Raw genomic sequence first — 57,671 nt, forward strand, 5'->3', positions numbered from 1 at the left:
ACATTAATCCAGAAACTGGGCAATGCCCTTCCTGTTTCCAATCCTTCCTCAAACGGATCATATACAATTACATCAAACCCATTAGATGCGGTTTGCCATGATATTTGTGAGCCCATAACGCCGGCTCCAGCAACGGTTATTGTTTTAATTTTCATGATGATTAGTTTTTAATAAAATAATTAAATACTAATTTACAAAATAATTAATTATCTGCTTTTCAATATATTCTTACCTTGAAATATAGTGTATCTACTTTTAATATTGAAAAATTATAATTAGACAATGTTTAAGTACTGTGTTATAGAATTGGAAGTTAGAGAGCCTCTTTTTATACTTTTAAATTGTACTGTTTTGGACGAGCCTACCTACAAAACGCTTTTGGAGTTAAAGGACTTGTTTAATTAAATTGCCAGTAAAATAATTAATATTCGTGTGTTAGTGACTCTCTATTTTGGTTCTTAAAGCATTGAACATTTTTTGTAAATTTACAACCAACAAATCCATCTTGAAAACTCAAACGGAACGTTAACCGTCGGCCAGAAAATATGATAGACACTCTAAAAAGTAATATATCGAAACATATCGAACTTTCTGAAACAGAATTGACGGAATTTTGTAGTTTATTTCAAAGTAAATCAATCAAAAAGAAGCAGTTTCTGTTGCAAGAAGGGGAAGTCTGTAAGTTTGAAGGCTTTGTTACAAAGGGGATGTTTAGAGTGTATCATATCGACACCAATGGCTTTGAACAAATTCTCTATTTCGCCATCGAAAATTGGTGGATTACCGACATTGATAGTTTTACCAACGAACAGCCGTCTCAACTTTTTATTGAAGCATTAGAGGATAGCGAAGTGCTGATGATTTCAAAAAAGGATAAAGAATTTGCATACGCCAATCTGCCAAAAATTGAAAAACTATTTCGTGTAATGACACAAAAAACACATGTTGCATTACAACGCCGAATGATTGACAATTTAAGCAAAACTGCCGACCAACGCTATATCGATTTTATTGAAAAATACCCACAATTATTTCAGCGATTGACCAATATTCAAATCGCCGCTTACCTTGGCATTAGTCACGAATTTTTGAGTAAAATAAGAAAGAAGATTACGAATAAAAAATAAGTCAAATTTCATTTATTGAACTTGTTCAATGTTTTTGTGCCTTGCATGATCGCATCTTTGCATCATCAAATTAAAACAACAAAAAATGAAATCACTTTTTTCAACAGTAGTAATAACAATCTTAATTTTATTTAAAATGAACGCACAGGCACAAAGTTTCAAAACAATAGAAACCAATAACTTCAATTTGAAAGTTTACAACGCATCCGAAAATAGTTTTGGAGTAGCATCGGTAATCGTTTCAGGCAAAACAGATGCTGTATTAATTGATGGTCAATTCACATTGGCAGATGCCGAAAAAGTTGCTCAAGAAATCAAATCAAGCGGTAAAAAACTAACCACTATTTATGTTTCGCACGGAGACCCAGATTTTTATTTTGGTTTAGAAGTATTTAAAAAATATTTCCCAGAAGTTACCGTATATGCAACACCAGCAACGGTTGAACATATCAAAGTATCTGCCCAAAAGAAATTGGAAGTTTGGGGAGAAAGATTAGGTAATAACATCACATCAAATGTGGTTTTACCACAAGTATTGAAAGGAAATACTATTGAGTTAGAAGGAGAAAAATTAGAAATAATTGGCTTAGAAGATTTCCCTAATAAAACTTTTGTTTGGATACCAAGTATCAAGGCAGTTGTAGGTGGAATCAATGTTTTTGGAACAAGTTTTCATTTGTGGATGGCAGATGCACAAAGCGAAGAAGCCCGCCAACAATGGATTTCGGTTTTAGATAAAATAGAAACTTTAAACCCGGCAATTGTAATTCCAGCACACGCTAAATCAGAAACCGCTTTTGATATTTCGGCAGTAAAACATACCAAAAACTATATTCAATTCTACGAAGAAGCTTTGAAAACGAATAAAACTTCCGAATCCTTGATTACAGCAATGAAAGCAAAATGTCCAAGCTTAACTTTTGACATCGGTTTGCAAATTGGCGCAAAAGTGAATACTGGAGAAATGCCTTGGTAAAACAATTTGGTTGCAACTTGAGATTGCGTTGGTCTTGTCAAGTTGTGCTCTTAAAAATCAACAAATGACAAATCTTGAAATCATAAAAAGTACTTACGAGGGAAAAACTTCTCAAGAAAACGGAAGAAATTTGGCAAAATATGTAGCTGAAAATATCTCTTGGACTGAAGCTCAAGGTTTTCCATATGCAGGAACATATATTGGCTTGGAAGATGTTATCAAAAATGTTTTTTCTCGATTGGGAAATGAATGGATTGATTACAAATTCACACCAGAAGATTATGTAGCTATCAATGATAAAGTGGTGGCATTTGGTACTTATTCAGGAACATATAAAATAACGAACAAATCTTTTACTGCAAGAGTGGCTCATATTTGGAACCTTAGAGAAGGGAAAATAGTAAAATTTGAGCAGATTGTAGACAGTCAACCAGTAATCAACTCAATGGTCTAAATTTAAAAAAATGAAAAAAATAGCAATAGCATTAATAGCATCAGTCATTCTTTGGTCTTGTAATGAAAGTAAAAAACAAGAAAATACGGAAGCTCAGGCTAACCAAACCAATTTAGAAATAATTGGTAGAAAAGCAACCATTCAGTTTCCAGAAATAAAGGCGGAGGTAAGTTATCCTAATGACTCAACCTTACATTGGAAAACAACCGACAAAAATGGGACAGTTGCAGAAGGCGACGAAAAAATGGATTATAAAAAACTAACAGAAAATCTACATTTTTTAAATTGGATTGAAAAAGATGGATGGACAGTAAGCCAAATAATTGACACCAAAAACGGAACGGTAAAAGCATTTTGGAGTTTTCATGATGAAACGAGTACAAGAGGCAAAAGAAAATCTTTGTTTGTAGATGGTAAATTTGAATTTGTTAAGTAGAAATTATTTTTTTTCCACGTTACCATTTTTAAGGAATCTTTTCGAAATAGGATTTAGGAATAGAGACCAATAAACTTCAATTTCAGCATTCGTAAATTATAATTAGCTTTATTTCAGAATGTTATTTTAGGATTATCCATTTAATTATTGTATATTTGAGAAAATACGGACTCCACTTTGTAGCGATGAGTGAACATCCACTTATTAATACAAAATATAATTAAATGAAAAATGCATTTTCAATGCTTGAGTCCGACATTCATCCGAATGACGCCACACTTACAAGCCCGATTAAAGTCGCCTACTTCATCTTGGTGCACCGATTACCCAATCAGTTTAAAAGACTATTCAAAGCTATTTATGCTCCTGAAAACGCATATCTTATCCACATCGATAAGAAAGCTTCGAATGATTTAAAAAATGAAATTAAAGTATTCTTAAAAGCCTATCCCAATGCTTATTTGATGGAAAGCGAGAAAGTAATTTGGGGCGGTTATAGTATGGTTCAAGCCGAATTGGATGGGATGAATTATCTTTTGGAGATGAATGCCGATTGGGATTATTTCATCAATCTGAGTGGACAGGATTATCCGTTGAAATCTCAAAAAATTATTAGTCAGTTTCTTTCGGAAAATAATGGAAAAAGTTATCTAAAGATTGCCAACCAAAAATTATCTCGCCCCGAAACTATGAATCGAATTGAAAATTATTTCGAAGAATTGGAAGACTGCGTTTCTGAAATTACGCACACAAGGGCATTTATGAAAGATGTGGTTCCATATATTGGTGGACAATGGATGATGCTAACAAGGGCTTGTTGTGAGTTTCTATGCCATAATAAAGAAGTGGCACGATTCGAAAAATATTATGCAAATACCTTAATAGCCGATGAATCCTTTTTTCAAACGGTTTTAATGAATACTTCCTTTGATGGCGTTCTGATTGATGATGACAAAAGAGCGATTATTTGGATTCCGGATGGTGATATCAAACTGCGTCCAAAAACATTTACCAAAGAAGATTTCAACTTTTTGCATATGGGAGGACATCTCTTTGCAAGAAAATTTGATGATAATGTGGATGATAAAATAATTGATAATATGAGGACTCATTTTCACAAGGCATTAAGCCGAAAAAACAGAAAAGTAAGCCTACTTCCCATATAGATTTCAACGAAAATCAAGTTCTAAAATCCTGCCTAATGGGGTAGGATTTATTGATTTTAAAATTAAGCTCAATGTTTTAAAATAGTTATATTGAAATTTTGTAAATTTGCAACAATAAAAATAGATAAAAATGGAAACTGTAAAAGCCAATATTCCCTCAAAAAGAATGTTTTATGTGAATGAAAATGGACAGATTTTTAACTATTTAAACAAACCTTTGAAAGGAAAGCCGAATCCAAAATCCCCAAGTCTTAAAACACTTGATTTTATGAATTTGGAAGGGAAACGTCAGGGAATTTCTTTTCAAAGAATCGTTTGGGACACCTTCAAGCCGGATGATAAGGTGCAAAAAAATGAAATCATTAAATTGAAAGACTCTAATGCGGAATATCCTCTTGCGCTTTCAAACCTTATTAAAATTTCTCGGACAGAAAACGTTAAATTGATTAACGAAATTAGGCTTAGCAAAGCGAAAAATAGGAAGAGTAAATAAAATTCAAAAATAGAGAGATTTTTCAACTCAATATTTAGTTTTAGAGTTTAATGTGCATCATTCAAAACACGACGACTGAAGATTTAGAATTTGTTTATTATTTATTTGATGAAGCAATACTTTATCAAAAAAGAAAAGGGTTTCCAGTTTGGAAAGGCTACGATAAAGAAGTTCTAAAATCTGATGTCGCCAATCAACTTCAATACAAAATCGTTCATGGAGTCGATATTTTATGTGTCTTTAGCATTTTTTTTCAGACTCCGTTATTTGGAGAGAACGTGAGCAAGGCGATGCCATTTATTTGCACAGAATTGTCGTGAATCCAAATTTTAAAGGGCAAAAACAATTCGAGAGAATTTTCGAATGGGCTAAAGAATACGCCAAAACTAACCATTTAAATTATGTAAGAATGGATACTTGGGGTGATAATCAAAATATAATTGACTACTACACCAGTTTTGGTTTTAGCTTTATTATTTAACTCCCGATACTGAGAAACTCGCTTCTCAACATAGAAACTTGTATTTGGCTATGCTTGAGTATAAAGTTTGATATTTAGAAAAGTTACACCAACCACACCTCAAAAACACTTCCATTTTTATCGCCGTTTCTGTGCGTAAGATATCCATTGTGGGCTTCCATAATACTTTTGGCGAGCGTTAAACCAATACCAGAACCATGAGGTCTTGTGGTGAAAAAGGGCATGAAAATTTTATCTTGAATGGTAGAATCTACACCTTCTCCCGAGTCTTCAACTTTGATGACGTGACGATTATTTTTCGTGAAATTTTCGATTGAAATTTCTTTGTTTTCGGAATCTTCAAGGGCGTGAATTGAATTGGTAATTAAATTAACCAAAACACGTTCAATCATTTTTTCATCTGCTGTAATATGGGTGTTTTGAAGTTTTGATTTGAGGGTTATTTTCTTGATTTCAAATTCGGTTTCGAAAATTTTTAAGACATTTTCGATGGTTTGTTTTAAATCAAACTGTTCTTTTCGTGGCTTTGGTAATTCGGCAACTTGTCTGTAACTATCAATGAAATGAAGTAATTGCTGAGATTTTGAATTCACAATTTTCAAACTGTCTTTCATTTCTTGCTGGTCATCACGGCTCATTTTTTCCTGTTCTGTAAGGTATTCCATATTGTGAATCAGTGAATTAACAGGCGTTAAAGTATTCAATAATTCATGCGAAATCACTTTCATCAAATTATTCCAAGCGAGTTTTTCTTTTCGTTCAATGATTTTTTGGACAGATTCTAAAGAAATAACACAAAAAATATGGTCAGGCGATGCAATTCTGGAGGTTCTGATGGAATATGATTCCTTGGAACCCTCTTTCAATGCGATATCAATAAAATCCTGATAATCATAATATTGGGTTTCTTCGATGAGTCGAAAAAAGTTTGGAGTTTTGGTTCTGTAAAATTCCCAATCGTTGTATTTAGGAACTTCTAAAATCTCTAAAAAAGCTTTATTACTGTAAAAAACAGACCAGTTTTCGGATTCAGAATTTTGCTGTAGAATGAGAAAGCCAATTTCCAATTTTCCTAAAATATCTTCATAAAGCTGTTTGTAGGAAGTTAAATTGAGGTTTTCCGATTTCCTTTGATAGTAGAGTTTTACAGCTTCGGATTTCAAAGGATTGGTTTTATCTTCTTTTGGGAAAAGGGTAAAATCTTTTTTAGAAATCGCAGTGATTATTTTTTCGGTTTCCGTAATTCGGTTATTGGTGACAAACCAAGCGATAATAATAAATGAAATCCCTAAAAGTGAAAACAGCACCGCCGAAACCAATTTCCCCGAAAGGTAAAAGTCATATCCCACAATAAACGAAGTGACGCTTAGTGTAATTAAAATCAACCATTGAAAAAGGATAGAAATTTTCATTTTTCAAATTTAAGGGTTACAATCCATATTTTTCCATTCTTCTGTAGAGCGAAGCCCGGGTCAATCCTAAGGCTTCCGACGCCAATGAAATATTCCCTTTGAATTTTTCCAAAGCGTCCTTTATTAGTTTTTCTTCCATTTCTTCTAAATTTAAGGAAGTAAATTTCTCTTTTGGAAGCGTCTCACTGAGTTGTAAGTGAAGCGTTTCATCTTCTGCTAAAATCACAGCACGTTCAATACAATGTTCGAGTTCACGGATGTTTCCAGGGAATTTGTATTGGGTAACTTCTTCAAAATTTTCAATCTTTAAATGTTCTTTTCCATATTTTTTACGGTATTTTTCAACAAAGAAATCGCAAAGGTTTTGTAAATCTTCTCGTCGTTCTCGCAAGGCTGGAATTTTAATTTCTACCGTATTAATTCTATAATACAAATCCTCTCGGAATCGACCCTCGGAAACCAGTTTCTTCAAATGAGCATTGGTCGCAAAAATGAATCGAATGTCCAAATGCCTTTCCTTGTTTTCGCCAATCCTTGTCAGTTTTTTGGTCTGAATCAATGTCAACAATTTCTGTTGAAGACTCGTTGAAAGATTTCCTATTTCGTCTAAAAAAACCGTTCCACCATTCGCACTTTCAATTTTACCAGGTTTATCGGTTTTAGCATCTGTAAAAGCACCTTTTGCATATCCAAATAATTCCGCTTCGAAGAGATTTTCAGAGAGAGAACCCAAATCTATATGAACAAACGGTTCATTTTTTCGGTTAGAATTTTTGTGAATGTATTCCGCTAAAACAAATTTTCCTGTTCCATTTTCACCTAAAAGCAGGAGATTGGCATCGGTAGGAGCAACTTTTTTTAGGGTTTTCATAATGGCTTGCATTTCGGAAGATTGCGTTTCCAAAAGGTAATCCGTCATTTGGTTCTGAAGATTTTCCCACTGCGATAACTTTTTATTTTTTCTGGAAATATCAACCGCAAGATTCACAGAAGCATACAATTTTTCATTATTCCAAGGTTTCAAAATAAAATCGGTCGCACCGCTTTTTAGTGCTTTTACCGCCAATTCTACTTCGCCATAAGCAGTCATCAAAATCACGGGAATATCAGGATTAACTTCCTTAATTTCATTCAGCCAGTACATACCTTCTTTTCCCTCTTCAAAGCCTCTTCGGAAATTCATATCCAAAAGAATGACGTCTATATTTTGGTCATTCATGTTCTGAATAATTTTGTTGGGAGTGCTTTCGGTAGTGACTTCCGTGAAGAATTTTTTGAGCCAGACCCTTGCCGAAAACAGAATATCTTCGTCGTCATCTACTATTAAAATGTGTGCATCTTTCTTTCTCATTGATTTTATTTAAATTCTAAAAATAGCGCGTTGTCATTGCGAATTTAGCGAAGCGAAATGAAGCAATCTCAAGAGATTCCTCCTTCGTCGGAATGACAAAGCGCAAATTTTATGTCATTTTTCATAATAATTGTTCAGTATTTTATTTGTTCTTTGTTCATTTCTGAACAATAAGTGTTCGTTTTCGGACATTTTTTAAGTGAATTAAATTTTTTATTTGCTAATTTTCAATGACTTATCGCATCATTAATTTCATGGCATATTTATCGTGTAATTAATTGTAAATCAGCAATCTGTAATGGATACGAAAATAGAAAAAAAACATTCAAAATTAAAATTTATTATCTGGGGCGTTTTGGTCTTAGTTTTTATAAGTGCCTCTTTAATGTATTTTTTGAAACAGAAAAAGACGTATAACATAAAAGCCGATGATGTCCAAATTACAGAAGTCAGCCATGGAAAATTTGAAGATATGTTGATGATTACCGCTCAAAACCAGTCACTTAATTCATCTTTGGTGCATGTTTTGGAGGGTGGTGCTGTCAAGGAAATTTATGGTGAAGATGGACAAATGGTGAGCAAAGGTCAGCCTTTGGCAAGGGTTTATAATCCGAACACTGAGTTTAATTATCTGAATCAGGAGACTGGAATTATGCAACAGATTTCGCAGATGAGAAATTCACTTTTGGAGCTGAAAAATCAAGAATTTTCACAAAATAAAGAGTTGTTGCAGGCACAAAATGATTATAACACCGCACTTCAAAATTTTAATATTCAGAAACGATTATTTGATGCTGAAATTGGTAAGAAAACGGATTATGACATGGCTTTGCAGAATTTGAACTATCAAAAACAAAGAAAATCTTTGACAGAGCAAGGCGTCAACATTGAAAATAAATCTCGAAATCAGCAAATTTCAGCTATTAATCAGTCTATCAATCAAATGCAAAAAGCCTTAGAAGTTTTGAAAAGCAATAAAAATAATTTTCTGATTTTAGCACCTGCTTCAGGGCGATTGTCGTCTTTTAATTTGTCTTTGGGACAGAATTTGGCAGGAGGCGAAAGCATCGGAAAAGTGGATTTGATGGACGGTTACAAATTGGTCGCAAAAGTAGATGAATACTACATCAACAAGCTTCAAATCGGGATAAATGGAAGTTTGGAGAATAACAATAAAAGCTTTGAGGTGATTATCACTAAAATTCTACCCGAAGTTAAAGACGGACAGTTTTCTGTAGAGCTCAATTTTGCAAGCGATAGTAAACCTGAAAATTTAAAAATCGGAATGACATTTGGTATCAAGTTGAAACTATCTCAAGACACACAAAGTCTGATGATTTCTAAGGGAAATTTTTACAAAGACACCTCTGGAAAATGGATATTTGTAGTCAACGGAAATAAGGCGGTTAAAAGAACCATTGAAATCGGTCGAGAAAATCCGATGTATTATGAGGTGACTTCAGGACTCAAAAAAGGCGAAAAAGTGATCACTTCCGACTACAGTGATTTCAAAAACTATGAAAATTTAAATTTAAAATAATAATGAAATCAAAATTGTGAATATAAGTTTAGAATCGAATATCTCACATCTCACATCTCACATCTCACATCTCATGTCTAAACATCTATTATCTGAAATTTAACATCTAACATCTCAAATCAAATGATAACAACAGAAAATCTTTCAAAAATCTATAGAACCGAAGAAGTAGAAACCACTGCTCTAAACAAAGTTTCCGTTAAAATTAATGATGGCGAATTTGTAGCAATTATGGGACCTTCAGGTTGTGGAAAATCAACTTTACTCAATATTTTAGGAATGCTCGACCAATCTTCGGGAGGTTCTTACAAGTTCCTGAATCAAGAAATTGTGGGGACTAACGAAAGAACCAAATCGAATCTGCGGAAAAAGAATATTGGCTTTATTTTTCAGAATTTCAATCTGATAGATGAACTTTCAGTTTACGAAAACATCGAACTTCCTTTGCTTTACAATGGTGTTCCATCTTCTGAAAGAAAACAGCGCGTAAATGAAATTATGGCCAAAATAAAAATTGACCACCGTGCGAAACATTATCCACAACAACTTTCTGGTGGTCAGCAACAACGTGTTGCCGTTGCAAGAGCTTTGGTTAACAAACCAAAATTAATATTAGCCGATGAACCTACAGGAAATCTCGATAGTAACAATGGAAACGAAGTCATGAATCTTTTGGCAGAACTTCACAGAGAAGGTTCAACCATTGTGATGGTGACGCACTCGGCTTATGATGCAGGTTTTGCGTCCCGAATTATCAATATGAAAGATGGCGAAGTCTTCAGCGAACAAATTGCAGACAAATCCAAAGACGTTTTTGAGAAAGCAAGTTCAGATACGAGAGCCGAGATTTGAGAGCCGAGATTTGAGAGCCGAGACACGAGACACGAGACGAATAAAGGAGTAAAGAACTAATCCCTATTACCTAAAACCTATGCTAAACAACTGGCTAAAAATTGCATTCATTAATTATAAGAACAATTGGCTTTCGACCCTTATTAATATTGTGGGTTTAAGTGTTGGACTTTGTATTTTTCTTTTGGTTTTCCTGAACTGGAATGACGAAAAATCCTACGAAAAATGGAATCCTAATCGAGACGATATTTACTTAATAGAGTATAAGAATTCCTCATTTGGTTATATGACGAGTTCCAGTTATCCGATGTTGTATGTTTCTAAAGAAAAATTCAAAGAAATAGAAGATTATGCAATTGGTGATATTTGGTATGGTCATAAACAGAAATTGAATGCCGGAAGTACATCTTGTTTCGTAGAGGCAGGAATGGGGACCAGTTCTTTTTTTGATTTTTTTCCACTTGAAAAAGTAGCAGGAAACTACAAAAATGCTTTGGATAGTGATAATCAGATTGCACTTTCTGAGGAAACTGCAAAAACTTTATTTGGCAAAAACTACAAAAATTGTATCGGTAAAACGGTGGTTCAAGATAATAACGATAAGTCTTATGTCGTTACCGCTATTTATAAATTTCCCGAGGGCAACTCGGTTTTTAAATCAGGATTTATTACAAAACCTGAAACGTTAGAACAAAATAAAGAGCAATGGACAAATTTTAGTTATGTAAGTTTTTTTAAAGTAAAGTCAGGCACTGATATGGGTGCTTTAGAAGCTAAATTGGGTAAATTACTACAAACGAATGAGAAAATTGCCGCTGAGAAATGGGGTGTTCCTTATAATGAAAAAGATAAATCTGAGGTTTTTTTGACTCCTGTCAGTCAAATGAAGTTAAATGCGAAGGGTTTTGGAATTGACAAGGGAGATAAGAAAACCCTGTTGATTTTATTGAGTTTATCTGGATTGATTTTGTTGCTTTCTGCTATTAATTTAATTAACCTAAAAACAGCCCAGTCTTCTCAAAGAGCCAAAGAAGTCGGTGTCAGAAAGGCTATTGGAAGTTCTAAAGGTCAATTGGTTTTCCAATTTTTAATGGAGACTTTAGTCATCTGCTTATTTTCATACTTTCTCGCCATGATGATGGTGGAAGTCTTATTACCTTCCTATAATAAATTTATAGGAAAAGAATTAACACTTAATCACTCAGAAATTTATGCTTATTCTGCTATCTTAATTACAGTATTGGCTTTGGTTTCAGGCATTATTCCTGCAATTTATCTTTCTAACTTTAAACCAATTAATACTTTGAAAGGTAATTTCTCTCGAAGCAATCATGGGACATGGCTGAGAAATACCATTCTGACTTTACAACTTATTATTTCATCGTTTTTCATTATCTCTTCATTAATCATTCATCAACAGGTTAATTACATGTTGGATAAAGATTTGGGATTTAATGGAGAACAAGCGATTCAAGTTAATATGAAAAAATTAGACTGGAAGCAGAATGATTATAATAGTAAAAAGTATCAACGATTAAAAAATGAGGTGAGAAATATAAGAGGAGTAACGGATATAACAGGCTCTGTACTTTCATTTGGGAACGGCTATACCAATATGTCATCTGTACAAAATGCTATCGATACCACCAAAACCATTCCCAGTGTTGGTTTAGGAGCTATAGAACCTAATTATTTTGATTTTTATAAAATTAAGTTTGTTTCTGGTCGTAATTTGAATCCTAAGTTGGCTTCAGATACTGCCTATGCATCTGTTGTTAATGAGACTTTCGCCAGAGATTTAGGTTACAATAATGAAACCATTTTAGGAAAGGAGTTCATTCCGGGCTGGGAAGAAAATAAGAAATATAAGGTGGTTGGAGTTGTAAAGGACTTTTATTATCAAGGCGTTAATGCGCCAATTTCACCCGTTGCCTTTTTTAACTACGATAGAAATTGGGCTAAGAATAACATGCATAATCTTCAAATAAAAATATCGAAAGATGATATTCCTGGAACGATCGAAAGAATTGAAAAATTCTGGAAAGAAAAAGCTGAACCTGGTTACCCTTTTGATTATCAGTTTGTCGATAAACAATTCGCTAAGACTTTTGAAAAATTTCAAAAACAAAAAACATTGTTTACCATTCTAAATGCCGTAGTCTTAATTGTTGCCTTGCTTGGTTTGTTTGCTTTATCGTCTTTATTAATTGAACAAAAGCTAAAAGACGTTGCCATCAAAAAAACATTGGGTGCTTCGGAGAAATTGATTGTATTTGATTTGACCAAACGATTTTTAATCATTGCTTCAATTGCAGTACTCATAAGTATTCCGATAAGTTATTATTTTATGAGTGAATGGCTAAAAGATTTCGCTTACCGAATCGAAATGCCTTGGTTACCTTATGTTTTAAGCTTTGTAATTCTTTTGATTTTGACTTTTGCAGTCGTTAGCATTAAGGCATACAGAGCGACCCAAGTGAACCTTGTTAAATATTTGAAATACGAATAAGATAGACACGAGATACAAGACTTGAGACACAAGATTAATAAATTGAAGAAATATCAATAAAAATATAGCATTGTCATCCTGAGCGCGTAACGAAGTGAAGCAGTCGAAGGATCTATTTGTTGAAACATTTAATTGTAGAATTTCAGGAGGTTAATAGATGTTTCGATTCCGCTTCGCTACACTCAACATGACAATATTGAATTTTTTTTGAGTTGACTTCGCTAACAACTATAAACCAATCCCTATGTTACACAACTGGCTGAAAATAGCATTTATCAATTATAAAAAGAATTGGCTTTCCACATTTATCAATGTGTTTGGACTCACGTTGGGTCTGACTGGATTTATGTTGATTCTTATGCATTGGAATGATGAAGAATCCTATGAAACTTGGAATCCTAAGAAAGAAAAAGTCTATTTTTTTCAAAAATACGACAATTCTGAGGGAAGATATTTTGGAAACATTTCACTACCGATTGCCTACTATTCCAAAGAAAAGATAAAGGAAATTGAAGATTACGCTTTGATTAGAGGATCAGGAACCGATAAAATTACGGTTGGAAATAAGTCTGTGTATGCAGATTATGGTGTTGCGGTTAACGAATTTTTTTTCAAAGCCTTTCCGTTTTCATTAAAGTTTGGGAATTATGATAATATCTTTAAAAACAAAAAAGATATTGCACTTTCTTCCGACATCAGTAAAAAAATATTCGGTCAAGAAGACCCTGTAGGAAAGACCATAAAATTGGGTGCAACGGAATATATCATCAAAGCAATTTATGATCTTCCGGAATCTAACAGCGATTTGAAACCTTTATTTGTAATTTTAAGTGATGATGTAGAAAAGGATAAGCAAGATATAAATCATCATTGGGGAAATTTTGGCTACGGATGTTTTTTTGTTTTAAAACCTGGAGCCGACCCAAAGATAGTACAAGAAAAAATAATGAACGAGGTGATTAAAATGGGAGCTAAAATTCAAGCTAAACAAAGTGGAGATAGCCGTGAAAAGTTTTTAGAAAAATTCGGTCCGAATAAAGTTTTATTAACTCGTGTTGATAAAATGAAACTTCATGCGGAAGCCTCATATTTTGGAAAAGGTGATTATAAAACCATTCTAATATTATTTTCACTTTCGGTTTTGATTTTGATTTTGTCCGCCATTAATTTTATTAATCTAAAAACTGCACAAGCCTCGCAACGAGCCAAAGAAGTAGGGGTAAGAAAAGCCATAGGAAGTTCCAAAACTGTACTAATTTTTCAGTTCCTCACCGAAACATTCATCCTTTGTATGGCGTCTTATATCTTGTCTTTGGTTCTTGTCGAGCTTTTATTACCCTCTTTCAATCAGTTCATGAATAGAACCATGAAACTCAACGATTGGACTATTTTCATGTATTCTTTTTTGATGGTTTTGGTTATTGCCTTTATTTCAGGGATTATTCCAGCGGTTTATCTTTCTAATTTCAAACCAATTAATACCCTTAAAGGTAATTTTTCTAGAAGTAAAAATGGGATTTGGCTTCGGAATACCATTTTGGCTCTTCAACTTGTGATTTCATCATTTTTCATTATTGGAAGTATGGTCGTTTCTCAGCAGGTCAAATATATGATGAATAAGGATTTGGGCTTTAATGGAAAACAAGTGCTTTTTATTGTATTTAACGAATATACACCAAAACCATGGTTAAAATATGAAAGGTTAAAAACCCAAATGATGGCGATTCCAGGTGTTGAAGAAATAACCTATGGTGAAGCTTCTCCTAACAGTGGGAGTGTCAGTTCTTCGAATATTGATTATCAAGACAAAAGTGTCAATGCGAGACATGGCGCGATGGATTATAATTATCTGCAGTTTTTAGGTGTTAAATTGAAGAAAGGGCGTTGGTTAGACTCTAATTTGACGTCAGATTCAACGAATGCTTTGATTGTCAACGAAGCATTTGTGAAAAAAATGGGATGGACAGACGAGCAAGCGTTACAATTGGAGGTAAGACCAGGGATAGATTCTATTGCTTACAAAATTGTGGGCGTTGTTAACGATTTTAATTTAAGTGGATTAAATGAAAAAGTAGAGCCTGTTACCTTTTTCCATTTCAGAACCACACCTTGGAAACGTCAGTACATGCAGAATATGCAGGTTAAGATCAGTTCCAATGATATTGCAGGAACGCAAGAAAGACTTAAAGAATTCTGGCAAACTAAAGCGGAATTAGGTTATCCTTTTACGTCCTACTTTTTGGATAAACATTTTGCAAAAACTTTTGAACGCTACCAGAAACAGCAAACATTGTTTACTATCCTAAATGCGGTTGTTTTAATTGTTGCGTTGCTTGGTTTATTTGCCTTGTCATCACTGTTGATTGAACAAAAACTAAAAGATGTCGCCATCAAAAAAACATTGGGAGCTTCCGAAAAATTGATTGTATTTGATTTGACCAAGCGATTTTTACTCATTGCTTCAATTGCTGTACTCATCAGTATTCCGATAAGTTATTATTTTATGAATGAATGGCTAAAAGATTTCGCTTACCGAATCGAAATGCCTTGGTTGCCTTATGTTTTAAGCTTTGTGATTTTACTGATTTTGACTTTTGCAGTCGTAAGTATAAAAGCATACCGAGCAACCCAAGTAAAACTTGTTAAATATTTGAAATACGAATAAGATAGACACGAGATTCGAGACACATGACACGAGATAAAAAAGGAAGATGAATAATTGAAAATTAAGAGCATTCTCAATCTTCAACTTTCAATTCTCAATTAATATAACCTAAGAAATGAAATACTTTTTCCTCATCTTTTTCGCTCAATTGTTTTATTCTCAGCAAGTCTGGGATTTGCCTCAATGTTTAGATTATGCGTTGAAGAATAGCCCTGAAATTCAGCAATCAACGATTAGTATTGATAAAAATCAGAGGAATGTACAATCTGCAAAGGGCATATTTTTGCCTTCGGTTGGTGCGGGAACTTCACATAGTTATAGTTTTGGTTCGACAATTAATCCAGAAACCAACCAAAGAGAGGGGCTTAATGTTCAATATGACCAAATGTATGCGCAAGCCAATGCGGATTTATTCAATTGGAAAAATGTTTTGAATTTAAAGTTATCCAAACTTCAAAAAGAAAGCTCAGAATATCGTTTGAAAACCGCTCAAAACAATCTGAAACTATTGGTTATTAATTTGTTTTTCCAGTATCAAGAAGCGCAATCTTGGGCTGAGGTTCTCAAAACTCAGATTTCGGGAATTGAAGACCAAATTCGGCAAACGGAAAAAGAAGTGGAAATAGGAGTTCGTGCGAAGAGTGATATTTACGACATCAAAGCCAATCTTGGAACCATGCAAGAGCAATATATTTCTGCCCAAAATTCGAAGAAATTGGCGAAAATCAATTTGCTTTCCGCAATGAATATCACTCGTGATACTTTAGATTTTAAAATGAAAGAAACCGAATTTTTACCAAAAGAACTCTTATCTTCCAACGATTTGGTGGAAGAATTGGTTAAAAATAATCCAGTATTTCAGACCGCTCAAAACGAACTGAAAGTTTACGAAAAGGAAATCAAAATAGCCCAATCTAATTATCTTCCCACTTTGTCAGGTCAATATCAATGGTCCACTTTTTATAGTAAAGTCTTGAATACAGATAACGTGACTCCATTTTCTGAGCAACTAAAGCAAAATAAAAATCAGCAATTATCTTTTGGACTTAATATTCCTATTTTTAATCAATTTCAGGTTAAAAATAGAGTTGAAATTGCCAAACTGAATAAGATTGATAATCAGTTAGAAAACCAAAAACAACTCAATGAACTTTACAAAACATTAAATACCATTGTGGCTCAATACGAGAACGCGATTGAGAAAAATAAAGCCTTACTTTCTAATTTTGAAAATCAGAAATTATCCTTTGAACGTTCCAGCGAAAAGTACAAAGAGGGATTGATGGATGCTTATACGTTCTTTGTGGTGCGAAACAACTGGTTACAAGCGAATTACAATTTAATTAAATCCAAATACGACGTCATGCAACAAAGTGAATTGTTGGAGGTTTTTAAAGAGAATTAAGATTTTCAAAAAAAGCACATGCAATAGTTCATCATTTTTAGAAGGTTTTCAGAATCATTTTTGTTTTATATTTGATATCAAAAACATCAATTAATGAATGAATTGTTTGCCTTGCGCAATACTTTGTGTGTATTTTTATTTTTGAGTTTCAACCTTGGTTTCTCGCAAAAAAACTGTGATGACCAACGCAAAATTCAAGTTTATGAAGGTGATATTGATGGTGTTGCCACAAGTATAGTGTATAAGGAAGGAAGTCCGGGTTTGGAAATCGGTCCGATTCCAAATATAAGTATTTACAAACGTGATTTGCCTTTTATTGTTTCAGGACATTTTGCTGACGAAAATTATGAAAAAAGCAAATTCGCCAAAGTTGATTTGTTTTCGGAATCCAATGAAAACGAAAAAACAACCTGGACATTCGAAAGAAAGAAATGTGCTTTAGAATATTACGATACGAGTAATCCAAAAAAGAAATACCTTTTTGAATTAAGTAAAACTCATAATTCATTTTTTGCACAAGACTCATCGTTGACCAAAACTTTCAAAATCAAAACGGAAGACGATGTTGTGGATCGTTGGGATATTAATAACGAATCTAATATTATTTGGAATAAAGACGAACCGTGGCTTAGTAAATTAGAATCAACATTTAGTGATCTTAAAGAAGATATCATTTTCAAAGATTCTATCAATTTGGGTGTTCTTGAGGAAGAAGGTTCATATAATCAGAGCGATTATTCAACTTCGACCTTGTATTATTTCACAGATCATATCATCGTTTTTGATAAGTTTGGAGATGTCTATATGGGAGGCGCTCACGGAATGCCACATCAAGATTATGCGACATATGATTTGGTTTCGGGAAAAGAGATCAAATTAGAAGATGTTGTTGATTTAGAAAAAGAGGATATGCTGAGTCTGTTGGCTTACTTCAAAGATGACAAATTTCAACAAGATGAAATGAGAATTTCTGATCCCGAATTTATAAGTGATTCCTATTGCTTTGAACCTTCGGGAATTAGATTTGTCTATCAACCATACGAACTTGCTGGATTTGCAGGGGGATTTATTGAGATTGAAGTTCCTTACGAAGCGATACGTTATTATAAAAAAGACGCGTGGATTTATCAAGATTTTGTTAAAGATAAAATTAAATATGATTCTTCAATTTCAAAAGAAGTTCATACTCCAGAAACGACTATAAAACAGTTTATCATTGCAGAGAACGCCAGAAATATTGAGAGGGTTTTGAGCCTTTATAGTGAAAACATTGCACTATATTGGAGCTATAAAAATCTGTCAAAACAGCAGCTAAGGGACTTATATGAGAGTTCTTGGAGAGATTCTTCCTACTCCAAAAATTACCTTAAAAATATCTCGAAAATTTCAGATCTTAAATTCAAAGTTGACGTCGATTTTTCATTTACACCTATCAATACCAAAGAATACAAGAGCGTCGAGTCAACGCTAATTTTTGAGTTGGATAACAACTTTAAAATTGTTAAAGTTTATCCTTCAAAATAATTTGGGAATAATCATTACTCTTGCTTTTTATCGTCTTTGTCTAACATATTCTGAAAAATTCTTTTCAATTTTTGAAAGGTGAACGAACTTACCAAAAGCAAGATTCCAAGGACAATGAAAGCGATAATTCTCGAAACTTGATCCATGCTCCAAACGTCAAAGGTGTATAGTTTAAGCATCATAATTACTATGAGGGCAAATCCTATTTTGTTGAGTTCGGAGTTGCTTTTTCTTAGTCCAAGATAGATGAAACCAATTCCCAACAAAGTCCATATAATGGGTAGATACAATCGACTGAAATCATCTAAAACAAACCAAATATTTTCTTCTTTTCTATTCGCAATTACATAGAGATTGTACAGTTCGAAACTGACAACAAAAGTCAGAACAAAAGCGGCAAACCAAAGCATTCGGTCTTTAAAATCAGTTGTGTTTGATTTAAAAAATAGTTGATACATTATTAATCCAAAAGGAATTAAGTATAGCAAATAAAATAAGTAGAAACTCAGTGAAACGCTTTGTGTTATAATAGCTTCTCCCATCATTGAAATTCCACTGATGACGATGAATAAACAAAGTAAAATTAGGATTCCTATTTTTTTATCCAATCGTTCAGACGCCAATTTTAACGAAATCAAATACAGTGCACTAATAAAGTAAATACTATAAAGGACAAGAATGACCAATTGTTTTGTGAAGTCTTGGTTTTGGAAAATGAAATACAGTTCCATAAAAATTGAAATGTAAAGCACTAAATATGAAACCGTAAAAAGAAAAGACCTTAATTGTTTATCAAGTGTTTTGATGAGGAAAAAGTCCAAAATACAAGAACCAAAAACAAACATTGAGGAAAGGAAAATCGGATTGAAAAATGAATTTTTAGGTGGTAAAATTTCATAGTGTCCAAAGGTGATGCATAACGCAATCAACGTCAAGCCAAAAAGTACGTAGAAACTTTGTTTAAAAATGGGTTTCTGTGTGATCGTCCACAAATAGAGTAGAAGTGTACTTTCAATCGCCCAAAAAATGGTGATAAAATGAACCTTGAATTGCAATGCAACTCCCAAAGAAACGAGGCTAACGAAAATTCCGATAAAGACCGAAAATGTAAACGAACTTTTTTTGAATCGAAAACTTTGGATCGCAAAAAATAAGTTTGGAATTGCAAAAATCAACGCAAGTACACTGTCAGGAATCAAATGAACTGATCTGTTGAGCCAAACCGAAAGCGGAATAAATACCAAATTAATCAACACCAGAAAGAAAAAATCCAACATGGATGTTTCTTTGTGTCGGAAATAATGTCTAAGTCCGAAAACATAAAATATTCCGTAAAATACCAATATGAAATACAGCGCGAGTTGTTGAGGTTTTTCGATTATCCAAATGGAAAGGTAAACGCTCGTCAATACAAAACAAATCCAACCCACACTTTTCCAGCTTCGAAGGAAAGTAATGAGTAACATTCCGAAATTGAGAACACAGATGTATCCGAACAAAAACGGGTAATTACTTTGTCCCGTAGAAATCATCAGTGGCGCTCCGAAACCTCCTAAAATGGCGAGAATAATTAAGACTTCCCGCTTCAGAAAATAGGCGAGTGCAACGGCAAGACAAGTAATGAAAAACAGGATTCCGAACGTGATATTTTGTGGAAAGAAATGATATTCCCGAAACGCAATCGTGATGGTAAAATAGAAAACCGAAATTCCGCCTCCACATAAAATCGAAGAAAAAACCGAATAATTTTTTCGAAGGTAATAGCCGATTCCAACCAAGATAACCCCTGCGAAAATTCCCAAAGAAACACGAAGACTTTCGCCAATCCAGTTTTGGTCAATCGCATATTTTACGAAATAGCCAATCCCTAAAACCAAAGTCAAAATTCCCAGAATACTTAGGAAATTCTGCTTGACAAATTCAATACTTTTATCGATGAAATTAGGTTGATAAACTTTGGGTTTTTGCTCTTGAACAAAGTCGGGAAGGTGAATTTCTGGTTGTGGATTTACTTCGGATTCAGAGATAATTTTGTGCTCTTCTTCAATCGGAGGTGCTTCGGAAAGTGGAGTAGTTGCCGAATTTAACTTTTGATTTAATTGATTGACTTTGTCTTTCAGTTCATCAAGTTGTTGGTTTTGTTGACGAAATTTTTTGTCGATATACGAATTGTAAACAAGCAAAAAAATAGCAACAACGACGATTCCCAAAACTTCCATAATATGTCTTTTTCAAACTTTAAATTTACCAAAATTTAATGAAAACAAATTATAAAGTACTTGATATATATTCTCAAATCACAAATGCCATCTATGGAAATCTGTGTCATCCGTGGTGAAAATCCTTTCAATTATTTCGATCCAAATTCTTTATCTTTACGGCAAAATTTTAATAAAATGATTGACTGGAAAATCGCAAAAGAATACGAAGATATTACCTATAAGAAATCAAATGGTGTAGCAAGAATTGCTTTTAATAGACCAGAAATTCGCAATGCTTTTCGTCCAAAGACGACTTCGGAATTGTATGATGCTTTTTATGATGTTTATGAAGATCCGTCCATTGGAGTTGTGATTCTTACAGGTGAAGGCCCAAGCCCAAAAGACGGAGGTCATGCTTTTTGTAGCGGTGGAGACCAGAAAGCTCGTGGTCATCAAGGTTACGTTGGAGATGATGGAAGACATAGATTGAATATTTTAGAAGTTCAGCGATTGATTCGTTTTATGCCAAAAGTGGTTATTGCTGCGGTTAATGGTTGGGCTGTTGGAGGAGGACATTCGCTTCATGTGGTTTGTGATTTGACTTTGGCAAGTGAAGAACACGCGATTTTCAAACAAACCGATGCAGATGTAACAAGCTTCGATGGTGGTTATGGTTCTGCATATTTGGCTAAAATGGTAGGTCAGAAAAAAGCGAGAGAAATTTTCTTTTTAGGTAGAAATTATTCGGCTCAAGAGGCGTTCGAAATGGGAATGGTTAACAAAGTCGTTCCTCATGCAGAATTAGAAGATACCGCTTACGAATGGGCGCAAGAAATCTTGGCAAAATCTCCAACCTCCATCAGAATGCTAAAATTTGCAATGAATCTTACCGATGATGGAATGGTGGGTCAACAAGTTTTTGCAGGAGAAGCAACTCGATTGGCTTATATGACGGACGAAGCTAAAGAAGGTCGTAACGCTTTCCTCGAAAAGCGTAAGCCCGATTTCGGTGAAGATCAGTGGATTTCTTAAAAATTAAAAACTCAACCTTGTTATAGATATTGCCTTAACAAGGTTTTTTATTATAATAATCATGCAGGAATTTCAAAACAATCCTATTCTCAAAAGCGATTTACCCGATTTTGAAAGCGTGGAATTAATGCCTATTTCAAGGAAATATTTAAAGGTAGTCATGTTCAATGTGGGGGTGATTGCTTTTATTTTGTTGTTGGCTTTTGGTGTTGCTTTTTTCATTTTCAGAGAAGAATTTGGGAATCGAGTAGGATACATTTTTGTCCTTTATGGAATTTTAGTTTCACTCATTTTTCTTAATCGTTATTTTGGTTTTTTTCAAAGAAAATATGCGATACGAGAACACGATGTGATTTATCATTATGGTTTGTTGAAACGAAATTTTTTGATAATTCCGTTCAATAGGATTCAACATGTTGCATTAGAGGAAGGTTGGTTTTCCAGAATTTTGGGACTGAAATCTATCTCGCTTTTCACAGCAAGTACACAAGATATGACGATACATGGTCTTCCCAAAGATACTGCAGAAAAGTTGAATCAAATGATTCTGAACAAAATCAAGGAAGAAGAACTTTCATCAGAAATTGAAGTCTCATCCCTGATATCAGATGAAGATGCTAAAGATGTTGAAGTTAGAACTTCACAACAAAATATAGAAGATGGAAAGTAACGCTTTTACATCACCACAAAGACAGTCCAAAATCGGGATTATCCTTTTGGCTATCATCAATTTTGGGAAGTTTCTTCGTGGTGCTTGGCCAGTATTTTTGCTGTATATTGTGAAGGGAGATGGTTTTCCGATTTGGATTGTTTATGTTTTGACAAGTGCGGTAGTTTTGTTTTTTATTATAAATTCTATTTTTCAGTATCGAAATTTCTCTTATTTCATTGATGTCAAGAACGGGAAATTTGTAATCAAAAAAGGAATTATCAATAAAAAGGAAATCGGAATTGAAAAGGATAAAATTCAGGAAGTTAATATTAATCAGCCCTTTATTCATCGACTTCTCAATATCTACGAATTGGAGATCGACAGTCCAGGAAGTGATGTCAAAGAGGTGAAAGTGAATGCTATTTCTTACAAAAATGCACAAGATATCAAAAAGTATCTTTTGGAGAATAATGAAGAACGGAAACCTTATTTTGATGAAAGTATTTTCTATGAAGAAGATGAGCCAGATACAACGCTTAAAGTTTCGTTGCTTTCATTAGTCCAATATGGTTTGACGGCCAATTATATTCAAAGTTTTTTCACCATTATTGGTTTTTTCTTCTACATCCGAGAAAGAGCATCGGAGTTTTTTGGTGGCTTGGTTTTAGAAGATTACGTTTTGGAGCAGGGCAATGTAGAAGAGAGGTTGCAATCACAGCAGTTTCAGGAATCGCTTGTTTTCATTATTTTATTCTCGGTTTTAGGTATTTTTATAATAGGAGTTTTGGTGAGTTTGGTATTGACCATCATCAAGTATTTCGGAATGAAAATTCAGAAAAAGAATAATCGACTTTCATTAGAGTATGGGCTGTTGAGTACGAAGAATGCGATCATTTCTAAGAGCAAAGTTCAGTTGATCTCTGAAAGTCAGAACTTTTTTCAAAAAAAGATGAATGTTTTTCTGTTGAAGTTCAAACAAATTGCCGAAAGCGAGCAAAAGAAAGGAGAGAAGAATGTTATTCCGGGTGTTAATTCGATGGAGAAAGATGATTTGATTCATTTCATTTGGAATAATTTGAGAAGCTTTCAGTTTTCTCTGAAACCTCATATCAGGAGATTGATTTTGCAAAGCGTCCTCTTGGTCGTATTCCCAATAATTATCAGTATTTTTGCACGTAATTTTGTAGGAGATTATTGGCTTTTGTCGATTTTGTATGCTGTTGTTGCTGAAGCTTTAATCGTACGTTCGTTCCTGAAAAATCGTTTGTATTATGATGAAAACTTTATTCAGGTTCGATCAGGGATTTGGGATATCAGCAAAGAAACAATGGCAATGGAAAAGGTTCAGGCGGTTAAAATTTCACAGTATATTTGGCAACGAAAATCCAATTTGGGTTCGGTTCAATTCTTTACTGCAGGAGGTTTTATTTCCTTTGGAACTGCAGATTTTTCAAAATTGAAAAAGCTCGTCAATTTCACCCTCTACAAAGTTGAAAGTTCAGTGAAAAACTGGATGTAAATTTTACAAATAATTATGATAGATTGGATAAAAGCAGCACGACTGCGTACTTTGCCGCTTTCATTGAGCGGAATTATTATGGGTTCTTTTATTGCAAGATGGCAACTGACTCAAGAAGGAAAATCTTGGGATGTTACAATTTTTGTTTTAGCACTTGTGGTAACCTTGTGCTACCAAATTCTGTCTAATTTTGCGAACGATTATGGAGATGGAGTCAAAGGGACGGATAACCTTAGAGCTAATGAAGCCGAGCAAAGAGCAGTAGTTTCTGGTAAAATTTCGGCTAAGCAAATGAAAAATGCCATGATGTTATTTGCGGTTTTATCACTGGTTTCAACGGTTGTACTTTTGTACAGAGCATTTTTTCCTGATTTTATTAAAGAATTTTGGACTTTTATCGGTCTCGGAATCGCCTGTATTTTGGCAGCGATTGGATATACAGTTGGGAAAAAACCTTACGGTTATCTCGGTTTGGGAGATATCATGGTTTTTATATTCTTTGGATTGGTTTCCGTAGGAGGAAGTTATTTTTTGTTCACTAGGACCTTTAATTGGGAGATTTTGTTGCCTGCAACTGCGATCGGAATGATGAGTGCAGCCGTTCTCAACCTTAATAATATGCGTGATATCGAAAGCGATAAATTATCTGGAAAAAAGACTTTAGCATTAAGATTAGGCTTCAAAAGTGCCATGATTTACGAAATGTTACTATTACAGTTGCCATTAATTTTAATTTTAGTATTTTTGGGATTGCAAGGTTTCTTTCAAAAAGGGAATTATTACGTTTTTATTGTAATGGTTTTACTTTTTCCATTGATGGCGATAAGAAGGAGGATTATGAATGTTAAAGAACCTCGAGAGCTCGACCCTTTTCTAAAGCAAGTCGGGATAATGACACTAATGATGAGCGTTTTGTTGGCTTTCGGATTGAATTATTTCAATTAGAAGGTTCGATAAAGCAAATTGGGAAAAAAGAATTTGATACTTCTGTATAGAGGCAGTATCCACTTTTGGGTGTGTTTTCTAATACAGAAGAATTATTTGTTGTATAACTTTTTCCAGAAAAAATATGGACTTAGGAACTAAATCAAGGTTTGAAAGTGGTGGATATTTCGTTTCGGATGAAATATACTCGGGTATTGAAGTGGACAAAATTATTCAAACTATTGGTGCCAAAGAATCACCAAAAGATACTTTTAGAAAAAACGAAGACCTTTTTGCAATAAGGCAATTTCACCTCGAAATTCCGGAAGTTTTACCGCTTGTTTTTAATGAAAAGTTCAAAGCATTGGTAAAGGAAGTTGCTGGTGAAGACTATTTTATAGTAAAGTCTATCTATTTTGACAAACCTCAAAAATCCAATTGGTTTGTTTCCTACCATCAAGATCTTACCATTTCTGTTAAAGATAAAATTGAATCAAAAGGTTATCAACATTGGACCACCAAATATCAGCAATATACAGTACAGCCTCCAATAGATATTTTGGAGAATGTAGTGACTTTTAGAATTCATTTGGATGAAACTACAGCTGAAAATGGAGCCTTAAAAGTTATTGAAAATTCGCATTCGAAAGGGATTTTTCGCCCAGAAAATATAGATTATACTTTTGAGAAGGAGGTGCTTTGCGAAGTTCCGAAAGGAGGGGTAATGTTAATGAAACCGTTGACACTTCACTCGTCTGGAAGGACGACTAACGGAAAGAGGCGTCGCGTTATCCATATCGAGATGTCTAATCAACAATTGGCAGAAGGTTTATCATGGAGCGAGAAAAATGTTGTGTTTCAGTAGAAGAAGTATGGAAATCAAGAAGTCGGAAAGTCATCATGATGAGGTATTAACGGAGGTAGCCGTAGCTTCTAAAAAGTTTTGGAATTATCCTGAAGAATGGATGCAGCTTTGGAAAAGTGATTTGGAAGTAACCAAGGAATTTATTGATACGAATCAAGTTTTTCACTTGACGGATGAAGGAGGCAGGATTGTGGGGTTTTACGCTTTTTTGACGGAGGAAGATCATGTTGTTTTGGATTCTATGTTTGTGCGTCCTGACAATATTGGGAAGGGATTTGGAAAGCTATTGATGAATGATTTTTTAGAAAGGGTGAATGGTGTAGGAGTCGAATATATTAGATTAGAATCAGATCCCAATTCGGAAATGTTTTACAAAAATTTTGGTTTCGAAACGGTGGAAATGTTGACTTCAACTTCCATCGAAAATCGTGAGATTCCAGTAATGATTAAAAGGTTGTGAAAAAGTTAGTTTTCCTTTTTTTGTTTTTGTCATTTAAGTTAGTTTTTGGCTGTCTTAACTACTATATTGTTGGAACAGATATTCATGGTAATAAAATAGAGACTTTAGAAGAGGAAATTCATTATTTGCAAGGGTTATCTATCAATACAATTGATTTAGAAAGTCATCGTAGATTGGCTGATGACTATTTAAGCAAGTATGAGAAATCTAAGAATTTTGCTGATGGTCTTAATTATGCAACAGCTTTGGTTTACCTTGGAGAAGTTGAAAAGGCTAAAAATATCTTTGTTGATTTGGAAAAATTAAGTCCAGGAATGTATGAAACCGCCTCTAATCTGGGAACTGCATACGAGCTTTTGGGAGATAACCAAAATGCTTTATGGTGGATTAAAGAAGCATTAAATCGCAATAAAGAATCGCATCACGGTTCCGAATGGATTCACGTGAAGATTTTGGAAAGAAAGTTAGGAGTCAATAAAGATCGAAATATTTTAGGGGTTGATTTTGGCAACGATCTTATCCCTAAAACGAGTTTTTCGAAAGAAGAATTATCAACTTTTATAGCTGACCTTAATTATCAGTTGTCGGAGAGAACACAATTTGTAAAACCGCAAGAAGAGATTGTAGGAAGTCTCTATTTTGATTTTGGTAATGCTTTGGCTCTTGAATCTAATATTGAAAAAGCTTTAGAAGCTTACCAATTATCTAAGCAATATGGTTTTCGTAGTGAATTGATGGATAGTAGGATAGCTTACTTTCAAGAATTAGTAAAAAAGAATAAAGATTCTGGTAAAAGATTAGATCAATCCGATAAGGATGAAGAACGAATATATGATTATGCACTGATGGCGGGTGAAATTGCCGTTCTCTTTATAGTTATTGGAGTTCTGTTTTGGTTAATAAAAAAGTCGAATAATAAATATCGCAAGAAATGAAAATTAAATTTTTAGGACAAAACTGTTTTTTGTTCACTTATAATGGAAAAAATATTCTGTCAGACCCTTTTTATAATTTTCAAAAAGAGCAGTCTGGATTCGATATAAAAGCGCAGCCAATTGATTATATTTTGATTACTCATGCGCACGGCGACCATACCGCAGACGTTAGGGAAGTGTTGGAGCATCATCCTAATGCTCAAATAATTGCACAACCAGAAATTTGTGGGTATTTTGGTCATGATAAGAACATTGACATCAATTTTGGAGGGTCGGCAAAATTTGATGATATAAAGATTTCGATGCTCCCGGCCTCTCACACTTCAAGTTTCCCAGATGGAACTTATGGTGGAGAACCTTGCGGATATATGTTTCGTATACCAGGAAAAAACATTTACTTTGCAGGAGATACAGGAGTAATGGCAGACATGGCTTATTTCGGAAAGTTATTTGGTCCAATTGATTGGTCAATTCTTCCGATAGGTTCACATTATACGATGTGTGCTAATAAGGCAAGTTTTGCTGCAGCTGAATTGTTGAATTGTAATAAAGTGATAGGGTGTCACTTTGATACTTTTCCACCGATTGCGATTAATCATAAAAAAACACAAGAGATTTTTCGTGACCGAGGTATTGACTTAGTTTTACCTCAGTTAGGACAAGAATTAGAAGTGTAATTTAAAATGAAATTGTGTAACAAAAAATGAGAAAGCAAGATGTATCACAGTAAAAAAGAAGAGTGGAGAGAGTATCCGTTGGATTATGAGCATGAAGGAAATTTTCGATTGATGATTTCTAATCATGGTAGAGTCATGTCCTATAATGGGCTTTATCCAGAGGGTAATTTAACCAAAGGCGGTTTGCAAGGTGGTTATAACATTATCAGGATTAAGTTGTTTAAAAAGAGGACAGAAGCTGATGCTAAGAAGATTGAAGATTTGCAAAAAGAAATCGATGCTCTTGGTGCAAAAGTAAAGAGTTTGGGCTTCAAGGAAGCTGATTTGCAAGAGAAAAAAATTCTGCGACAAGAACGAGATGAGTTAATCCAGAAAAGAAAAAAGCTTAACATCAAAGTCAATAACAAAAGATGTATTAATCTGGCAATATTGATTCATAAGGCGGTAGCTCAATTATTTTTGGAGACTCCAATCGACCCAGAAAAGAAATTTGTTATCCATAAGGATTATGATAAGTCACATAATCATGTTGATAATCTTGCTTGGGCAAGTCGTGAAGATTTGAAGGTACGATATGCAAATCACCCGAAAAATATTTTGGCTAAGTTCAAAAGAAATTTCATGGGGGACGAGTACAAGCCTAATGTAAGAGCAACCAAATTATCAGAAACGGATGTTCTGACCATTAAAAAAAGACTAAAAAAAGGGTATACCTTAAAACGATTAGCAAAACAATTTGGAGTTTCGGACATGCAAATTCACCGTATCAAGACGGGAGAAAATTGGAGTCACATTAGATTGTTGGAGGATATAATCGAAGAAAAAAATAAATAAAAAATGGCAAGCTACCTAAATCACACCGCTACAACCGATTACCTTTGCTGCGTTCCCACCCTGGAGGATTCTCAGGAGCTGGTTGTTTAGGACTTGCCGGTGCAAAGATACAGTCATTAATTCAAAATTCAAAATTCAAAATTCAAAATATTTTTATAAAAAATGCCTAAAAACGTATACTCCATTGGTTTTGTTATGTTTATCACTATTATGATTCTCTTTTTTGTGATGAATATTTTTTTTAGAGATGTAGATTATTACACTCATTCGGTCATGATAAGTGCATTTCTGCTTCCTTTAATTTTCGCCATTGGAGCTTATGTTTCCGTTAATTCTTTGGCTAAGTCCAAGCGATTTTTGGGTTTCAAAGAAGTCTATGGAAGGGCATTTATGCCGATGTTTGTGGCTGGATTGCTGTCGGTAGGGTCGATATTTATTTATATCAATTTTGTAGATAAAGAAACCAAAGATTTGTTGAACTATCAATACATCGAAAGCTATAGAAACAACTTGAAAGACGAGTATTCGCAGGCCAAAAAGATGGTTAAACCTAATTCACCAGAAATGACGGATTTGGAAAAGAAATATGCTGAAGGAAAGATGAGAATCGCTGAAAAAGAAAAGAAAAATGAAGATATGTTTTCTTCAAAATACTTTACTTACATCTTTGCAGGTTATTGCGCTTACTTTTTGATTTTGTCTTTGTTTTTTGGAAGTTTCTTCCGTTCGAGGACAATTTCGTAGTGCAAAAATCATAATCAATATCAAGGCTGAAAATAAATTTTTTCAGCCTTTTTTATTTAATTATTTGAGATGCAATTGAGGACAACTTTTCAGAGTTTTTGTTTGTACGTGGTGATTTTTGAATTAATATATGGGATTTTCTTATCTCTACAGAAAATCATACGAAATTTCGGCTTCATCAGGTTTTATTTTTGTCTTAAAAAAAGTAACTTTGAAACTTCAATTTTCAAACATATATCTTGAATAACCTTAACTTATCTATAGTCATTCCTTTGCTCAACGAAGAAGAGTCGTTGGAGGAATTATTCTCACGTATTGACAAAGTATGCAAATCTGAAAATTTAAGCTACGAAATTTGGTTTATTGATGACGGAAGTACTGATTTGTCTTGGTCAATCATCGAAAATATGAGAGTGCAACATCCTCAAGTTCATGGGATTAAATTTTCTCGCAATTATGGCAAATCGCAGGCACTTCACGCTGCTTTCGAACGCACGAATGGTGATGTAGTGATAACTATGGATGCGGATTTGCAGGATTTTCCTGAGGAAATTCCAGAATTATATGCGATGGTGAAGGAAGGAAATTATGATATTGTTTCTGGTTGGAAGAAGAAACGTTACGATAACGTAATGACCAAAAATATACCTTCCAAGTTGTTTAATGCAGCGGCGAGAAAGGTTTCGGGCGTTTATTTGCATGACTTCAACTGTGGATTGAAGGCTTACAAAAGGCAGGTCGTGAAATCTGTTGATGTCTATGGAGATATGCATCGTTACATACCCGTTTTGGCTGCTAATGCAGGATTCCGAAATATTACTGAGAAACCAGTTCAACATCAAGCGCGACCTTACGGAAGCTCGAAATTTGGAACCGAAAGATTCGTGAGAGGCTTTTTGGACTTGGTGACGCTTTGGTTTGTAAGCCGATTTGGAGGTCGTCCAATGCATTTTTTTGGCGCAGTTGGAACATTGATGTTTATTTTTGGGTTTTTGTCAGCGCTTTGGTTGGGAATTTCAAAGTTGATAGATGTCTATTACCATAAAATTTATGGAAATCTCATTGCCGAAAACCCTTGGTTTTTTATAGCGTTAACGACTATGATTTTGGGAACACTACTTTTTGTAGCAGGTTTCCTGGGAGAATTGATTATTAGAACTAATCGTGAGCATAAGAACTATCATATTGAGGAGGTGATTTAATTTTTTTTGTTGTGAAAATTTTAAAATACGTTTTTTTTCTGATTGTTACTCAATATAGTTTTGCACAAAGTTCATATCGTAATGAAGATATTATTAGTGGGGAAGTGACTGTCAATAACAAACCTGAAACTAATTTCAAAGTATTTCTTTTTAAGTCAAAAAGAAAACCAGAGAATTCAATCTTAAAGTATGATAGCAAAGGTCAGTCAAGTCACTTTAATATTGTTTTGTCGCCGATAGAATTAAGATTTTATAAATTTTTGGAAATAACTACTTTGAATGGATATAAGACATTTAAAATTTCTTCACTTTCTCGGAAAAAAAAGTTAAAGCAAGATTCTGAAGATCAATTAAAGATAGATATAGAATACATTAAAATCAGACCCGATACGACTAATTTTAAAATGATTGAGAAACCAGCAATCTATTTGTATCCAGAGAAAGAAACCGAAATTGTTGTTAAACACGAATTTTCAGGAAAAATTCTTACAACATATCCTGCTTACAACAATGGTTGGGAAGTGATTGCGCAACCAAACGGGATGTTGCTCAACAAAGTTGACCAACGAAATTACTCATATCTTTTTTGGGATGGTTCTTACCATTTTCCAAAATCGCATTATGCATACAAAGAAGGATTTTATGTAGAGAAAAATGATTATACGAGATTTCTGCAAGAAAAGTTAGAATCTATTGGTCTTAACATTACAGAAATAAATGATTTTGTCGTGTATTGGCTTCCTAAGCTCAATCAGTATGAAAGGGTATTTATACATTTTAGAATTAATGATAATATCTATCATACTTCGATACTTGACATTTCCCCAATGCCAGATACAATGATTCGGGTTTTTATGGAATTTGGCCGGGTAAATGAAAATTTCCAAACTCTTCCATCTCAAGTTTTGCCAAAATTTAGAAGAGAAAAATTTGTTGTTGTAGAATGGGGTGGGAGCGAGATTAACTCTGATTTACTAAAATAAATATGAAAAGAATACAATTTTTAATACTGATTTTAATTGTGGTTTCCTGTGGAAAAATAAAACCAAAAGGTGATGTTGTTCACAAAAAAGTAGAGATTCAGGATGTTTCGGAAATCGAATTAGAGGGGAAGTTTCGAGCTTTTTGGATAAAAAGTGATAGCAATTTTGTAGATATCGAGACTTACAGCAATATTGCAAATAACCTTGATGTCGATTTTTCTGGAAAAAAGCTGTCAATTACAGAAGGTCGCCCCACAGAAAATGTGGATTTCTACAGCGTGACTATCTATTCGAAATCTAGTCCATCAAAAATTTCCATTTCTGATTCGGTGGAGCTCAATATTTCCGGTGAAATTAATACCGATAATTTTCGTCTTAATTTAAAAAATAATGGTAAATTTATAGGTGCTGTCAAGACCAAGAAAGCGGAAGTGGACATGCTGAATACAAGTCTTGCTAACTTCAGAGGATTTACCAATAATGCAACACTTAAGATTTCAGATACAGCCAATATTATTGCGACCTATTGGACAATTGATGACTTAATGTTGGATGCAAAAAACGGAACATACACCGAAATTAATGTAGAAGATTCTCTGAAGGGAAATGTTAGAAACACTGCAAAACTACTCTATTATGGAGACCCAGTTCGGGATTTCAAAATAGAGAAAACGGCAACAGTCAATAATAAAAAGTTAAATTAAGCATAGTCATAACTACTAATTGTTAATATAATGGAAGTAGAATATAATGCAGATAGTATCCAATCATTAGATTCTCAAACGCATATCTATCTTCGTCCTAATTTATATTTTCAAGAAATTTATGACGAAGGTAGTCTTAATAGTTTGGCAATAGAAGTACTTTGTCATGCTTTTGATGAGTATTTTGACGATAAATGTTCCTTGGTTAAACTTGAAGTTGCTGAAGATTATTTGAAATTAACATACAATGCGAGAATGTCTTTGGAATTATCGTATGAATCATACGTCGCTGAAAATATTTTGACAAAAATTGGTGCCTGCAGAAATGAAAAGAAGCATTTGGAAGTAGGAGAAGAGTTTTGTCAACTTGGTATTGCAACAGTCAATATAGGGTGCGAGAAATGTTTGCTTACGACCGTTGATAATGGAAAGATCGGTAAATTTCATTTTAGCAAAGGATATACTATTGAAAGAAATGTTGAATCTTTAGATAATAAAATCGAAGATTACACAGAACTATTAATGTATCCTAGTAAAGAACTTTTTAACGATTTGAAATTTGATTTTCAATTATTACAAAAAACCATTTGACTTTAGGGTAAGACTGCCTAATTTGCAGTTTGAGTTATCTGAAATGAACTGAATTTAAACATAGATGAGGTTTTGGAGTAATTATTCTAAAAGTTCATTTATAAACCATAAGAAAAAAATAAAAAAATATGACAACCTTAGACAAAGCAAAACTCTGGCTTACAGAAACATTTGACGAAGAAACACGTAATGCGGTCCAAATGCTAATTGACAGCAATTCGCCTGATTTAGAAGATTCATTTTATAGAGAATTAGAATTCGGAACAGGCGGAATGCGTGGTATCATGGGTGTAGGAACCAATAGACTTAACAAATATACTTTGGGACAAGCCACTCAGGGTTTAGCCAATTATCTACTTCAGCAATTTCCAGGTGAGGAAATCAAAGTAGCCATTGCTTATGATGTTAGAAATAACTCAAAAGAATTTGGGAAAATTTGTGCTGATGTTCTTACTGCGAATGGTATCAAGGTTTTGCTTTTCAAGAATCACAGACCAACTCCAGAATTGTCTTTCACGGTGAGAAACAAAAAATGTAATGCGGGAATTGTTTTGACCGCATCTCATAATCCACCAGAATATAACGGTTACAAAGTATATTGGAATGACGGAGCACAAGTTGTACCTCCTAATGACGAAAATATCATTAAGGAAGTTTATGCTACGGCTTTTGATAAAATCAAATTCGAAGGTAACGACGATCTAATCGAATGGGTAGGAGAAGACCAAGACGAAGTCTATATCGACGCTTGTATCGAGAATTCTTTGTATCAAAAGGATAAAATTGGTTATGATAACCTTAATATTGTTTTTACTTCCATTCATGGGACTACTTATACAACTGTCCCAAGAGCTTTGGAGAAAGCGGGTTTCAAGAAAATTGATTTAGTTAAGGAACAGATGATTCCGAGTGGAAATTTCCCAACTGTGGAAAGTCCGAATCCAGAAGAGCCTGCAGCTTTAGGTATGGCGATTGACTTAGCTAATATTACGAATGGAGATATCGTTATTGGTACTGACCCAGATGGTGACCGTCTTGGAATTGCAGTTAGAAATTTGAAAGGTGAAATTCAGCTTCTTAACGGTAATCAATGTAACACCATTTTGACCTATTACATCCTTGACCAATGGAAAAAAGCGGGAAGAATTACAGGAAAAGAATTTATTGGTTCTACAATTGTGACTTCTGATGTATTTTTTGATGTTGCAGAAAAATTTGGAGTAGATTGCAAAGTAGGGTTAACAGGCTTCAAATGGATTGGAAAAATGATTCGTGATTTCGAAGGAAAGGAAAAATTTGTTTGTGGAGGAGAAGAAAGTTTCGGTTTTATGACTGGTGATTTTGTTCGAGACAAAGATTCTTGCGGAAGTATTCTTTTGGCTTGTGAAATTGCAGCTTGGTGCAAAGCGAATGGAAGCAGTATTTTCCAATACTTAATCGATATCTACAAAGAAATCGGAATGTATTATGAGGGATTAATTAATGTGACTAAAAAGGGAAGAAGTGGAGCTGAAGAAATTCAACAAATGATGAAGGATTTCCGTGAAAATCCACCAAAAGAGATTGCAGGAAGCTTAGTTGAAGAAGTGAAGGATTTCAAAGAGCAAACTTGTCTTGTGGTTTCTAAAGGAGAGAAAAAGGTGATGGACGATATTCCACAGTCCAATGTATTAATCTACTACACACAAGATGGAACCAAAGTCTGCGTTCGTCCTTCTGGTACAGAACCAAAAATTAAATTCTATGTTTCCGTAAGAGATAGAATTGAATCTAACCAAGATTTCGAAGATAGATTGGTGAGCTTACAAGCAAAAATCGATAGAGTAAAAGTAGACCTTCATCTGTAGGTAGCTCTTAATATTTAATAAAAAAGCGTCATTGAGATTAGTTTCTTGATGACGCTTTTCTTTTTCAAACGTTCAGTATTTCAATTTATAATCTTTAAATTTGCATACGCAAAATTTAATTTAAACAAATAATATATCGTGAAAGTTTCAAAACTTGCCTCAAATCTCATTGGTTCAGAAATCGTTAAAATCGGAAATGAAGTCAATGACCTTAAAGCTAAAGGTGCACAGATTGCCAATCTTACCATTGGTGACCTTAATTCTAATATTTATCCAATTCCTACCAAATTAAAACAGGAAATCATTAAAGCTTACGACGAGAACCATACCAATTATCCACCTGCAAATGGACTATTGTCTCTAAGAAAAGCTGTTGTAGCGGATTTGAAATCTCGTTGGAATCTGGATTACACCACTGATGAAGTTTTGATTACAGCAGGATCGAGGCCGTTGATCTACGCAACTTACAAAACGATTGTTGATGAGGGCGATAAAGTGATCTTCCCAATTCCTTCATGGAACAATAATCACTATTCCTATTTGACTTCAGCTCAAAGAATCGAGATTGAAGCGACTCAAGAAAATAATTTTCTTCCAACAGCGGAAGATTTAAGACCTCATATTTCTGGTGCAGTGTTAGTGGCTTTGTGTTCACCACTTAATCCAACAGGAACAATGTTCACCAAAGAACAACTTTCTGAAATTTGCGAAATGATTTTGGAAGAAAACAAGAGAAGAGGTGACGATGAGAAACCTTTGTACTTGATGTATGACCAAATATATGCTAATCTTACTTTTGGTGCAGAACATTATAATCCAGTTTCCTTGTATCCAGAACTGAAGGAATATACCTTATATATTGATGGAATTTCCAAATGTCTTGCTGCAACTGGTGTTAGAGTAGGATGGGGCTTTGGTCCACAATTGATTATTGACAAAATGAAGGCTTTGCTCACTCACGTTGGCGCTTGGGCTCCAAAACCAGAGCAAGTAGCAACTGGAGTTTATTTTGAAGACCAAGAAGAGATGAATCATTTTGTTGATGCTTTCAAAGATAGATTGTACAACAGCTTAGAAGTTCTTCATAACGGAATTCAAAACATGAAAAATAATGGTTTCGCAGTTGAAAGTATTCAGCCAATGGGAGCCATGTATCTAACAATCAAATTGGATTATATTGGTAAGACTAAACCAGATGGATCAAAAATTGAGAACTCTTCAGATTTAGTATTTTACTTAATTCAAGATGCGGGCGTCGCCTTAGTGCCGTTTTCAGCTTTTGGTAATTCTCGTGAAATGCCTTGGTTCCGTGCTTCTGTTGGTGGATTGTCGGTGGATGAAATCAAAGAACTTTTCCCACGTTTGGAGAAATCGCTTTCAAGTTTATCGTAAAGTTGGCTTATTATCTTTTGCGATTAGAACTTTTGAAGTGTTTAATCATAAAAAGATAGCAAGCAACTCGCAACTCAAAACCAGAAATTTATATTTAAATGAAGATAATTGCAGTTATCCCGGCAAGATATCAGGCTACTCGTTTTCCAGCTAAATTAATGCAGATTTTGGGTGATAAAACGGTTATTGCCACCACCTACCAAAATGTTGTTGAAACTGGACTTTTTGAAGATGTTTTCGTAGCTACTGATTCTTCGATTATTTTTGATGAAATTATCAATAACGGAGGAAAAGCAGTAATGACGGGAGAACATGAGACAGGAAGTGACCGTATTGCCGAAGCCGTTCGCAATATTGATTGTAATATTGTCATTAATGTCCAAGGCGATGAACCTTTTCTGAAATCAGAGCCTTTGAAGCAACTCATAGAGGTATTTCATCAAGATGTTAAAAACGAAATTTCCTTAGCTTCATTGAAGATTAGATTACGTGATTTGGAGGAAGTAGAAAATCCCAATAATGTCAAAGTGATTACTGATCTTAGTGATTTCGCGATGTATTTCAGTCGTTCTGTAATTCCGTTTCATAGGGAGCAATCTTTGGAAGCTGAGTATTATAAGCACATTGGAGTCTATGCATTTCGAAAGGAAGCTTTGTTGAAATTCACAGAATTAGAAATGTCACCTTTCGAAAAATTAGAGAAAATTGAAGCGATTCGCTATCTCGAAAATGGAATGAAAATCAAAATGATTGAAACCGATTTCGTTGGGGTAGGAATAGATGTTCCTGAAGATTTGGAGAAAGCTCGCATATTGCTTCAAGAAGGTAAATAGTGCGGTGTTTAAAGCTTTTTTATAAAAAAATAGAAAAGCCTATATTTGAGAATTGTATTATTGAAAGATGAAAAGAATATATTTAGTTTTATTTCTTGTCTTGACAAGCTTTGCATTTGGTCAGACAGCAAAAGAAATTATCAGTAAAAATATTGTGTTGACAGGAGGTTTAACCAATTGGAAATTGTTGAACTCGGTGTCGTTGCAGGGGAAATTGATTTTAGGAATCAAAGATGAGTACCCTATTAAGATTTTTCAAGAACGTCCTAACCTTACAAAAACATCCATTGTTATTGGTAAGAAGGAAACTGCAATTGAAGGATACGATGGAAAGAAAGGTTACGCCATGAATTACACTATCAATAAAATGGAAACCTATAACGAATACAATCCGGAAAGTTTCGATAATGATTTTATTGATTTTGAAAACAAAGGATTTACCGCCCAATTGTTAGGAAAGGAAAATGTAGGTCAAAATGTTTGCTACAAAGTTCAACTAACGAAAAATGTTAACAAAACGGTCTACTACTTTGATGTAAAAAGCTATATGTTACTCAAGGAGGTGAAAAAGGACGAGACCCTTGTTTATTCGGATTACAAAAAGGTTGGGAATTTGATGTTTGCTTTCAAGATAGAAGGAACAAGTCCTGCTAAAGATCAGGATTTTGTAATGTTGATTAATAAGATTGAAACCAACAAAGTTTTCCCAAACGGAACTTTTAAATTTTAAAGAAAAATGAAACGTATATTTATTTTTTTACTGGCAATAGGTGCTTTTTTGAAGAGCTGTACTGGTCAAAAACAGGAAGTAACCTCCGAGAATAATAAGGAAACAATGGCAAAATCTATTTTTGATTACAAGGTTGAATCTTTGGATGGAGGTGAGATTAATTTCGCTGATTTCAAAGGCAAGAAGATTTTGATTGTTAATACCGCTTCAGAATGTGGTTTTACACCTCAATATGCGGATATGGAGAAGCTTTACGAGCAATACAAAGACAAATTGGTTATCGTAGGTTTTCCAGCAAATAACTTTGGAGGGCAAGAACCAGGAACCAATAATGAGATTGGAACTTTTTGTCAGAAGAATTATGGTGTTACCTTTCCGATGGCGGCGAAAGTTTCGGTGAAGGGAGATGATATTGCGCCAATTTTTAAGTATTTGACTCAGAAAGAATTGAATGGTGTAAAAAGCACGAGTATTTTGTGGAATTTTACCAAGTTTCTTTTGGATGAAGACGGAAAGTTAATAGACTCTTTCGTGAGTACAACAAAACCGACAAGTAGCGCAATTACCAAATATTTACAATAGATTTTTTTTGAAGAATATTGAACCTCCTTTTTTACGGGAGGTTTTTTTATTGTGTGCTAGGTCAAAAAAAGAAAAACCTCCGAAATTAATCGGAGGTAAAAACTAATAACCATGAAAACTCAAATTAAACATGAGAATCTAAGAATAAGTTAGCAACATGCGTGCCAAACTTTCGATTTTCTTTTTCTGTAGAATTTTCGGTGACAAATATAAAAAATAAATTTGTAATTTTGCAATTATAAATTATTATTTTATGTTAAACAACATTACGTTCACGATGATTAAGCCCGATGCTGTAGAAGCTGGTCATATCGGTGCTATTTTAGGGAAAATTTCTGAAGCAGGTTTTGGAATTAAAGCGTTAAAACTTACACAGTTAACGATTGATGATGCAAAGAAGTTTTACGAAATTCACAAAGAAAGACCATTTTACATGGAGTTGGTAGAATTTATGAGTAGAGGTCCAATTGTGGCAGCTGTTTTGGAGAAAGACAATGCTGTTGAGGACTTTAGAACTCTAATTGGAGCTACTAATCCCGCTGAGGCAGCTGAGGGAACTATAAGAAAAATGTTTGCAAAATCTGTTGGAGAAAATGCGGTTCATGGTTCTGATTCTAATGAAAATGCTTTAATCGAGGCGCAATTCCATTTTTCTGGAAGAGAAATTTTCTAAGAGAATTAACTTTTACAGATTTGAAAAATATATATTTTTCAAAAATATCAAACTCCCTTTCACAGGGAGTTTTTTTATGGATGTTAATTGAAGTAGTAGTTAGGCCTTTTTTTGAAATGAATTGTTGCTCTAACAATGATTGAAAATAAATATACAACACCCAGTAATTTGTGCTTTTTTGATTTCATTCTTTTAGTGTATAATTATGGGTTGAAAGCCTGCAATTACCTGCGAATACTAGTGGTTGATTGTGGCTTGATAAAAGTTTCAGATTTTTTCATTATTTTTATTATATTTGAGAATAAAAAGTAGTATTCATGAAAAAATCTTTATTATTATCGTTGTTTTTTAGTTTTGCTTTATTTTACTCTCAATCGGTGGGTGATACTATTAAAGTAAAAGCATTTAATTATAATAGTGCGACAAGGGATACTTTGGTTATGTTTCCAAATAATCCAAGTTTGACCTACGAAAAGATATTATTGAAGTACAGCATGCGTTGTAAAGATGGTTTGGTTTCAACGGGGACCAATACCAATCTTGGATGTGGTGAGTGGGATTATTCTTGTAACACCTATATCGTGGATTCTGCAAAAACGCATAATGTTAACAAGACCATAGCTAGCCATTTTATTACTAACTTTTCTGGGACCAGCTTTCCTTATAAAAGTTCTCCTGTATACAACTATTACAGAGGAAATCAATCGAATGTCGTTATCACTTCGACGAGTAATGAGACGATTGCAAATGTAGGTTCTGGCTCAAATTCTCTTAACAAGGCTTTCAATACTACAAATCTTGCTGGCAAATCACATTATTTAATTACTGCTTCCGAGCTTTCTGCAGCTGGACTTACGGCAGGGGAAATTGATGGACTTAGTCTGAAAGTTTTGCAAAACGCAGGTCAAGCAAAATATTTAAAGATTAAACTTAAACAAACGACAAAAACTGCTCTTAGTGGAGCTATAGATTTAACTGGTTTAACCGAAGTCTACTATCAGAATACAACTTTTGTAGCCAATCAACTTAATAGATTTCAGTTTCATACTCCTTTTACTTGGGATGGAACGTCGAATTTGCTAGTAGAATTTACTTTTTCTAATATTGGATCTTCATCTTTAAGTGCAACAACAGTGGAATCTAGCACGACAAGTTTTGTTTCCGCTCTTAATTCAATTAATGAGAAGGATTTTTTGTTTTCAAATAGCAATTATGTCGAAAGTAATACTTACAAAGGTGTTGGAGGTACCCAAAGCAGAACGATAGAAGCATGGATCAGAACTTCTAATGGAGAAGGAGAGATCTGTAGCTATGGTAGAGATTATGCTGGGGAAAAATGGGTTTTTCGATTAGCTTCTGGAAGATTGCGAGTTGAGATTAATGGCGCAGGAACTGTAGGTAGTACTTATGTTAATGATAATCAATGGCATCATGTGGCGGTGGTCCTTAATGGAAGTACATTGTCTGGTATTAGTTTCTATGTGGATGGAGTTTTGGATGGATTTTCTGCTACCAGTTCTGCTGCAATTAATACCAATGTTACTCATGCTGATTCTTACAAAGTGAGGATTAGTCGGGGTGTTAATAATCGATATCTGATAGGTTTGGTTGATGATGTCCGAATTTGGAACACTAATTTGTCTCAATCGACCATAAGCAATTGGAAGAATCTAAAAGTTGATGCATCGCATCCTAATTATGCCAGTTTGCAACTGAATTATCAATTTAATGAGAGTGGTACATCAATTGTTGACGGCTCTACTAACGCAAATAATGCTACACTTTTCGGAAATGAATTTAGAACTTCAATAACAGATGGTACTTCTTTATTTAAAAATTTTGAAGCCAATTTTGAAAGACCTAATATTAAGTTCTACAAAGGAGATTACGTTAATAGCATTACAACAACATCAGTCGATAGACCAGTTGCGAAATTACCAACTTACTTGATGATTGCAAGAAGTATTGTTTCTCAACAACCTTTGGGATTAACGGATCAAATTAATGAAACGGTACCTCAAGAAATTTGGAGTCTAGATGAAAATATTTATAATGAAACAACAGGAAGCTTGATTAGTCAAAATACCTTAACTCAAGATGGCGTAATCAATATCACTAATCTCAATTATGTAGAAAGAACTCCATACTATAATCAATTAGTTTCATTTGTTACTCCTTACGGTATCAATTTGGACTTAGGAATGGGAGGGAAATCTTGGCTAATGGATGTTACCGACTATCAAACTGTCTTGAAAGGTAATAAGAGGATATTGATGACTTTGGGGGGAGAATGGCAAGAAGATATGGATTTAGAATTTTGGTATATCGTCGGGACGCCGCCTCATAATGTGGTTCAATACGATCAAATTTGGCAGGGAACCAATAACCTAGGTGCTGCAACGATTGCACAAATTTTAGCTGATACCAAATTCGAACCTAAATCTATCAATTTAAGTGCTTCAGCTACTGACTTCAAAATTAAGTCATCAATTACTGGCCATGGAGCTCAGGGTGAGTTTAGCCAAAATGGAGGTCAGGTTTATCACAAATTATTAGTAAATAATACGGAGTTATATAATTGGATTATTACTCAAAGTTGTGGTGATAATCCAATCTATCCGCAGGGAGGAACTTGGGCGTACGACCGTCAAGGCTGGTGTCCGGGTGAGGAAACCCTTTTGAAAGAGCAGATTTTGACGCCTAATGTTACACCTGGTACCAATGTTACAATCGATTATACAACTTCCGCTCCGCCGGTGACAACAGGAACATATAATTATCATGTTGCGCACCAGTTGGTTGGTTATGGACCTGCAAATCACACTTTGGATGCTGCAGTAACAGATATTATTGCCCCAAATAATATGGCTTTGTATACAAGAGTGGGGAAAACATGCGGAAATCCAGTGGTTAAAATCCAAAATACAGGTTCTACCAATTTGACTTCATTGGCGATACATTATTGGATGAATGGAGGCACAACTCATCAGATCTATAATTGGACTGGAAATTTAGCCTTTTTGCAATCCGCCGAGGTGCAGCTTCCTTCGTCAGCAGCCTTATGGTCAGATGTACTTGGAGCTAATAATAAGTTTTATGTGGAAATATCAGCGCCAAATGGTGGAACAGATCAGTATGCTCATAATAATACTTACACTTCAAAATTTGATTTGCCAGAGATCCTTCCAAATACTTTTGTTTTAGAAATCAAAACAAATAATTATGCGTCCCAAAATAGTTATCAAATCACGGATGTTAGTGGTACTGTACTTTATCAAAATTCTTTGCCATCTAACAATACCGTTTACCAGGAAACGATTCAGAATACGGGCTGTCTAAAACTTACTATTAATGATACTGGGAATGATGGTTTGCAATGGTGGGCTAATTCTGCACAAGGAACAGGGTATGCGGTAATTAAGTCTACAACGGGTGCGATTCTTAAAACATTCAATCCTGATTTTGGAAGCGCTTTTTCTTATGATTTTAATAATAGTACATTCTTAAGTACGGAAGAATTCGAGTTTTTAACAACTTTGAAAGTATATCCTAATCCTGCTATTAGTGATGTTTTTATTTCGTCTAATCAACCAATGACTAATTCGAAAATAACATTGATAAATATATTAGGGCAAAGATTCCCAATGAGAACAACATATAAAGATAAGCATACAGCGCAGTTTAATGTGAGTTCTTTGGCGACAGGTGTTTATATTATAGAAATTGTAAATGATAATATTAAAACTACGAGAAAGTTGATTGTTCAATAATCTTGCAATAATTTTGATTTTATAAAACCACTACACATCATTGATCTGTAGTGGTTTTTTTTATAATTTGATGTAATAAAGGTGGCATCAGAGTTTTACACATAAATGATTTGAATCGCGCTTATTAAAGTTAGCTAAATAAAAAAAGCACCTTCAAAAGGTGCTTTTTAAATTTCGTATTTGGAAATAGATTATATCTTAAGCATTTCTATTGTTCTTTCTGGGCTTTCAGATGAAAAAACAGCGTTCCCAGCAACTAAAACATCAGCACCAGCTTCAAAGAGTTTGGATGCATTTTCTAAGTTAACACCACCATCGATTTCGATTAATGCTGTTGAATTATTAGAAAGGATTAAATCTTTGGTTTCTGCTATTTTTTTGTAGGTGTTTTCTATAAATTTTTGTCCGCCAAAACCAGGATTAACACTCATCAAAAGTACCAAATCTACATCAGCAATAATGTCTTCGAGCATCAGAACAGGTGTCGCAGGATTAAGAACAACTCCAGCTTTTGCTCCTTTGCTTTGGATAAGGTCGATGGTGCGATGCAGATGAGTACAAGCTTCATAATGTACAGAGACCAAGTCGGCTCCATTGTCAATAAACTCTTCTATGTATTTTTCTGGTTCAACAATCATAAGATGTACATCCACAAATTTTTTCGCATGTTTCTGGATCGTCTTCATCACAGGAAAACCGAATGAGATGTTAGGTACAAAGCGTCCATCCATGACATCGACGTGAAGCCAGTCTGCTTGAGATTGATTTAGCATCTCGATGTCTCTTTGAAGATTCCCAAAATCTGCAGAAAGAAGGGAAGGAGCAATAAGTTTGTTTTTCATTTTTTATAATTTGTTTTTTGAGTGTAAGATTGACCTGTGTTTTTTTTATTGCTTAAGTTTAATCTTTCATTTGAAAGATTAATGATACTTTAGATTCATATCAGGTTTTATCTTTAGAAGAGTTTCATAGATTAATTTAATCACATTGCCAACATCCTCTTTGGAAACCATTTCCACTGTGGTGTGCATGTATCTCAAAGGAAGAGAAATCAAAGCACTTGGTACTCCACCGTTTGAATGCGCAAAAGCGTCGGTATCGGTTCCTGTTGCCCTACTTGCAGCTGCTCTTTGATACGGTATCTTCTTAGATTTTGCAGTTTCTACGATAAGATTTCTAATATTATGATGGATACTAGGTGCAAAGAAAACTACCGGTCCATCACCACATTTTTGGTCGCCTTCCTTTTTCTTTTCGATAAATGGAGTGGTCGTGTCATGCGTTACATCTGTAACAATGGCTATATTCGGTTGAATAGAATCTGCAATCATATCCGCTCCATAAAGTCCAACTTCTTCCTGTACAGAGTTGGTAATATAAAGACCAAAAGGAAGTTTTTTCTTATTTTCCTTCAATAATCTGGCAACTTCAGCGATCATGAAACCTCCAATTCGATTGTCTAAAGCGCGACATACAAAATATCGGTCATTAAGTTCAAAAAACTCATCAGGATAGGTAATCATGCATCCAACCTCGATTCCAAGGTCTAGAACTTCTTGTTTTGTCGTTGCTCCGCAGTCGATGAAGATGTTCTCAACTTTGGGAACTGGTTCGTTGGGATTTCCAACTCTGGTATGAATGGCCGGCCATCCAAAAACGCCCTTTACAATACCTTTTTCCCCGTGAATGTTAACTACCTTAGAAGGTGCAATGGCTTGATCTGATCCGCCGTTTCGGATAACATAGATTAATCCGTCATCGGTAATGTAATTGACGTACCAAGAAATTTCGTCAGCATGAGCTTCGATAACCACTCGGAAATCGGCCTTCGGATTAATGATTCCGTAGCATGTTCCGTAATGATCATACTCAATTTTGTCAACATAGGGACGGATATAATCCATCCATATTTTTTGACCTTCGTGTTCGTAACCAGTTGGTGAAGAAACGTTTAAATACTGTTCTAGGAATTTTAAAGATTTTTTCTCGAATTTCATATGAAAAGGAATGATTTTTGCCGATATTTCAGCTAAATTTGTGTGGTAAAAATAATGAAATTATATAAAATCAGTCTTGTTTTTGTTTTGTTTTTCTCTTTTTTGGGAAAAGCTCAGGATTCTATTTTGGATAAATCACTTAGTCAATATCCTCAAGATCAGATTAAAGTTGATGAATACGGGAAGAGGTATTACTATGACGCTAAGCAAAAAGCTAAGATTTATGAAATTAATGGCGAAAAGGTTGTCGTTCTTGACGAACTGCTTCTTAGTCCAAGACCAAAATTTAATAATCAGTTAGATCGTAACTTTTATTACTTTCTCAATAAAAAACTTAATCGGGTATATCCACTTTTTCTTACCGCTTTACAGCAATATCGAGATATTCAATCAGATGTGTCAAAATTGGACAAGGATGAGCAGAGAAAATATACTAAGCAACGTAATGCAGAGTTAGCTGATCAATACGAAGCTCAATTAAGGGATCTTACTACTTCGGAAGGTCGTGTTTTTGCCAAATTAATGTATCGCTCTACTGGGAAATCCGTGTATGAAATTGTGAAAGAATTAAGGGGTGGTTGGAGTGCTTTTTGGTGGAATGTAAAGGGAAATGTTGCAGATGTCGATATCAAAGAACCTTATAGTCCCAAGACCAATAGAAGTGACTTGTATCTTGAGTCATTATTAAAATCTAATTGGGAGCTTGGATTGCTCAAACCTTATCCCGGCTATATGGAAGCTCACATGGAATAAAATTTAAAAAATCAGATCCTTAGGGTCTGATTTTTTCTTTTAACTTTTCGTAAGCAATTTTATCGATGGGTAAAGGAAATGGATTCTCTTCCTGATGGATTGGTATCCATTCTGCTTTTTCGATGAGAGGATCCATAATAATGAACTCGCTTTCGTCTAGAATTTCTACTATATAATATATGGTAAGAAGCTGCTCGTTTTCTCGGAATCTTGAGGAAAGAAACTCCTCTTGCGTGTACAAGTGTTCTACGATTCTGATTTTGACATTCAGTTCTTCTTCGAATTCTCGATGAAGGCAATCGATAACGCCTTCGCCTAATTCTAATCCGCCACCAGGAAATTTGAGAAGGGGTGTACCAGCATATTCTTCAAAAAGGACGAGGACTTTCTCATCTCTCACAGCGCAAGCGTATATTCTTACATTGAGTTGATTAACCATTATTTTGTAATTTGATTCGGATAAATTTAAGAATTATTTTGTTCTATCGATTATAATTTCCAAGCATTAATCATTTCTCTTTTTCCTGGAGGGCCTGCGACCTTTTGTACTTCGAAGTCGAGTTCTTGCAGGATTCTCCTGAAACTTCCTTTCGAAGAATAGGTGGTGAGGAGGCCTCTTTTTTTCATTTTATCGGCAACCATTTCTGCTAGAGGTTTTTCCCATAAATCGGGCTGAACTCTCGCTCCAAAACAATCAAAATAGACGAGATTAATTTCTGGAAGATCCATGTCTTTTAGTTGGTAGAAGTCAGCTTCGATTTTGGTAAGGTTAAAATTGGGCGCAATTTCAATTGATTTTCCCCATTCGCAATCGTGGATTTTGAAATAAATTTCTTTCAGTTTTTCATCTTCAAAAAGTTCAAAATAATTAAGTTCTGAAATCTCCGAAAGATTTGTGGGATATTTTTCGATGGAGAAAAAATTGATTTTATGATTTTTGTCAGTTTTTAAATATTCATTAAATGTCACTAAAACATTGAGACCTGTTCCAAAACCGAGTTCTAAAATATTAATTTCATAATCATTTATCAAATTTAATCCATTATCAATAAAGACGTGTTCTGCTTCGCGAAGGGCACCGTGACTTGAGTGATAGCTTTCATTCAATTCACTGATAAACAATGTTTTACTTCCGTCTTTTGTGGTGGTTATTTCTCTTTTCAAACTATTTTTTTTTCAAATTTAAACTAATTTTATTATATTTAAAAAATTAAATTATCTTTGTCGAACACCATAAAAAAATTGTAAAATGATAATTCAAAAATCTACCAATCCTAGAATACATAGCTTTGATATAGACAACTTTGCTTTTGGAAATACCTTCATTGATCACATGATTATTTGTGAGTATGAAGATGGAAAGTGGGGTGATGTTAAGTTGGTTCCTTATGGTCCGCTTGGTTTTACACCTGCGATGATGGGTGTTAATTATGGACAAGCATGTTTTGAGGGTATGAAAGCCTATAAGGATAAGGATGGCCAGGTTTTCTTGTTTCGTCCAAAGAAGAATTTTGAAAGGATTAACAAATCCGCGGCGAGATTGGCAATGCCAGAAGTAACTGAGGAGATGTTTATGGGTGGATTGCAAGCATTGGTAGATGTTGACAGAGATTGGATTCCTCATGGAGAGGGGATGTCTCTCTATATTCGTCCGCTTATTTTTGCTACTGAGGAAGCATTGAAAGCTAGAATTTCTTCAAAATATATGTTTGCGATTGTTGCTACACCTGCAAAAAGTTATTATACAGAGCCAGTTTCAGTTAAAATTTCTGATTACTATTCTAGAGCAGCTAATGGTGGAGTTGGATTTGCAAAAGCAGCTGGAAATTATGCGGCATCTTTCTATCCAACGAAAATGGCTATTGAGGAAGGATATGAGCAAATTATTTGGACAGATGATTCTTCTCACGAATACTTCGAAGAGAGTGGAACAATGAATGTTTTTGTGCGAATCAATGACACTATCTATACCCCGCCTACATCAGAAAAAATCTTGAATGGTGTAACTAGAGATAGTTTTATAAAATTAGCGGAAAGACGTGGAATCGAAGTCAAAGTAGAGCCTATTTCTGTAAAGAATGTGATGGAAGCTCAGAAAGATGGAAGCTTGAAAGAAGTTTGGGGTGTAGGAACAGCGGTGGTGACTAGTGTTTTCCAAGCTTTGGGTTACAAAGGTGAAAAGCATCTTCTACCAAAACTTTCTGATGAAGAGAGCTTTGCTGTAGCACTTAAAAGCGACCTAATTAATATCCAGACTAACCAAACAGAAGATCCTTTTGGATGGAGATTTTTGGTGGAGAAAAATGTTTTTGAAACCGTATAAAACGGTAATAAATAATGTGAAAGTCAGAAATACGTTTCTGACTTTTTTTATTTTCATAAACAGATGGAATTCTGTATTTTCGCACTTCCATTTAGATAATAACAGATTTATAATGATTAAAAAGAACTTATTATATACAACAATTTTCGGCTTGTTAATGACAAGCTGTACCCCAATTTATAAAAAGATGAATGTAGACAAACAGACCTACGAAAGTTTAGGAAACGGGCTTTATGCCAATTTGGAAACCAGCAAAGGAAATATGTTGGTGAAACTAGAAGACGAGAAGTCTCCTGTAACTGTGGCTAATTTTGTTGGCCTTGCAGAAGGTAAGATTGATAACAAATCAAAAGGAAAGGAGGTGCCTTTCTATGACGGAACTATTTTTCACCGTATTATCAAGAATTTTATGATTCAGGGTGGTGATCCAAAAGGAACAGGTATGGGTGATCCTGGATACAAATTCGATGATGAAAGAAACGACCTTAAGCACGAAGGGAAAGGGATTTTATCAATGGCTAATTCTGGACCTAATAGCAATGGATCACAATTCTTTATAACTGAAGTTCCGACTCCTTGGTTAGATGGGAAGCACACTATTTTTGGAAAAGTAGTTGCAGGTATGGATGTAGTTGATACGATTGCAGGTGTTGAGACAGGAGCTCAAGATAAGCCAAAAACCGATGTCGTTTTACAAAAAGTTTCAGTTTTTGGTAAAGGTGATGCTTACAAAGATTACGATGCTGCAAAAATTTTCAATGAAGGGAAAGGAAAAATTCAGGAAAGAAATAAAGCTTATCTAGCTAAAGCTGAAGAGGAAAGATTGAAGAAAGAAGCTGAATTTAAGCAAAATCAAGAAAAGTGGGCAGAAGAAATGAAGCAGGGGATGCAGAAAACTGATTCTGGATTATACTACAAAATTACAGAAGCTACAGATGGTGCGAAGCCAGAAAGAGGAAATGATGTTTCTGTTCATTATGCTGGAAGATTATTGAATGGGAATGAATTTGACAACTCTTTCAAAAGAGGAGAGCCAATTAGCTTCCCTGTTGGTGTGGGTCATGTTATTCCAGGTTGGGATGAAGGCATCATGCTCTTGAAAGAAGGAGAGAAAGCAACTTTCCTTATTCCTTCTGAACTTGGTTATGGAGCTAGAGGAGCTGGTGGGGTTATTCCTCCAAATGCTTGGTTGATTTTTGATGTACAATTAGTTAAAGCTAAGTAATCAATCTAACATAAAATAAAAAAATACATCTTCGGATGTATTTTTTTTATTTCAATATTGAGGGTTTGACGCTTTTCAATTTTGGATTACGACTTATAGAGTTAGGAATTCGTAAATGGTTTGCTAATCTCCTTTTTTGATGTTAGAACGAATATTTAAGCAATAACGTAAAACCATCTCCACTAACCGTTGGGTCATATATTTTGCTATATTTTTCCATTTGTAACCCTAGTGAAACAGTTTTTTTGTTAGGTAAATCCTTCATAATCCATAGGGTGAAATCACGAGCGTTGATGAAACGTTCTTTTACTTCGTCATTATTGATGAGGAACCATTCCAAATCAGTTCTCGCTCTCCATGGATTTTGTTTTTGTAGCGGGCTTAAGTGCACTTCTAATCCTACGCGATAACGTAATCGATAGGTCACTTTATCGATATAATCATTGTTACTAACAAAGAAACGACCTTCAGCTTGAAATCTTTGTACAAAGTCCAATCGAGAAACTATAGCAGTTTTAAGGCTCATTCCTACAACGGGTCTTACCTCGAAATAATTTTGGATATCATCATCAAAGGTATATTGAAGCTTAAGTCCTCCAAAAAATCCCCATTGTTTCAATCGATATTGGGCAATTCCATAGGTGTTGACACGACTCCATTTTTTGTGACTGTAGGTATGTTTCCATGTTCCTTCAAGAAAATAAGTGACGTTTTCTTTTGTGGAAGGAATTGTCTTTTCAGCGGTTAATTCCGAAAAAAAGCTATTTTGTGCACTCAATCCAAGTGTACAAAAAAAACTCAATACCGAGAAAAATCGAATATATATTTGTTTCATTACTTTAATAATAATTTAGCTTGCATCTTTTACCAAGCGAAATCCTATGTGTTGCATCCCGGTATCAGGACTAAGTCTCATTCTTCGTGAGTTTCTGTATCCAGAACACCAGTCATCATTACAAAGGTATGATCCTCCTTTGACGGATTTGTTCATGGCATACTCGTCCATGACTTCAAAGCTTTTGTTGGGTCCTTTGGGATTAATTGCAGTTTTTCCCGCATCAAAAAGTTCGCTGTAATAACTTGCGGAATACCAATCCTGAGTCCACTCCCAAACGTTTCCAGATATATCATAAAGACCGTAAGCATTAGGAGCAAATTTTTTGATAGGAGCGATACCCATGTAACCATCCTCTCCCGTGTTGTTGTACGGGAAATTACCTTGAAGGAAATTACCTTTATAAATTCCTTTTTGGAGTTTTTCGTTTCCCCAAGGGTACATTTCGTTATTTTTTCCAGCTCTCATTGCGTACTCAAATTCAGCCTCTGTCGGAAGTCTTTTACCTATCCACTTTGCATAAGCAACGGCATCGTACCAAGAAATTTGAGTTACGGGATAATTTAATATTTTTTGAAGGTCTGGATTGGTGCCATCTGGATTTTTCCAGCTCGCTCCGTTAACCATTTTCCACCAATTTCCTAAATTGTCTTTTGGAGTGCCTTCGGGAGCATAGCTGAAAACCAAAGCACCAGCTTTTAATAATTCGTCATCAATTTTTGCTGTTCCAGGAGGAAGTTGTTTTTTGAGTTCTTCCCAATCGATATCTTGCTCTGCAACAGTAATATAACCAGTCGCCTTCACAAATTCTAAATATTCTCCGATGGTGACCTCGTGACTGTCCATGTAAAAATCAGAAACCTGAACTTTATGTTTTGGGAATTCGTCATTTTGAGCTAAGGCAGAGTTGGGCATATCCTCAAAACCTGCAGGCGAATCACCACCCATTTCAAAAGTACCTCCCTTAATCAAAACCATCCCTTTGTTGGATTTGCTTTTATTGAGGTCTGTAGAAATTGCTAAAGCATTATTTAGATATTTTTGATCCAAAAATTCTCTTCCTGTAATATGGTCAGAGACAATACAGTGTAGGTCTTTTTGATCTTTTTTGTTGTTGGCCTCTTGCATCTGTTTCGGTGTATTACAACTGGTCAAAAGAAGCAAAACGGCAATATTGAGAATGGAAATATTCTTCATAGTGGGGGGGCTGTGTTTTTCTTGGTTATACGAGATTATACTCGCATTTTAGCTTTTGGCTTCAAATTTAGGAAAAAAATGATAAACCTTCGTTGAAGTTGTTAATTAAATCCTTTTATACTTTAAGAAATAAGTTCAAGAATGGCTTGCCAGTTTTTTGGTTGGTGTTCGATGGTTTCAGAAGAAATTTGCCATTGTGAATCAATGTAACGGAAAGTCCATTGACTAATGTCTTTTCTCGTATGTTTTTTCAAAAACGATTCCAATAATTCAGTTTCTTTTTGAGGGGCGATGATAAGGGGTAGCACAAGTTTGATTTCTGGATTGATATTTATCTTTTCAAATAATTCAGGCTGATTTTCGATAAGTTCTTCTGATAATCCAGAGAAAAGGCTACTGTTTTTTATATACCAAATACAATCTGAAAATGATTGGGCAAGTCGCCAATCGTGAGAGGAAAACAAAATGATTTTCCCTTGCATTTTGGCAAGATTTCTAAGTAGATTAAGGATGGCAATTTTGTTTTCTTCATCAAGATGAGTAGTGGGTTCATCGAGAATAATCATCGGAGAATTTTGGGCCAATGCTCTTCCTATAAATGCTTTTTGGAGGTTGCCATCAGAAAGCTGAGTAATGGGTGTGTCTTGATACTCAGTCAAATTAAGTGCTGAAATTATTTGGTCTACCTCTTCAATGTCTTTCTCATTAAGTTTAAAATAATAGGGGTAGTGAATATATTTTCCTAAAGCAATGAGGTCTCTCGTCGTGTAATTGGCTGGAATCGTAGATTTAGAAAATACCACTGCAATTTTTTCGGCAATCTCCTTCGTTGAACGACAGTTAATGTTCTTTCCTTCGATAAGAATTTCTCCTTTCAAAGTTGGTATTTGATGGAGGATACTTTTGATTAAAGTCGTTTTGCCAACACCATTGTTCCCAATCATAAGAGCTATTTGCCCCACGTTCAAACTCGCATTAACTTCTTTTATTAAAGAAGTCTTGTATCCGATGTTGGTATTTTTTAATTCGAGGAACATAGAGTTTGGGTTTTGGTATTCTAAGTTTGGGATTAAATTAATTTTTTTTCAAAAGCATTAATAGTATTACTGGGATTCCAAACAGCGAAGTTATTACATTGAGTGGCAATTGAAGTACTTCTGATAATATTGAAAACACTTGCATTATCACAACGCCAACGGACATATTAAGAATCCATTGATGCCAAAGCTTTGATGGATTATACAACATTCGACAAAAATGAGGCACCACAATTCCAATAAACAAAACAGGACCTAGAAAAGCCGTAACTGATGCAGAAAGTAGAGAGGATGCAATGATAATGAAGTATTTTAGTTGTCGAAGGTTGACTCCAAGACTCATTGCATATTGACTTCCTAACGCATTTCCCATAAGAGGTTTGATGGTTCGAAATGAAATGAGTAATCCTAATGCAACAATTCCTGTAAGGATTGCGATTTGATTACTTGTGACCATGTTGTTGGCTCCAAAACTCCATAAAATATAGTTTTTCAGACTTTGGTTGTCAGCATAAAGTTGCATCATCGAAATGATAGCACCAGCCAAAGCTGAAATCAAAAATCCAAAAATAATTAGAAATGATTTGTCTTGAAATCTAGATGAAAAGGATAGCAAAATGAGCATCAGCACAATACTTGCACCGATAGCAGAAAGGCTCACAAAACCATTTTGTAGTAACTCTGGAATAATAAAACTCCCAGAAAAAAAGATAAAAATGGCTACTCCAAGACTAGCGACAGAAGTGATTCCCAAAACGGATGGGCCGGCCAAGGGATTCTGAAAGTACTCTTGCAAGAGAAAACCTGAGGTTGGTATTGCAATTCCTGCTAGTAACATCACGAGCACTCGATTAATCCTTAATTCGGCGATATTATGAAGATCGGTTGCTTGTACGAAATCTTTGAAACCTAGTTCTGAAAAGCCCGTGTTGAGATTAATGATAATGGATAAAACGACTAATAAAATCGAAATAAAAAATCCTATTTTGAAGTTTTTGCCCATTAAAAATTTTTGTCGTGGCAAGTTAAGTATTTTTGAACGGAAATAAAAAATGCCGACACTACTGTCGACATTTTTTGTTTATTTATTCAAAGGTTTTATGCAATTTCGGAATTTCTATTTTTTAGGAAAAATAGTTTTCCAATCGTTTTTCATGTCAATAATTGTCCAACCGTTTTTCTTTGCTACTACTTCTCCTTTTTCTAGTCTTCCCATTGGTGTTTTTTCGTTGTAAAAAAATTCTCTTTCACCATCTGTATGTTTAACATAGACCATCAGAAAATGTAGTGGATTTTCCGTGGAAGCATATTCCATCATTTCCAAATCACCGTCAGAATTACCAACCACCATAATTGGTTTTTTACCAATAATTTTTTGGATATTAATAACTTTCCCAAGATGGTCATCGAAAAAGTCAAATTGAGTCGTTGGAAGAACCGCAATTGAATCTTCTTTTTGTACAGTAGTAGTCTTAAAAGTGGTGCCGATTATGTGATTTTCCTCTATTCCATAGATTCTAGGTTGCCAAGCGCGCATGAATTTGAGACCTCCACCTGATACCACGTACATGGTAAATTTATTAGCACGAAGATAGTCCAAAAGTTCGAGCATTGGTTGGTAAACCGTGTTCTCATAAGGAATCTTAAGTGCAGGATGTTGTGTGGTGAGCCAAGAGTTGACCGTTTCGTTGTAATTACTATTGTACAGTGAATCTACTTCTCCAATCATCATAATGATTTTGTTTTTGTCAGCTTTTAGAAGACCACTAATATCTCCTTCGATAACTTCTTTATAAGGACTTTCGGTTTTGTATTTCGGATTTGTTTTCGACAATTCTTTGATTTTGTCAAAAACAAAATATATTTGATTAGCAAGAGGTTGTTCTGCCCATAGTGTTCCATCGTTATCGAAACAAACAATACGGTCTTCTGGTTTTACGTATGTTGGAAGTGTTGAGTCTGTTACGGATTTTACGAAATTAATGATGTTTTCCTTAGACGGTACATCATTGAAGGAAGGAAGAGGATTAGCTAAAGCAGCTTCTCCTTGTTCATGTGCTTTTTTGTCGTTTTTTTTGCACGAACCTACAATCAAGGCTACGCAAAAAAGGATAAGTAAATGATAGATTTTCATGGAGTTTTTTTTAATTTTTGATTAGTATTTTAATTGGTTCCGAAATCAGGTGACTTCCTAGCCAATTGTTTTATTATTTTTTTTTCGATGCTATAGTTTAATTAAAAGCCTTTGGAAATCCCCACACCTAACTGAAAGGAGTCAAAAGCATTAAATCTCATATCATATCCAAAAGTGGTAACGAATTCCCAGCCATTCTTGATTTCGAGTCCATACTCTAGATCAAATCGGAAGAGACCCAAAGTTTCCTCTTTGTCCACATCAACACCTCCTCCCAAAAGAAAGGAAAAATGTTTTCCTGGTTTGTATCCAACCATAATTGCAGGTGCAACTGGATTTTTTCTTTCAACGGCTTCTCCTTCACCAGTAATGGGTTGCGCAACAAAATTTTCCACGACAAAGTCTGTATGCAATCCCAAAGACCATTTTTCATTAAAATGATAATTGTAGAAAAGCGTAGTGGAAGGAAGCGATAATCTTTTGCTCGACTTCTCGGCTTCTCCAGACTTCATGTGTGTGTCCAAGTAGTAAACCAATCTGATGATGGTTAAATTTTTCTCCGCCTTTGCCAGATTCACTTTCCTGAGAAAAAACCAAATTACAGGAAAGTAATAAAAAGCACAGCGTTAGTAAGTGTGTTTTCATGGTTGTTTTTTTTGTATTAAGAAATCAGTTTTTCTGTCTAAATATTACTTTTGGTAAAATAGGAGATAGATTTCCCATAGGTTTTCAAAATAGGTATCTTATTAGAAGGCTTCGTTAACCCCAAAATAGAAACCGCTTGCACCATAATTACCTCGAGCATAGTCAATGCAAAGGTTGGTTCTGGATTTTTCGTTAATCGAATATCTTAGACCAAGACCGTACCCAGTATTGATATATTTGAAGAGTTTGATGTCATTATCCACATTATTAGCTGTGGTGGCATTAAAGAAAACAACACCTCCAAGCTTATTTTTAATCCTTTGTAGAGGAAATCTCCATTCGGTTTCACCATAGACAATGGACTCTCCTCGAAATCTTCCTTGAGCATAAGCTCTTCCAGATCGCCCGAATTGATCCCAACCTAATGCGGGGAGGTCTAGATACGGAAGCTGACCTCCGATTTGGAAATTACCATAAGTCCAAAATCCTATAATATTTCTTGGACGGTCTTTTTTGAGGTTGAAGTAAGTTCGGTACTCCAACCAAAGTGTAGAAGAACTTTTTGTACTTCCTAACCATTTTGGATTGGTTTTCAGAGTCATAAATGCGTACATCCCTTTGTACGGACTAACGGTATTATCTCTTGTGTCATAGAGTACATTTGCAGAGACTCCTGATAAGGTATATTTATTTGGATTGAAGCCATATTTTGTAGAATAGGCATAATGGCTAGTAATCGTTGGAGGGATGGTATCGAGTTTTAGTAATTGGTCGTCGATTTTGTTGTGATAATCGAGATGGTAACCAAGTCCGACATAGAGTCCTTTATCGTGAATTCTTTTGAAATAAGTCTCATGGATTCTTAAGAAATCGAATTTCATCATCTGCTCTTCATTAATGCTATTACTGTATTTGTCAACTTCATATTCGAAACCTGTATTGGCTAATTTGGATGAGTACGGTCCTGTACCTAACCCGTAAGTTGGTTGTGAAGTTATGAAGTAGCGGATGTCTTGCATCAAAATCGCATCGTTATTTTTGAAGAACAAAGACCCTTTGAAGGTAAAGAGAAACTGTTTTTTGGTAGTGTAAATTAATGATCCCAAAGCCGAAGAGTAACTGGTGGTTTCTTCTGGCCCCATTAACCAGTTAGAAGAGGGTGCAACTCCAAACATAAAACCTGTTGCAGGAGTATAAGCCACAGCTGGAAGCCACACAATTTTTATTTTTTTTTCTTTTTTCGTTTTCTTTTCGGTGACCACAGAATCTTGCTCTATTACAGTGCTTAAGGAATCACTTGTGCTTTGACCAGAAAAGGGTAGGGAGCAAAGCGCAAAGAATAGAAAGATAAATCGGTAACGTGACAGCAACGAAGGGTATTGTGTTTTCATAAAAAAAAGTTAAATACTAGCAAAAAAACCTCTAAAACTGACAAAATAAAAATCACTACATGTAAGTAGGAGACTTAGAAATCAATTTTTCAGAGGGTTGAGTAATCATCAATTATTAGTTTTATCTAGTAAAAGTAATAATTAAATTCTATGTTTTAATGATTTTTTAACATTTTTTTTAGAAAACCGAAATATAAAGTAGTGTAATCTAAAGTCTCAAATTATTGTAAAGATTTGATTTTTTCTTCGAGAACTTCATAAGATGTAGAACCTAATATTTCAGAATGCTGACTTCCTTTTTTAATAGAAGTAAAAGGGATACTTCCGCCATCCCATTGTTCGAAATTCTCCGAAAAGAATTGAGGAGTTAATTCTTGACCATTTACCAGCACGATATTGTCGGCCAATTGATGCTCATTTGCGAAATCTTTTACGGCTGTGTTCCAATAAGCTGGATCATCTAAGCTAATAAAAGTGAATTTTATTGGTTGACCTTTAACGGCTTTCATTTTTTTAGTGAAATGAGGAATTTCTTTCATGCATGGACCGCACCAAGTCGCAAAGAAATTATTGACATAGATCGTATCGTTATCATGAGCTCCCACGATATTCCCTAATTGCTCTAGATTAACTTGCTGTAAAGCTTGACTTTGCACGAAAACAGGCTTATATGCAATAGTTTCTTCGACTTTTACGGGTTCTGGCGCAGGTTCTGTGGTTTCAGGTTTAATCTCTTTTTTTTCACAAGAAAAGAGAAATACCGCAGATATGATGCCTAACAAAAGTTTTTTCATAAATTTAATTTGTTTATTTTTGAGAATGTTTATGGAACAACCAATTCATCGAAAAAAGGCGTCCGAGTTTTACCCGTTAAAAGTAACCAAAAAGACCCAACTTTCCAAAACTGTTTTTGGTTTGGAGTTGGAGGTTCCAGAAAAACTCCTTGCTGCTTTTCATTATCAATCAGGACAATATGTTACATTGAAATATCATACTCCTAATGGAGAGGTGTTCCAGGATTTTTCGATGACGTCGGCTCCATACGAGGAGCATTTGACACTTGCGATAAAAGTTAACTCTCCAGAAAGTTCTACCTTTTTTTTGAGACAAAATATTCACGAAGGAGATACAATTGAAGTTTCTCAACCGAGTGGTAGATTTACTTTGGAGCAGAAACCTTCGGAATTTCGAACAATCGTTGGATTTGCCGGAGGAATAGGAATTACCCCAATTTTCAGTCATTTTAAAAATTTATTGCACAACGAGCCTAGAACTCGATTTTTTTTGTTTTACGGTAATAAGACGTCAGATGATGTTATCTTTCGTGATGAACTTCAAGAAATGCAAGCTAATTTTGGAGAAAGGTTCCAGGTTTTTTATTTTTACTCTCAAGAAAAGATGGTTAATCCGTTCTTTTTTGGCCGTATCGATCAAAGGAAATTGGTGTTAATTATTAATCAAATTCTACATCTGGATGATACGGACGAGGAATCTACCATTTGGGATGCCGTTGATGAAGTCTTGATATGCGGAAAAGGAGATATGATTAAGACTTTGGCTAATGCCTGCTTCCAACATGGTATTCCAAAACGG

At 34.6% G+C, this 57,671-nt stretch carries 55 protein-coding genes and 1 other RNA gene (1 of these 56 running past the window's edge); 39 read left to right on the top strand and 17 right to left on the bottom strand.

Features of this window, described 5'->3' with window-relative positions; genetic code table 11:
• Positions 1-155 (bottom strand): 3-hydroxyacyl-CoA dehydrogenase NAD-binding domain-containing protein (locus AC4AGG_RS01295; protein ID WP_489770244.1); only part of this gene is annotated, 155 nt, incomplete at its 3' end.
• A 390-nt stretch (positions 156-545) separates the two neighbouring features.
• Between AC4AGG_RS01295 and AC4AGG_RS01300 the strand changes: the two genes are divergently transcribed.
• The 8 genes from AC4AGG_RS01300 to AC4AGG_RS01335 all read left to right on the top strand — a co-directional run bounded on the left by AC4AGG_RS01300 (position 546) and on the right by AC4AGG_RS01335 (position 5,133).
• Positions 546-1,127, top strand: coding sequence for a Crp/Fnr family transcriptional regulator (locus AC4AGG_RS01300; RefSeq protein ID WP_489770163.1), 582 nt, complete (start codon positions 546-548; stop codon positions 1,125-1,127).
• An 85-nt stretch (positions 1,128-1,212) separates the two neighbouring features.
• Positions 1,213-2,103 (top strand): MBL fold metallo-hydrolase, encoded by an 891-nt coding sequence (locus tag AC4AGG_RS01305; protein ID WP_489770164.1) that lies wholly within the window; start codon positions 1,213-1,215, stop codon positions 2,101-2,103.
• A 64-nt stretch (positions 2,104-2,167) separates the two neighbouring features.
• Positions 2,168-2,557: a nuclear transport factor 2 family protein gene (locus tag AC4AGG_RS01310; protein ID WP_489770165.1), complete on the top strand. Its 390-nt coding sequence runs from the start codon at positions 2,168-2,170 to the stop codon at positions 2,555-2,557.
• A gap of 10 nt (positions 2,558-2,567) precedes the next feature.
• Positions 2,568-2,993: a MoaF-related domain-containing protein gene (locus AC4AGG_RS01315; RefSeq protein WP_489770166.1), complete on the top strand. Its 426-nt coding sequence runs from the start codon at positions 2,568-2,570 to the stop codon at positions 2,991-2,993.
• A 224-nt stretch (positions 2,994-3,217) separates the two neighbouring features.
• Positions 3,218-4,159: a beta-1,6-N-acetylglucosaminyltransferase gene (locus AC4AGG_RS01320; RefSeq protein WP_489770167.1), complete on the top strand. Its 942-nt coding sequence runs from the start codon at positions 3,218-3,220 to the stop codon at positions 4,157-4,159.
• Between the two features lie 130 nt (positions 4,160-4,289).
• Positions 4,290-4,652, top strand: coding sequence for a hypothetical protein (locus AC4AGG_RS01325; protein WP_489770168.1), 363 nt, complete (start codon positions 4,290-4,292; stop codon positions 4,650-4,652).
• Between the two features lie 50 nt (positions 4,653-4,702).
• Positions 4,703-4,972 (top strand): hypothetical protein, encoded by a 270-nt coding sequence (locus AC4AGG_RS01330; RefSeq protein ID WP_489770169.1) that lies wholly within the window; start codon positions 4,703-4,705, stop codon positions 4,970-4,972.
• Positions 4,969-5,133: an N-acetyltransferase gene (locus tag AC4AGG_RS01335; protein ID WP_489770170.1), complete on the top strand. Its 165-nt coding sequence runs from the start codon at positions 4,969-4,971 to the stop codon at positions 5,131-5,133. Before AC4AGG_RS01330 ends, AC4AGG_RS01335 begins: the two co-directional genes overlap by 4 nt.
• 83 nt (positions 5,134-5,216) lie before the next feature.
• On the opposite strand, the gene AC4AGG_RS01340 is transcribed toward AC4AGG_RS01335, so the two are convergent.
• Both AC4AGG_RS01340 and AC4AGG_RS01345 read right to left on the bottom strand, forming a co-directional pair.
• Entirely contained in the window at positions 5,217-6,545 is a 1,329-nt protein-coding gene (locus AC4AGG_RS01340) for a sensor histidine kinase (protein WP_489770171.1), read from the bottom strand.
• A 16-nt stretch (positions 6,546-6,561) separates the two neighbouring features.
• A complete protein-coding gene (locus tag AC4AGG_RS01345; RefSeq protein ID WP_489770172.1) occupies positions 6,562-7,896 on the bottom strand; it encodes a sigma-54-dependent transcriptional regulator in 1,335 nt (444 codons plus the stop codon).
• A 298-nt stretch (positions 7,897-8,194) separates the two neighbouring features.
• Between AC4AGG_RS01345 and AC4AGG_RS01350 the strand changes: the two genes are divergently transcribed.
• The 6 genes from AC4AGG_RS01350 (at position 8,195) to AC4AGG_RS01375 (ending at position 18,391) form a co-directional block, all read left to right on the top strand.
• Positions 8,195-9,436 carry an efflux RND transporter periplasmic adaptor subunit gene (locus tag AC4AGG_RS01350; protein ID WP_489770173.1) on the top strand — a complete coding sequence of 414 codons (1,242 nt, stop codon included), beginning with the start codon at positions 8,195-8,197 and terminating at the stop codon, positions 9,434-9,436.
• Between the two features lie 123 nt (positions 9,437-9,559).
• Positions 9,560-10,288, top strand: a complete 729-nt coding sequence (locus AC4AGG_RS01355; RefSeq protein ID WP_489770174.1) for an ABC transporter ATP-binding protein — start codon at positions 9,560-9,562, stop codon at positions 10,286-10,288.
• Between the two features lie 79 nt (positions 10,289-10,367).
• A complete protein-coding gene (locus tag AC4AGG_RS01360; RefSeq protein WP_489770175.1) occupies positions 10,368-12,797 on the top strand; it encodes an ABC transporter permease in 2,430 nt (809 codons plus the stop codon).
• Positions 12,798-13,041: 244 nt separating this feature from the next.
• Complete coding sequence (locus tag AC4AGG_RS01365; protein WP_489770176.1) at positions 13,042-15,462, top strand: ABC transporter permease; 2,421 nt, start codon at positions 13,042-13,044, stop codon at positions 15,460-15,462.
• A gap of 115 nt (positions 15,463-15,577) precedes the next feature.
• Complete coding sequence (locus tag AC4AGG_RS01370; protein WP_489770177.1) at positions 15,578-16,867, top strand: TolC family protein; 1,290 nt, start codon at positions 15,578-15,580, stop codon at positions 16,865-16,867.
• A 93-nt stretch (positions 16,868-16,960) separates the two neighbouring features.
• Positions 16,961-18,391 carry an RsiV family protein gene (locus AC4AGG_RS01375; RefSeq protein WP_489770178.1) on the top strand — a complete coding sequence of 477 codons (1,431 nt, stop codon included), beginning with the start codon at positions 16,961-16,963 and terminating at the stop codon, positions 18,389-18,391.
• Positions 18,392-18,405: 14 nt separating this feature from the next.
• On the opposite strand, the gene AC4AGG_RS01380 is transcribed toward AC4AGG_RS01375, so the two are convergent.
• Entirely contained in the window at positions 18,406-20,610 is a 2,205-nt protein-coding gene (locus tag AC4AGG_RS01380; protein WP_489770179.1) for a DUF2339 domain-containing protein, read from the bottom strand.
• A gap of 177 nt (positions 20,611-20,787) precedes the next feature.
• On the opposite strand from AC4AGG_RS01380, the gene AC4AGG_RS01385 reads away from it, so the two are divergent.
• The 9 genes from AC4AGG_RS01385 (at position 20,788) to AC4AGG_RS01425 (ending at position 28,490) form a co-directional block, all read left to right on the top strand.
• Positions 20,788-21,624 (top strand): 1,4-dihydroxy-2-naphthoyl-CoA synthase, encoded by an 837-nt coding sequence (locus AC4AGG_RS01385; protein WP_489770180.1) that lies wholly within the window; start codon positions 20,788-20,790, stop codon positions 21,622-21,624.
• A 61-nt stretch (positions 21,625-21,685) separates the two neighbouring features.
• Positions 21,686-22,294, top strand: coding sequence for a PH domain-containing protein (locus AC4AGG_RS01390; protein WP_489770181.1), 609 nt, complete (start codon positions 21,686-21,688; stop codon positions 22,292-22,294).
• Positions 22,284-23,795, top strand: a complete 1,512-nt coding sequence (locus AC4AGG_RS01395; RefSeq protein ID WP_489770182.1) for a PH domain-containing protein — start codon at positions 22,284-22,286, stop codon at positions 23,793-23,795. Before AC4AGG_RS01390 ends, AC4AGG_RS01395 begins: the two co-directional genes overlap by 11 nt.
• Before the next feature lie 15 nt (positions 23,796-23,810).
• Positions 23,811-24,740: a 1,4-dihydroxy-2-naphthoate octaprenyltransferase gene (gene menA / locus AC4AGG_RS01400; RefSeq protein WP_489770183.1), complete on the top strand. Its 930-nt coding sequence runs from the start codon at positions 23,811-23,813 to the stop codon at positions 24,738-24,740.
• Positions 24,741-24,864: 124 nt separating this feature from the next.
• Entirely contained in the window at positions 24,865-25,584 is a 720-nt protein-coding gene (locus AC4AGG_RS01405; protein WP_489770184.1) for a phytanoyl-CoA dioxygenase family protein, read from the top strand.
• A gap of 7 nt (positions 25,585-25,591) precedes the next feature.
• Complete coding sequence (locus tag AC4AGG_RS01410) at positions 25,592-26,044, top strand: GNAT family N-acetyltransferase (RefSeq protein WP_489770185.1); 453 nt, start codon at positions 25,592-25,594, stop codon at positions 26,042-26,044.
• Positions 26,041-26,979 carry a tetratricopeptide repeat protein gene (locus AC4AGG_RS01415; protein WP_489770186.1) on the top strand — a complete coding sequence of 313 codons (939 nt, stop codon included), beginning with the start codon at positions 26,041-26,043 and terminating at the stop codon, positions 26,977-26,979. The genes AC4AGG_RS01410 and AC4AGG_RS01415 overlap by 4 nt, the downstream gene beginning before the upstream one ends.
• Positions 26,976-27,656, top strand: coding sequence for a metal-dependent hydrolase (locus AC4AGG_RS01420; protein WP_489770187.1), 681 nt, complete (start codon positions 26,976-26,978; stop codon positions 27,654-27,656). The genes AC4AGG_RS01415 and AC4AGG_RS01420 overlap by 4 nt, the downstream gene beginning before the upstream one ends.
• Before the next feature lie 39 nt (positions 27,657-27,695).
• Positions 27,696-28,490 carry a helix-turn-helix domain-containing protein gene (locus AC4AGG_RS01425; protein ID WP_489770188.1) on the top strand — a complete coding sequence of 265 codons (795 nt, stop codon included), beginning with the start codon at positions 27,696-27,698 and terminating at the stop codon, positions 28,488-28,490.
• Between the two features lies 1 nt (position 28,491).
• On the opposite strand, the gene ffs is transcribed toward AC4AGG_RS01425, so the two are convergent.
• Positions 28,492-28,589, bottom strand: an RNA gene (gene ffs / locus AC4AGG_RS01430) — signal recognition particle sRNA small type.
• Positions 28,590-28,652: 63 nt separating this feature from the next.
• On the opposite strand from ffs, the gene AC4AGG_RS01435 reads away from it, so the two are divergent.
• From AC4AGG_RS01435 to AC4AGG_RS01490, 12 genes are all read left to right on the top strand, one after another.
• On the top strand, positions 28,653-29,234 hold the full coding sequence (locus tag AC4AGG_RS01435) for a DUF4199 domain-containing protein (RefSeq protein WP_489770189.1): 582 nt from the start codon (positions 28,653-28,655) through the stop codon (positions 29,232-29,234).
• A gap of 239 nt (positions 29,235-29,473) precedes the next feature.
• Positions 29,474-30,436, top strand: a complete 963-nt coding sequence (locus tag AC4AGG_RS01440) for a glycosyltransferase family 2 protein (protein ID WP_489770190.1) — start codon at positions 29,474-29,476, stop codon at positions 30,434-30,436.
• 11 nt (positions 30,437-30,447) lie between these two features.
• A complete protein-coding gene (locus AC4AGG_RS01445) occupies positions 30,448-31,419 on the top strand; it encodes a hypothetical protein (protein WP_489770191.1) in 972 nt (323 codons plus the stop codon).
• 2 nt (positions 31,420-31,421) lie between these two features.
• The gene (locus AC4AGG_RS01450) at positions 31,422-32,123 is read left to right on the top strand and encodes a GIN domain-containing protein (protein WP_489770192.1); all 702 of its coding nucleotides are present in this window, start codon (positions 31,422-31,424) and stop codon (positions 32,121-32,123) included.
• Between the two features lie 30 nt (positions 32,124-32,153).
• On the top strand, positions 32,154-32,714 hold the full coding sequence (locus AC4AGG_RS01455) for a hypothetical protein (protein ID WP_489770193.1): 561 nt from the start codon (positions 32,154-32,156) through the stop codon (positions 32,712-32,714).
• Positions 32,715-32,842: 128 nt separating this feature from the next.
• The gene (locus AC4AGG_RS01460; RefSeq protein ID WP_489770194.1) at positions 32,843-34,561 is read left to right on the top strand and encodes a phospho-sugar mutase; all 1,719 of its coding nucleotides are present in this window, start codon (positions 32,843-32,845) and stop codon (positions 34,559-34,561) included.
• 138 nt (positions 34,562-34,699) lie between these two features.
• Positions 34,700-35,953 carry a pyridoxal phosphate-dependent aminotransferase gene (locus tag AC4AGG_RS01465; protein ID WP_489770195.1) on the top strand — a complete coding sequence of 418 codons (1,254 nt, stop codon included), beginning with the start codon at positions 34,700-34,702 and terminating at the stop codon, positions 35,951-35,953.
• A gap of 98 nt (positions 35,954-36,051) precedes the next feature.
• Entirely contained in the window at positions 36,052-36,786 is a 735-nt protein-coding gene (gene kdsB, locus AC4AGG_RS01470) for a 3-deoxy-manno-octulosonate cytidylyltransferase (RefSeq protein ID WP_489770196.1), read from the top strand.
• Positions 36,787-36,853: 67 nt separating this feature from the next.
• Positions 36,854-37,516 (top strand): histidine kinase, encoded by a 663-nt coding sequence (locus AC4AGG_RS01475; RefSeq protein ID WP_489770197.1) that lies wholly within the window; start codon positions 36,854-36,856, stop codon positions 37,514-37,516.
• Between the two features lie 6 nt (positions 37,517-37,522).
• Positions 37,523-38,098: a glutathione peroxidase gene (locus tag AC4AGG_RS01480; RefSeq protein ID WP_489770198.1), complete on the top strand. Its 576-nt coding sequence runs from the start codon at positions 37,523-37,525 to the stop codon at positions 38,096-38,098.
• 253 nt (positions 38,099-38,351) lie between these two features.
• Positions 38,352-38,771 (top strand): nucleoside-diphosphate kinase, encoded by a 420-nt coding sequence (locus AC4AGG_RS01485; protein ID WP_489770199.1) that lies wholly within the window; start codon positions 38,352-38,354, stop codon positions 38,769-38,771.
• A gap of 317 nt (positions 38,772-39,088) precedes the next feature.
• Positions 39,089-42,541, top strand: a complete 3,453-nt coding sequence (locus AC4AGG_RS01490; protein ID WP_489770200.1) for a LamG-like jellyroll fold domain-containing protein — start codon at positions 39,089-39,091, stop codon at positions 42,539-42,541.
• A gap of 191 nt (positions 42,542-42,732) precedes the next feature.
• Here AC4AGG_RS01490 and rpe read toward each other — a convergent pair whose 3' ends face one another.
• Together rpe and AC4AGG_RS01500 are read right to left on the bottom strand one after the other, a co-directional pair.
• A complete protein-coding gene (gene rpe / locus AC4AGG_RS01495; protein ID WP_489770201.1) occupies positions 42,733-43,383 on the bottom strand; it encodes a ribulose-phosphate 3-epimerase in 651 nt (216 codons plus the stop codon).
• Positions 43,384-43,461: 78 nt separating this feature from the next.
• The gene (locus tag AC4AGG_RS01500) at positions 43,462-44,538 is read right to left on the bottom strand and encodes a M28 family peptidase (RefSeq protein WP_489770202.1); all 1,077 of its coding nucleotides are present in this window, start codon (positions 44,536-44,538) and stop codon (positions 43,462-43,464) included.
• A 54-nt stretch (positions 44,539-44,592) separates the two neighbouring features.
• Between AC4AGG_RS01500 and AC4AGG_RS01505 the strand changes: the two genes are divergently transcribed.
• Complete coding sequence (locus AC4AGG_RS01505; RefSeq protein WP_489770203.1) at positions 44,593-45,291, top strand: DUF4294 domain-containing protein; 699 nt, start codon at positions 44,593-44,595, stop codon at positions 45,289-45,291.
• A 19-nt stretch (positions 45,292-45,310) separates the two neighbouring features.
• On the opposite strand, the gene AC4AGG_RS01510 is transcribed toward AC4AGG_RS01505, so the two are convergent.
• Positions 45,311-45,730, bottom strand: a complete 420-nt coding sequence (locus AC4AGG_RS01510; protein WP_489770204.1) for an NUDIX domain-containing protein — start codon at positions 45,728-45,730, stop codon at positions 45,311-45,313.
• Between the two features lie 50 nt (positions 45,731-45,780).
• Positions 45,781-46,455, bottom strand: a complete 675-nt coding sequence (gene mnmC2 / locus AC4AGG_RS01515) for a tRNA (5-methylaminomethyl-2-thiouridine)(34)-methyltransferase MnmC2 (protein ID WP_489770205.1) — start codon at positions 46,453-46,455, stop codon at positions 45,781-45,783.
• 85 nt (positions 46,456-46,540) lie between these two features.
• Here mnmC2 and AC4AGG_RS01520 point away from each other — a divergent pair, with 85 nt between their 5' ends.
• The gene (locus AC4AGG_RS01520) at positions 46,541-47,614 is read left to right on the top strand and encodes a branched-chain amino acid aminotransferase (RefSeq protein WP_489770206.1); all 1,074 of its coding nucleotides are present in this window, start codon (positions 46,541-46,543) and stop codon (positions 47,612-47,614) included.
• Positions 47,615-47,801: 187 nt separating this feature from the next.
• Positions 47,802-48,839, top strand: coding sequence for a peptidylprolyl isomerase (locus tag AC4AGG_RS01525; RefSeq protein WP_489770207.1), 1,038 nt, complete (start codon positions 47,802-47,804; stop codon positions 48,837-48,839).
• A 142-nt stretch (positions 48,840-48,981) separates the two neighbouring features.
• On the opposite strand, the gene AC4AGG_RS01530 is transcribed toward AC4AGG_RS01525, so the two are convergent.
• The 8 genes from AC4AGG_RS01530 to AC4AGG_RS01565 all read right to left on the bottom strand — a co-directional run bounded on the left by AC4AGG_RS01530 (position 48,982) and on the right by AC4AGG_RS01565 (position 56,872).
• On the bottom strand, positions 48,982-49,674 hold the full coding sequence (locus tag AC4AGG_RS01530; RefSeq protein ID WP_489770208.1) for a hypothetical protein: 693 nt from the start codon (positions 49,672-49,674) through the stop codon (positions 48,982-48,984).
• Between the two features lie 15 nt (positions 49,675-49,689).
• Entirely contained in the window at positions 49,690-50,871 is a 1,182-nt protein-coding gene (locus tag AC4AGG_RS01535) for a formylglycine-generating enzyme family protein (RefSeq protein ID WP_489770209.1), read from the bottom strand.
• Between the two features lie 122 nt (positions 50,872-50,993).
• Complete coding sequence (locus tag AC4AGG_RS01540; RefSeq protein WP_489770210.1) at positions 50,994-51,908, bottom strand: ABC transporter ATP-binding protein; 915 nt, start codon at positions 51,906-51,908, stop codon at positions 50,994-50,996.
• A 37-nt stretch (positions 51,909-51,945) separates the two neighbouring features.
• On the bottom strand, positions 51,946-52,911 hold the full coding sequence (locus AC4AGG_RS01545; RefSeq protein ID WP_489770211.1) for a FecCD family ABC transporter permease: 966 nt from the start codon (positions 52,909-52,911) through the stop codon (positions 51,946-51,948).
• A gap of 114 nt (positions 52,912-53,025) precedes the next feature.
• Positions 53,026-54,042, bottom strand: coding sequence for an HAD family hydrolase (locus AC4AGG_RS01550; RefSeq protein ID WP_489770212.1), 1,017 nt, complete (start codon positions 54,040-54,042; stop codon positions 53,026-53,028).
• Between the two features lie 101 nt (positions 54,043-54,143).
• Positions 54,144-54,620, bottom strand: a complete 477-nt coding sequence (locus tag AC4AGG_RS01555; protein ID WP_489770213.1) for a hypothetical protein — start codon at positions 54,618-54,620, stop codon at positions 54,144-54,146.
• 168 nt (positions 54,621-54,788) lie between these two features.
• Entirely contained in the window at positions 54,789-56,078 is a 1,290-nt protein-coding gene (locus AC4AGG_RS01560; protein WP_489770214.1) for a BamA/TamA family outer membrane protein, read from the bottom strand.
• Positions 56,079-56,299: 221 nt separating this feature from the next.
• Complete coding sequence (locus AC4AGG_RS01565) at positions 56,300-56,872, bottom strand: TlpA family protein disulfide reductase (protein ID WP_489770215.1); 573 nt, start codon at positions 56,870-56,872, stop codon at positions 56,300-56,302.
• Between the two features lie 31 nt (positions 56,873-56,903).
• On the opposite strand from AC4AGG_RS01565, the gene AC4AGG_RS01570 reads away from it, so the two are divergent.
• Positions 56,904-57,671: the 5' portion of a 2Fe-2S iron-sulfur cluster-binding protein gene (locus AC4AGG_RS01570; RefSeq protein ID WP_489770216.1), read on the top strand. The gene runs 357 nt beyond the window's last position; 768 of the gene's 1,125 nt are visible here — the first part of the coding sequence; the start codon lies at positions 56,904-56,906; its stop codon lies beyond the right edge, outside the window.

Source organism: Chryseobacterium sp. CG10_8 (assembly GCF_058117085.1).

Bases quoted from the DNA above. Each gene is read 5' to 3' on its own strand.
- AC4AGG_RS01300 (WP_489770163.1), top strand. From the start codon at position 546: ATGATAGACACTCTAAAAAGTAATATATCGAAACATATCGAACTTTCT.
- AC4AGG_RS01305 (WP_489770164.1), top strand. From the start codon at position 1,213: ATGAAATCACTTTTTTCAACAGTAGTAATAACAATCTTAATTTTATTT.
- AC4AGG_RS01310 (WP_489770165.1), top strand. From the start codon at position 2,168: ATGACAAATCTTGAAATCATAAAAAGTACTTACGAGGGAAAAACTTCT.
- AC4AGG_RS01315 (WP_489770166.1), top strand. From the start codon at position 2,568: ATGAAAAAAATAGCAATAGCATTAATAGCATCAGTCATTCTTTGGTCT.
- AC4AGG_RS01320 (WP_489770167.1), top strand. From the start codon at position 3,218: ATGAAAAATGCATTTTCAATGCTTGAGTCCGACATTCATCCGAATGAC.
- AC4AGG_RS01325 (WP_489770168.1), top strand. From the start codon at position 4,290: ATGGAAACTGTAAAAGCCAATATTCCCTCAAAAAGAATGTTTTATGTG.
- AC4AGG_RS01330 (WP_489770169.1), top strand. From the start codon at position 4,703: ATGTGCATCATTCAAAACACGACGACTGAAGATTTAGAATTTGTTTAT.
- AC4AGG_RS01340 (WP_489770171.1), bottom strand. From the start codon at position 6,545: ATGAAAATTTCTATCCTTTTTCAATGGTTGATTTTAATTACACTAAGC.
- AC4AGG_RS01345 (WP_489770172.1), bottom strand. From the start codon at position 7,896: ATGAGAAAGAAAGATGCACACATTTTAATAGTAGATGACGACGAAGAT.
- AC4AGG_RS01350 (WP_489770173.1), top strand. From the start codon at position 8,195: ATGGATACGAAAATAGAAAAAAAACATTCAAAATTAAAATTTATTATC.
- AC4AGG_RS01355 (WP_489770174.1), top strand. From the start codon at position 9,560: ATGATAACAACAGAAAATCTTTCAAAAATCTATAGAACCGAAGAAGTA.
- AC4AGG_RS01360 (WP_489770175.1), top strand. From the start codon at position 10,368: ATGCTAAACAACTGGCTAAAAATTGCATTCATTAATTATAAGAACAAT.
- AC4AGG_RS01365 (WP_489770176.1), top strand. From the start codon at position 13,042: ATGTTACACAACTGGCTGAAAATAGCATTTATCAATTATAAAAAGAAT.
- AC4AGG_RS01370 (WP_489770177.1), top strand. From the start codon at position 15,578: ATGAAATACTTTTTCCTCATCTTTTTCGCTCAATTGTTTTATTCTCAG.
- AC4AGG_RS01375 (WP_489770178.1), top strand. From the start codon at position 16,961: ATGAATGAATTGTTTGCCTTGCGCAATACTTTGTGTGTATTTTTATTT.
- AC4AGG_RS01380 (WP_489770179.1), bottom strand. From the start codon at position 20,610: ATGGAAGTTTTGGGAATCGTCGTTGTTGCTATTTTTTTGCTTGTTTAC.
- AC4AGG_RS01385 (WP_489770180.1), top strand. From the start codon at position 20,788: ATGATTGACTGGAAAATCGCAAAAGAATACGAAGATATTACCTATAAG.
- AC4AGG_RS01390 (WP_489770181.1), top strand. From the start codon at position 21,686: ATGCAGGAATTTCAAAACAATCCTATTCTCAAAAGCGATTTACCCGAT.
- AC4AGG_RS01395 (WP_489770182.1), top strand. From the start codon at position 22,284: ATGGAAAGTAACGCTTTTACATCACCACAAAGACAGTCCAAAATCGGG.
- menA (WP_489770183.1), top strand. From the start codon at position 23,811: ATGATAGATTGGATAAAAGCAGCACGACTGCGTACTTTGCCGCTTTCA.
- AC4AGG_RS01405 (WP_489770184.1), top strand. From the start codon at position 24,865: ATGGACTTAGGAACTAAATCAAGGTTTGAAAGTGGTGGATATTTCGTT.
- AC4AGG_RS01410 (WP_489770185.1), top strand. From the start codon at position 25,592: ATGGAAATCAAGAAGTCGGAAAGTCATCATGATGAGGTATTAACGGAG.
- AC4AGG_RS01420 (WP_489770187.1), top strand. From the start codon at position 26,976: ATGAAAATTAAATTTTTAGGACAAAACTGTTTTTTGTTCACTTATAAT.
- AC4AGG_RS01425 (WP_489770188.1), top strand. From the start codon at position 27,696: ATGTATCACAGTAAAAAAGAAGAGTGGAGAGAGTATCCGTTGGATTAT.
- AC4AGG_RS01435 (WP_489770189.1), top strand. From the start codon at position 28,653: ATGCCTAAAAACGTATACTCCATTGGTTTTGTTATGTTTATCACTATT.
- AC4AGG_RS01450 (WP_489770192.1), top strand. From the start codon at position 31,422: ATGAAAAGAATACAATTTTTAATACTGATTTTAATTGTGGTTTCCTGT.
- AC4AGG_RS01455 (WP_489770193.1), top strand. From the start codon at position 32,154: ATGGAAGTAGAATATAATGCAGATAGTATCCAATCATTAGATTCTCAA.
- AC4AGG_RS01460 (WP_489770194.1), top strand. From the start codon at position 32,843: ATGACAACCTTAGACAAAGCAAAACTCTGGCTTACAGAAACATTTGAC.
- kdsB (WP_489770196.1), top strand. From the start codon at position 36,052: ATGAAGATAATTGCAGTTATCCCGGCAAGATATCAGGCTACTCGTTTT.
- AC4AGG_RS01475 (WP_489770197.1), top strand. From the start codon at position 36,854: ATGAAAAGAATATATTTAGTTTTATTTCTTGTCTTGACAAGCTTTGCA.
- AC4AGG_RS01480 (WP_489770198.1), top strand. From the start codon at position 37,523: ATGAAACGTATATTTATTTTTTTACTGGCAATAGGTGCTTTTTTGAAG.
- AC4AGG_RS01485 (WP_489770199.1), top strand. From the start codon at position 38,352: ATGTTAAACAACATTACGTTCACGATGATTAAGCCCGATGCTGTAGAA.
- AC4AGG_RS01490 (WP_489770200.1), top strand. From the start codon at position 39,089: ATGAAAAAATCTTTATTATTATCGTTGTTTTTTAGTTTTGCTTTATTT.
- rpe (WP_489770201.1), bottom strand. From the start codon at position 43,383: ATGAAAAACAAACTTATTGCTCCTTCCCTTCTTTCTGCAGATTTTGGG.
- AC4AGG_RS01500 (WP_489770202.1), bottom strand. From the start codon at position 44,538: ATGAAATTCGAGAAAAAATCTTTAAAATTCCTAGAACAGTATTTAAAC.
- AC4AGG_RS01505 (WP_489770203.1), top strand. From the start codon at position 44,593: ATGAAATTATATAAAATCAGTCTTGTTTTTGTTTTGTTTTTCTCTTTT.
- AC4AGG_RS01510 (WP_489770204.1), bottom strand. From the start codon at position 45,730: ATGGTTAATCAACTCAATGTAAGAATATACGCTTGCGCTGTGAGAGAT.
- AC4AGG_RS01520 (WP_489770206.1), top strand. From the start codon at position 46,541: ATGATAATTCAAAAATCTACCAATCCTAGAATACATAGCTTTGATATA.
- AC4AGG_RS01525 (WP_489770207.1), top strand. From the start codon at position 47,802: ATGAATGTAGACAAACAGACCTACGAAAGTTTAGGAAACGGGCTTTAT.
- AC4AGG_RS01530 (WP_489770208.1), bottom strand. From the start codon at position 49,674: ATGAAACAAATATATATTCGATTTTTCTCGGTATTGAGTTTTTTTTGT.
- AC4AGG_RS01535 (WP_489770209.1), bottom strand. From the start codon at position 50,871: ATGAAGAATATTTCCATTCTCAATATTGCCGTTTTGCTTCTTTTGACC.
- AC4AGG_RS01540 (WP_489770210.1), bottom strand. From the start codon at position 51,908: ATGTTCCTCGAATTAAAAAATACCAACATCGGATACAAGACTTCTTTA.
- AC4AGG_RS01545 (WP_489770211.1), bottom strand. From the start codon at position 52,911: ATGGGCAAAAACTTCAAAATAGGATTTTTTATTTCGATTTTATTAGTC.
- AC4AGG_RS01550 (WP_489770212.1), bottom strand. From the start codon at position 54,042: ATGAAAATCTATCATTTACTTATCCTTTTTTGCGTAGCCTTGATTGTA.
- AC4AGG_RS01560 (WP_489770214.1), bottom strand. From the start codon at position 56,078: ATGAAAACACAATACCCTTCGTTGCTGTCACGTTACCGATTTATCTTT.
- AC4AGG_RS01565 (WP_489770215.1), bottom strand. From the start codon at position 56,872: ATGAAAAAACTTTTGTTAGGCATCATATCTGCGGTATTTCTCTTTTCT.